50 protein-coding genes and 2 pseudogenes (1 of these 52 only partly in view) are annotated in these 56,805 nt (G+C 63.8%); 21 read left to right on the forward strand and 31 right to left on the reverse strand.

Annotation, left to right across the window (positions count from 1 at the left end):
- Nucleotides 1-124 (forward strand): annotated as a pseudogene (locus MOV74_RS00960) (ribokinase); the annotation flags it as partial.
- Here the strand turns inward: MOV74_RS00960 and MOV74_RS00965 are convergent.
- Nucleotides 125-1,345: an NAD(P)/FAD-dependent oxidoreductase gene (locus MOV74_RS00965; protein ID WP_246916674.1), complete on the reverse strand. Its 1,221-nt coding sequence runs from the start codon at nucleotides 1,343-1,345 to the stop codon at nucleotides 125-127. It abuts the pseudogene before it with no gap.
- Nucleotides 1,346-1,585: 240 nt separating this feature from the next.
- Here MOV74_RS00965 and MOV74_RS00970 point away from each other — a divergent pair, with 240 nt between their 5' ends.
- Entirely contained in the window at nucleotides 1,586-2,380 is a 795-nt protein-coding gene (locus tag MOV74_RS00970) for an enoyl-CoA hydratase/isomerase family protein (protein ID WP_246916676.1), read from the forward strand.
- Nucleotides 2,377-2,985 carry a histidine phosphatase family protein gene (locus MOV74_RS00975; protein WP_246916679.1) on the forward strand — a complete coding sequence of 203 codons (609 nt, stop codon included), beginning with the start codon at nucleotides 2,377-2,379 and terminating at the stop codon, nucleotides 2,983-2,985. The genes MOV74_RS00970 and MOV74_RS00975 overlap by 4 nt, the downstream gene beginning before the upstream one ends.
- On the opposite strand, the gene MOV74_RS00980 is transcribed toward MOV74_RS00975, so the two are convergent.
- From MOV74_RS00980 to MOV74_RS00995, 4 genes are all read right to left on the reverse strand, one after another.
- Nucleotides 2,945-4,285, reverse strand: coding sequence for a TRAP transporter large permease (locus MOV74_RS00980; protein WP_246916682.1), 1,341 nt, complete (start codon nucleotides 4,283-4,285; stop codon nucleotides 2,945-2,947). The genes MOV74_RS00975 and MOV74_RS00980 overlap by 41 nt on opposite strands.
- Nucleotides 4,282-4,860, reverse strand: coding sequence for a TRAP transporter small permease (locus MOV74_RS00985; RefSeq protein WP_246916685.1), 579 nt, complete (start codon nucleotides 4,858-4,860; stop codon nucleotides 4,282-4,284). The genes MOV74_RS00980 and MOV74_RS00985 overlap by 4 nt, the downstream gene beginning before the upstream one ends.
- A 223-nt stretch (nucleotides 4,861-5,083) precedes the next feature.
- On the reverse strand, nucleotides 5,084-6,079 hold the full coding sequence (locus MOV74_RS00990) for a TRAP transporter substrate-binding protein (RefSeq protein ID WP_246916687.1): 996 nt from the start codon (nucleotides 6,077-6,079) through the stop codon (nucleotides 5,084-5,086).
- A 60-nt stretch (nucleotides 6,080-6,139) separates the two neighbouring features.
- Entirely contained in the window at nucleotides 6,140-7,858 is a 1,719-nt protein-coding gene (locus MOV74_RS00995) for an IlvD/Edd family dehydratase (protein WP_246916691.1), read from the reverse strand.
- 172 nt (nucleotides 7,859-8,030) lie between these two features.
- Here MOV74_RS00995 and MOV74_RS01000 point away from each other — a divergent pair, with 172 nt between their 5' ends.
- From MOV74_RS01000 to MOV74_RS01010, 3 genes are all read left to right on the forward strand, one after another.
- Nucleotides 8,031-8,714, forward strand: a complete 684-nt coding sequence (locus MOV74_RS01000; RefSeq protein WP_246916694.1) for a GntR family transcriptional regulator — start codon at nucleotides 8,031-8,033, stop codon at nucleotides 8,712-8,714.
- 143 nt (nucleotides 8,715-8,857) lie between these two features.
- Nucleotides 8,858-10,057 carry a TAXI family TRAP transporter solute-binding subunit gene (locus tag MOV74_RS01005; protein ID WP_246916697.1) on the forward strand — a complete coding sequence of 400 codons (1,200 nt, stop codon included), beginning with the start codon at nucleotides 8,858-8,860 and terminating at the stop codon, nucleotides 10,055-10,057.
- Nucleotides 10,058-10,114: 57 nt separating this feature from the next.
- Nucleotides 10,115-10,678 (forward strand): hypothetical protein, encoded by a 564-nt coding sequence (locus MOV74_RS01010; protein WP_246916700.1) that lies wholly within the window; start codon nucleotides 10,115-10,117, stop codon nucleotides 10,676-10,678.
- Nucleotides 10,679-10,764: 86 nt separating this feature from the next.
- On the opposite strand, the gene MOV74_RS01015 is transcribed toward MOV74_RS01010, so the two are convergent.
- Both MOV74_RS01015 and MOV74_RS01020 read right to left on the reverse strand, forming a co-directional pair.
- Nucleotides 10,765-11,154 (reverse strand): hypothetical protein, encoded by a 390-nt coding sequence (locus MOV74_RS01015; protein WP_246916703.1) that lies wholly within the window; start codon nucleotides 11,152-11,154, stop codon nucleotides 10,765-10,767.
- A 74-nt stretch (nucleotides 11,155-11,228) separates the two neighbouring features.
- Complete coding sequence (locus tag MOV74_RS01020) at nucleotides 11,229-11,492, reverse strand: GlsB/YeaQ/YmgE family stress response membrane protein (protein WP_246916705.1); 264 nt, start codon at nucleotides 11,490-11,492, stop codon at nucleotides 11,229-11,231.
- Nucleotides 11,493-11,684: 192 nt separating this feature from the next.
- Between MOV74_RS01020 and MOV74_RS01025 the strand changes: the two genes are divergently transcribed.
- On the forward strand, nucleotides 11,685-12,590 hold the full coding sequence (locus MOV74_RS01025) for a transglutaminase family protein (RefSeq protein ID WP_246916708.1): 906 nt from the start codon (nucleotides 11,685-11,687) through the stop codon (nucleotides 12,588-12,590).
- A 106-nt stretch (nucleotides 12,591-12,696) separates the two neighbouring features.
- A pseudogene (locus MOV74_RS01030) lies at nucleotides 12,697-13,099 on the forward strand (potassium channel family protein); the annotation flags it as partial.
- 66 nt (nucleotides 13,100-13,165) lie between these two features.
- Here MOV74_RS01030 and MOV74_RS01035 read toward each other — a convergent pair.
- On the reverse strand, nucleotides 13,166-13,990 hold the full coding sequence (locus tag MOV74_RS01035) for an NAD(P)-dependent oxidoreductase (RefSeq protein WP_246916710.1): 825 nt from the start codon (nucleotides 13,988-13,990) through the stop codon (nucleotides 13,166-13,168).
- 91 nt (nucleotides 13,991-14,081) lie between these two features.
- On the opposite strand from MOV74_RS01035, the gene MOV74_RS01040 reads away from it, so the two are divergent.
- Nucleotides 14,082-15,050 carry an SMP-30/gluconolactonase/LRE family protein gene (locus tag MOV74_RS01040; protein WP_246916713.1) on the forward strand — a complete coding sequence of 323 codons (969 nt, stop codon included), beginning with the start codon at nucleotides 14,082-14,084 and terminating at the stop codon, nucleotides 15,048-15,050.
- Between the two features lie 257 nt (nucleotides 15,051-15,307).
- Here the strand turns inward: MOV74_RS01040 and MOV74_RS01045 are convergent, their stop codons facing one another.
- The gene (locus MOV74_RS01045) at nucleotides 15,308-16,738 is read right to left on the reverse strand and encodes an aldehyde dehydrogenase family protein (RefSeq protein ID WP_246916716.1); all 1,431 of its coding nucleotides are present in this window, start codon (nucleotides 16,736-16,738) and stop codon (nucleotides 15,308-15,310) included.
- Between the two features lie 189 nt (nucleotides 16,739-16,927).
- A complete protein-coding gene (locus MOV74_RS01050; RefSeq protein WP_246916719.1) occupies nucleotides 16,928-19,291 on the reverse strand; it encodes a transketolase in 2,364 nt (787 codons plus the stop codon).
- 134 nt (nucleotides 19,292-19,425) lie between these two features.
- Between MOV74_RS01050 and MOV74_RS01055 the strand changes: the two genes are divergently transcribed.
- Together MOV74_RS01055 and ppk2 are read left to right on the forward strand one after the other, a co-directional pair.
- Entirely contained in the window at nucleotides 19,426-19,887 is a 462-nt protein-coding gene (locus MOV74_RS01055) for an Lrp/AsnC family transcriptional regulator (protein WP_246916722.1), read from the forward strand.
- Between the two features lie 96 nt (nucleotides 19,888-19,983).
- Nucleotides 19,984-20,904: a polyphosphate kinase 2 gene (gene ppk2 / locus MOV74_RS01060; protein ID WP_246916725.1), complete on the forward strand. Its 921-nt coding sequence runs from the start codon at nucleotides 19,984-19,986 to the stop codon at nucleotides 20,902-20,904.
- A 108-nt stretch (nucleotides 20,905-21,012) separates the two neighbouring features.
- Here ppk2 and MOV74_RS01065 read toward each other — a convergent pair whose 3' ends face one another.
- The 11 genes from MOV74_RS01065 to MOV74_RS01115 form a co-directional block, all read right to left on the reverse strand.
- Nucleotides 21,013-22,092, reverse strand: coding sequence for a zinc-binding dehydrogenase (locus MOV74_RS01065; protein ID WP_246916727.1), 1,080 nt, complete (start codon nucleotides 22,090-22,092; stop codon nucleotides 21,013-21,015).
- Nucleotides 22,093-22,152: 60 nt separating this feature from the next.
- Entirely contained in the window at nucleotides 22,153-23,094 is a 942-nt protein-coding gene (locus tag MOV74_RS01070; RefSeq protein WP_246916854.1) for a DMT family transporter, read from the reverse strand.
- 187 nt (nucleotides 23,095-23,281) lie between these two features.
- Complete coding sequence (locus MOV74_RS01075) at nucleotides 23,282-24,121, reverse strand: aldo/keto reductase (protein ID WP_246916730.1); 840 nt, start codon at nucleotides 24,119-24,121, stop codon at nucleotides 23,282-23,284.
- Between the two features lie 8 nt (nucleotides 24,122-24,129).
- Nucleotides 24,130-25,026: an SMP-30/gluconolactonase/LRE family protein gene (locus MOV74_RS01080; RefSeq protein WP_246916857.1), complete on the reverse strand. Its 897-nt coding sequence runs from the start codon at nucleotides 25,024-25,026 to the stop codon at nucleotides 24,130-24,132.
- A gap of 378 nt (nucleotides 25,027-25,404) precedes the next feature.
- The gene (locus MOV74_RS01085) at nucleotides 25,405-28,107 is read right to left on the reverse strand and encodes a nitrate reductase (RefSeq protein WP_246916733.1); all 2,703 of its coding nucleotides are present in this window, start codon (nucleotides 28,105-28,107) and stop codon (nucleotides 25,405-25,407) included.
- A gap of 1 nt (nucleotide 28,108) precedes the next feature.
- Nucleotides 28,109-29,326, reverse strand: a complete 1,218-nt coding sequence (locus MOV74_RS01090) for an FAD-dependent oxidoreductase (protein ID WP_246916738.1) — start codon at nucleotides 29,324-29,326, stop codon at nucleotides 28,109-28,111.
- A gap of 10 nt (nucleotides 29,327-29,336) precedes the next feature.
- Nucleotides 29,337-29,765 carry a globin family protein gene (locus tag MOV74_RS01095; RefSeq protein WP_246916743.1) on the reverse strand — a complete coding sequence of 143 codons (429 nt, stop codon included), beginning with the start codon at nucleotides 29,763-29,765 and terminating at the stop codon, nucleotides 29,337-29,339.
- 122 nt (nucleotides 29,766-29,887) lie between these two features.
- Nucleotides 29,888-31,267, reverse strand: coding sequence for an MFS transporter (locus MOV74_RS01100; protein WP_246916746.1), 1,380 nt, complete (start codon nucleotides 31,265-31,267; stop codon nucleotides 29,888-29,890).
- Between the two features lie 336 nt (nucleotides 31,268-31,603).
- Nucleotides 31,604-32,398: an ABC transporter ATP-binding protein gene (locus MOV74_RS01105; RefSeq protein WP_246916750.1), complete on the reverse strand. Its 795-nt coding sequence runs from the start codon at nucleotides 32,396-32,398 to the stop codon at nucleotides 31,604-31,606.
- Nucleotides 32,399-32,411: 13 nt separating this feature from the next.
- Nucleotides 32,412-33,308, reverse strand: a complete 897-nt coding sequence (gene ntrB / locus MOV74_RS01110) for a nitrate ABC transporter permease (RefSeq protein WP_246916752.1) — start codon at nucleotides 33,306-33,308, stop codon at nucleotides 32,412-32,414.
- 60 nt (nucleotides 33,309-33,368) lie between these two features.
- Nucleotides 33,369-34,688, reverse strand: a complete 1,320-nt coding sequence (locus tag MOV74_RS01115; RefSeq protein WP_246916755.1) for a CmpA/NrtA family ABC transporter substrate-binding protein — start codon at nucleotides 34,686-34,688, stop codon at nucleotides 33,369-33,371.
- Nucleotides 34,689-34,853: 165 nt separating this feature from the next.
- Here MOV74_RS01115 and MOV74_RS01120 point away from each other — a divergent pair, with 165 nt between their 5' ends.
- From MOV74_RS01120 to MOV74_RS01130, 3 genes are all read left to right on the forward strand, one after another.
- Complete coding sequence (locus tag MOV74_RS01120) at nucleotides 34,854-35,066, forward strand: hypothetical protein (RefSeq protein ID WP_246916759.1); 213 nt, start codon at nucleotides 34,854-34,856, stop codon at nucleotides 35,064-35,066.
- Nucleotides 35,067-35,366: 300 nt separating this feature from the next.
- Nucleotides 35,367-36,206: a formate/nitrite transporter family protein gene (locus MOV74_RS01125; protein ID WP_246916762.1), complete on the forward strand. Its 840-nt coding sequence runs from the start codon at nucleotides 35,367-35,369 to the stop codon at nucleotides 36,204-36,206.
- Between the two features lie 60 nt (nucleotides 36,207-36,266).
- Complete coding sequence (locus MOV74_RS01130; RefSeq protein WP_246916767.1) at nucleotides 36,267-38,003, forward strand: bifunctional protein-serine/threonine kinase/phosphatase; 1,737 nt, start codon at nucleotides 36,267-36,269, stop codon at nucleotides 38,001-38,003.
- Between the two features lie 1,008 nt (nucleotides 38,004-39,011).
- Here the strand turns inward: MOV74_RS01130 and MOV74_RS01135 are convergent.
- A complete protein-coding gene (locus MOV74_RS01135) occupies nucleotides 39,012-39,929 on the reverse strand; it encodes an intradiol ring-cleavage dioxygenase (protein ID WP_246916770.1) in 918 nt (305 codons plus the stop codon).
- A gap of 161 nt (nucleotides 39,930-40,090) precedes the next feature.
- Between MOV74_RS01135 and MOV74_RS01140 the strand changes: the two genes are divergently transcribed.
- Nucleotides 40,091-41,365, forward strand: a complete 1,275-nt coding sequence (locus MOV74_RS01140; protein ID WP_246916773.1) for a serine hydrolase — start codon at nucleotides 40,091-40,093, stop codon at nucleotides 41,363-41,365.
- A 52-nt stretch (nucleotides 41,366-41,417) separates the two neighbouring features.
- Here MOV74_RS01140 and MOV74_RS01145 read toward each other — a convergent pair whose 3' ends face one another.
- From MOV74_RS01145 to MOV74_RS01160, 4 genes are all read right to left on the reverse strand, one after another.
- Entirely contained in the window at nucleotides 41,418-42,737 is a 1,320-nt protein-coding gene (locus MOV74_RS01145; RefSeq protein ID WP_246916776.1) for a TRAP transporter large permease, read from the reverse strand.
- Nucleotides 42,734-43,249: a TRAP transporter small permease gene (locus MOV74_RS01150; protein WP_246916779.1), complete on the reverse strand. Its 516-nt coding sequence runs from the start codon at nucleotides 43,247-43,249 to the stop codon at nucleotides 42,734-42,736. The genes MOV74_RS01145 and MOV74_RS01150 overlap by 4 nt, the downstream gene beginning before the upstream one ends.
- A gap of 83 nt (nucleotides 43,250-43,332) precedes the next feature.
- The gene (locus tag MOV74_RS01155) at nucleotides 43,333-44,331 is read right to left on the reverse strand and encodes a TRAP transporter substrate-binding protein (protein ID WP_246916782.1); all 999 of its coding nucleotides are present in this window, start codon (nucleotides 44,329-44,331) and stop codon (nucleotides 43,333-43,335) included.
- A gap of 382 nt (nucleotides 44,332-44,713) precedes the next feature.
- Complete coding sequence (locus tag MOV74_RS01160; RefSeq protein ID WP_246916784.1) at nucleotides 44,714-44,947, reverse strand: hypothetical protein; 234 nt, start codon at nucleotides 44,945-44,947, stop codon at nucleotides 44,714-44,716.
- Between the two features lie 455 nt (nucleotides 44,948-45,402).
- On the opposite strand from MOV74_RS01160, the gene MOV74_RS01165 reads away from it, so the two are divergent.
- Nucleotides 45,403-46,860, forward strand: a complete 1,458-nt coding sequence (locus tag MOV74_RS01165; protein ID WP_246916859.1) for a sensor histidine kinase — start codon at nucleotides 45,403-45,405, stop codon at nucleotides 46,858-46,860.
- A 438-nt stretch (nucleotides 46,861-47,298) separates the two neighbouring features.
- Here MOV74_RS01165 and MOV74_RS01170 read toward each other — a convergent pair whose 3' ends face one another.
- Nucleotides 47,299-48,030, reverse strand: a complete 732-nt coding sequence (locus MOV74_RS01170; RefSeq protein ID WP_246916787.1) for a cytochrome c biogenesis CcdA family protein — start codon at nucleotides 48,028-48,030, stop codon at nucleotides 47,299-47,301.
- Nucleotides 48,031-48,237: 207 nt separating this feature from the next.
- Entirely contained in the window at nucleotides 48,238-48,504 is a 267-nt protein-coding gene (locus MOV74_RS01175; RefSeq protein WP_246916790.1) for a hypothetical protein, read from the reverse strand.
- 484 nt (nucleotides 48,505-48,988) lie between these two features.
- On the opposite strand from MOV74_RS01175, the gene MOV74_RS01180 reads away from it, so the two are divergent.
- From MOV74_RS01180 to MOV74_RS01195, 4 genes are all read left to right on the forward strand, one after another.
- Nucleotides 48,989-50,038 carry a LysR family transcriptional regulator gene (locus MOV74_RS01180; RefSeq protein WP_246916793.1) on the forward strand — a complete coding sequence of 350 codons (1,050 nt, stop codon included), beginning with the start codon at nucleotides 48,989-48,991 and terminating at the stop codon, nucleotides 50,036-50,038.
- Nucleotides 50,039-50,067: 29 nt separating this feature from the next.
- Nucleotides 50,068-50,439 (forward strand): helix-turn-helix domain-containing protein, encoded by a 372-nt coding sequence (locus MOV74_RS01185; protein WP_020608151.1) that lies wholly within the window; start codon nucleotides 50,068-50,070, stop codon nucleotides 50,437-50,439.
- 281 nt (nucleotides 50,440-50,720) lie between these two features.
- Nucleotides 50,721-51,542 (forward strand): enoyl-CoA hydratase, encoded by an 822-nt coding sequence (locus MOV74_RS01190; protein ID WP_246916796.1) that lies wholly within the window; start codon nucleotides 50,721-50,723, stop codon nucleotides 51,540-51,542.
- A gap of 103 nt (nucleotides 51,543-51,645) precedes the next feature.
- Nucleotides 51,646-51,933, forward strand: coding sequence for a hypothetical protein (locus tag MOV74_RS01195; protein ID WP_246916798.1), 288 nt, complete (start codon nucleotides 51,646-51,648; stop codon nucleotides 51,931-51,933).
- Nucleotides 51,934-51,966: 33 nt separating this feature from the next.
- Here MOV74_RS01195 and MOV74_RS01200 read toward each other — a convergent pair whose 3' ends face one another.
- The 3 genes from MOV74_RS01200 to MOV74_RS01210 form a co-directional block, all read right to left on the reverse strand.
- Nucleotides 51,967-53,046, reverse strand: coding sequence for an isocitrate/isopropylmalate dehydrogenase family protein (locus tag MOV74_RS01200; RefSeq protein ID WP_246916801.1), 1,080 nt, complete (start codon nucleotides 53,044-53,046; stop codon nucleotides 51,967-51,969).
- A 133-nt stretch (nucleotides 53,047-53,179) separates the two neighbouring features.
- On the reverse strand, nucleotides 53,180-54,247 hold the full coding sequence (locus tag MOV74_RS01205; RefSeq protein ID WP_246916804.1) for an alcohol dehydrogenase: 1,068 nt from the start codon (nucleotides 54,245-54,247) through the stop codon (nucleotides 53,180-53,182).
- Between the two features lie 148 nt (nucleotides 54,248-54,395).
- Nucleotides 54,396-55,592, reverse strand: a complete 1,197-nt coding sequence (locus tag MOV74_RS01210; RefSeq protein ID WP_246916807.1) for a CaiB/BaiF CoA-transferase family protein — start codon at nucleotides 55,590-55,592, stop codon at nucleotides 54,396-54,398.
- Nucleotides 55,593-55,786: 194 nt separating this feature from the next.
- Between MOV74_RS01210 and glgA the strand changes: the two genes are divergently transcribed.
- Nucleotides 55,787-56,805 carry the 5' portion of a glycogen synthase GlgA gene (gene glgA, locus MOV74_RS01215; protein WP_246916810.1) on the forward strand. The gene runs 397 nt beyond the window's last position, so only the first 1,019 of its 1,416 coding nucleotides appear in the window; it begins with the start codon at nucleotides 55,787-55,789; the stop codon falls past the right edge of the window.

A 56,805-nucleotide genomic window follows, 5' to 3' on the forward strand; every position in this document is an offset into this window, starting at 1 on the left:
CGTGCCCTTGCGCGCCGCCCTCACCTTCGCCAACGCCGCCGCCTCGATCAGCGTGCAGCGGATGGGCGCGGGACCGTCGATGCCTACGGCCACAGAGGTCGCCGCAGCGATCACCGCAAGCTGATCACGCCAACGCGCTCTTCAGATCGAAACTCTCGTCGGCAGCCTGCTCCGGTGTGATCGAGCGGTCCATGCCCTGCAGCCTGCGGCCGAACATGTGGTCGCCGGCGCGGTTGATGGACTCGATGCCGAGCAGCTTGTCGCCCTTGTAGCAGAACGCGGAAAACGCCTTCTTGGCGGGATCGCCGCGCAGCACGACGCGGTCGTAGCCCGTGGTCAGCCCAGCGATCTGCAGCTTGTCATCGCCCTGGTCGCTCCAGAACCAGGGATGGCCGTCATAGGGCTTGCTGTCGCCGGTCAGCCGCGCCGCGAGGCAGCGGGCGTGGTCGGTGGCGTTCTGCACCGATTCCAGCCGCAGCGATCCGCCGAAGCGCGGGCTCGCGAACAGCGCGCAATCGCCGATCGCGGAGATGTTTGGATCGGCCGTCGAAAGATATTCGTCGACGACGATACCGGCAGCGACCGGCAATCCAGCCTCGGCCGCCAGCTCGATGTTCGGCAACACACCGACGCCGACCACGACGAGTTCAGCGGGCAGATGCCGTCCGTCGCTCAAGGAGACGCCGGTGACCTTGCCGTTCTCGGCTTCGATCGAGGTGGCCTGCACGCCGAGATGGATGCGGATGCCGGCCTCGCGATGGCGTTGTTGAAAATACTCCGAGACTTCCGCCGTCACGGCGCGCGCCATCACGCGCGGGGCAAGCTCGAGCACGTCGACCTCGAGGCCCTTGATCCGCGCGGTCGCGGCGAATTCCAGGCCGATGAAACCGGCGCCGATGACCACGACCCGTGTCTTCGAGGGCATGACCGCACGCAGCGCCTCGCTCTCGTCGAGAATGCGCAAATATTTCACGTCAGGCAGATTGGCATTCGGCAGATCAAGAAGCCGGTTGCGCGCGCCCGTCGCCAGCACGAGATGGCCGTAGGCAAGCGTCTCGCCCGAGGCGAGCAGGACCTTGCGGCCCGCACGGTCGATCGACACCGCGCGGCCCGCAATCAGCTCGATGTTCTGGTCGTGGTAGAACTTCTCCGGCCGGAACATTAGGCTCTCGGGCCCGGCGGAGCCCTTGATGTAGGCCTTGGACAGCGGCGGCCGCTGATAGGGCAGATGCGCCTCGTCATTGATGAGGCAGATGCGCTGCGAAAAGCCCGCCTGGCGCAAGGATGCCGCGGCCTGGTAGCCGCCATGGCCGGCACCGACGATGATCACCGAACCGTCGGTCATTGGAGCAGCCCACTTCTGGAGACACGAGCGTGACCCATGTCGTCTCCTCTTTTGCTGATTTTGATTTGCTGGCCTTACGAGGAGCCGGCGCTCGTGTCCGTTCCTTGGCAAAGGCAGGCCCATTTGAGCCTATCGGTCCGCCCAGCGCAAGAGCCGCCGGGGCACTGGCGGCCCGGGGATTGTCACCTCCCGCCTTCTGCGATTTAGTTGCAGCAATGACCTCCTGCCGGGGATTTTCAAATGACCGCGCCCGTCTCCCAACCCGATGATCCCGCCCTGCTCCGGATCGATGGTCCAATCGCGACCATCACGCTCAACCGTCCCGCCGCGTTCAACTCCGTCAACCTTGCGATCGCCCGGAAGCTCGAGCAGCTCGCGGCCTCCATCGAAGGCGACGACAATATCCGCGTCGTGGTGCTCGAAGGCGAAGGCCGCGCCTTCTCGGCCGGCGGCGATCTGCAAACGATCGGGGCGGCCGCCGAAGCGGGTACGGTGACGCCGGTCGTGGGCCAGCTCCTGAAGCACTATCACGCCTTCATCGAGATCGTCAGGCGCATGCCGAAGATCTCGCTGTCGAGCGTGCACGGCTCGGCCGCCGGCGCCGGCATGGGCCTCGCCTTCGTCACCGACCTCTGCATCGCCGCCGACGACGCCAAGTTCACGCCGGCCTATGCCAAAATCGGGGTATCACCCGACGGCGGCTCGACGGTCGGCATCGTCGGCACGGTCGGCCCCCGTCGCGCGCTGCAGATTTTTCTCGCCGAGGACACTTTCACAGCGCAGCAGGCCCATGAATGGGGTCTCGTTGCCAAGGTCGTTCCCGCCGCGGAATTGAAGGCGGCGACGCGAAAGCTCGCCGAGCGTCTCGCGCAGAACCCGTCGGCCGCAATCGCCGGCACAAAGCAGCTGGTCTACCAGGCCGCCACCACGCCGGTGAAACAGCAGTTAGATGCCGAAGAGCACAAGATCATCATGGCGATGAACACGGAGGAGTTTCGCACTGCCGTGAAGAAATTCACGAGCAAGTCAAAGTGACGACGCCCGCGCGCAGCTTCTACGGCCTTCGTCACGGCGCGACCGACTGGAATCGCGAGGGCCGATTCCAGGGCCGGACCGACAATCCGCTGAACGAGGACGGCCTGCGGCAGGCGCACGAAGCCGTGGACATGCTTGGCGGCGTCAGCATTAGCCGCATCGTCGCAAGCCCCCTGGTGCGCGCGGCGCGAACGGCAGAGATCATCGCGGACGCGATCTCGGTCCCGCTTGCGATCGACGAAGGCATCATCGAGTTCGATTTCGGCAGCTTTGAGGGCCTGCCCGTCCGCGACCTCATGATCAAGCACGGCGTCAAATCAGCGACCGGCCTCGTGTCGATCCTTCCGACCGACGGCGAGAACTGGGACGCCATGGCCAAACGCTCGCTGCTTTGCGTGTCGACCTGGCTCGAGCGTCATCCTGACGACAACCTGCTGTTCGTCTGCCACGACGCGGTGATGCAGGGCATGGCAAACGCGCTGTGCGGCAGCTACTTCAGGAATAGCCACGGCACGCCGTTCCGCTACGTGCGCGAAAACAAGCGATGGCGTATCGAGCAAGTCGCTACTGCGGACAGATATAGCCCGTCCCCGCCGGCGACTTGAAGCAGCCGACCGATTCCGGGAGCACGTGCCGCGGCAGCCACAGCACCACGCTCGGGAAATAGATCGCGAACGCGATCGTCGCCAGGAACACGAGGTAGATCGGCAATGCCGCACGTAGCGCCTTGGCAAAGCTGACGCCGACGAATTTCGAGGCCATCAGCAGCACAAGGCCATAGGGCGGCGTGATCAGGCCGAAGGCGAGCGTCGCGATCAGCACCACGCCCATGTGCACGGCATTGATGTCGCCGGCTTCCGTCAGCGCGTTAACCAGGGGCATGAAGATGATGATGGTCGGCACCGGCTCGATGAAATCGCCGACGATGGTGAAGAGCAGCACCATCAAGAGCATGATCAGGTGCGGATCGTTACCGGCGATCGAGGTGATCCACTCGGCGATGTAAGTCGCGCCGCGCAGGTAAGCGAGCATCCAGCCGAAGGCGTTGGCGGCGCCGATGGTGATCAGCGGCAGCGAGAAGATCAGGCCGGCGAGGCAGAAATCGTAAGGGATCTTCTTGATATGCCCGCGGTTGAGCGCGGGAATCACGACCAGAACGATCCAGGCCACCGCGACCACACCCGCCTCCGTCGGAGTGAACCAGCCGGTCAAGATTCCGCCAAGCAGGATCACCGGGATCATCAGCGGCAGAGCGGCATCGCCGGCCGCGAACGCCACCTGCTTGAGCGGCGCGCGCGGCTTGCGCAGTCCGGACGGGCCGAAGAAATAGCAATAGATCATCAACCCGAAACCGATCATCATGCCCGGCACGACGCCCGCCATGAACAGCCCGGCGATCGAGACGTTGCCGACCGCGCCATAGACCACGGCGGTGATGCTCGGCGGCACCAGCGCGGCGATGGTCGATGCGGACGCGATGATCGCCGCGATGAAGGCGGGCTCATAGCCCTCCCGCTTCATCGGGCCGCCGAGCGCGCGGCTCATCACGGCGACGTCGGCGGTGGTGGAGCCCGACATCTCCGAGAAGAACATGCTGAACACGACCACGACCTGCGACAGCCCGCCCCTGATATGGCCGACCAGGGACACCGAGAGATTGGCTATTCGCACCACGACGTTGGCCGAGCTCATGAGCTCGCCGACCAGCAGGAAGAACGGGATCGCCAGCAGCGCTTCGGAATCGACGCCATCAAAGATCTTCTGAATGATGGCGGCGAGCGAAACATCCGACAGCAGCGCACCGATGAAGACGCCGGCCATCAGTGAGAACGGCACGGGCACGCCGAGATAGCCGAACGACAGGAAGCAGACCGTCATCAACGCCAGGACAATGGGTGCGCTCATGGTTGCACCCCCATCTGCGCGGCAGCAACGACCGGCTCCGCATCCTCGTCCGGCGGTTCGGGATGGTCAAAACCATTGCGCAGGCCGTTGACGAGCTGCTCGATGGTGAACAGGCCGATCAGCACGCCCGACAGCGGGATGATCGCGTAAAGCGAGGCGATCGGGGTGCCCGACGGCAGACGAAAACTGCCGAAGCCGCGCAGATAATTCTGGTAGCCGTACCAGATCAGACAGAAGGCGACGCCGAGCACGACGAGACGGATGATCACCTCGACGATCAGCCGAGAGGCGCCGTGCATCGCCTCGGAGATGGCGGTGAGATAGAGGTGGTCGTTGCGGCGCGTCGCGGCCGCCGTGCCGATAAAAATCGCGTAGATGAACAGCGTCGACGTGACCTCCTGCAGCCACAGCCAGGGATGGCCGGTGGTCCGGGTCACGATGTCGGCGGTCACCGACAGCGAGAATCCGAAGCAGAGCACGCCGCAGAGGATCATCAGCGCGAGCTCGAGCCAGTCGAGCCAGCGCCATTTCAGGTGGCGTTGGCGTTGCACGAGCAGTTTGTCGGCGATGGGCATTGTTGTCCCCGGCTGCAGATTGGCTGCACCTCTCCCGCTTGCGGGAGAGGCATAGGCCGCCTTCGGCGGCCGTTCCTTAAAGACACGCCGAGGCGAAGCCTCGGCTATGGCGGAGCGCCGGGGTGAGGGTTCTCTCCTCATTGGGAATCTCTCCGCGGAGACACCCTCCCCCACCCCTTTCCCGCAAGCGGGAGAGGGAGCGCACCGTCTTCCAGCGCGCGCTCTAATTAATCGACCGGATCAAATCCTTGATCTTCTCGGCGTGCGGGCCGAGATCCTTGGCGAGCTTGTCGAGATAGGGATCGGCGACCGCCGCGAAGCTCTTCTTGTCGACGTCCTGCACGACCTTGACGCCCATCTTCTTCAGTTTCTCGGCGGCGGTGCGCTCCAGCTCGAACGCCTTCGCGGGCTCCTTGGTGCTGATCTCGTTGGCCGCAGTCTGCACCCATTGCTTCTGTTCGGCGGAGAGGCTCTGCCAGAGCTTGTCCGAGATGAACACCATCGCGTTGTTGGCCTCGTGCTCGGTGATGTTGAGGACCGGGGCGACCTCGTAATGCTTGTTGACGAGGTAGACGTTGATGCTGTTCTCGGCGACGTCGACGACACCGGTTTGCAAGCTCGTGTAGACGCTGCCGAAGGGCATATGCACGGTCTGGGCGCCATAGGCCGGGAACATGGTGTCCTCGGTCGCGGTCGCCTGCACGCGGATCTTGGCGCCCTTGATATCGCCGACGTTATGGATCTCCTTTCTGGAGTACATGTGGCGCACGCCCTGCGAGCCGGTCGCGATCACGTGCAGGCCCTGCGTGGTCTCGTCGATCATGGCCTTGAGCGCTTCGAACACGCGGGGATCCGCCAGACCCTTGACGACGTGGTTCTCGTCGCGGAACAGATAGTGCAGCGACATTACACCGGCCTGCGGCGAGATCGTCGCGGTGTTGGCGGAGGAGATGATCGAAAATTCGACGTCGCCGGCCTTCACGAGCTGGAGCACCTGCGGCTCCTGCCCGAGCTGCGCGCCCGGATACTGGTCGATGATCATGGTGCCCTTGCTCAATTCCTTGAGCTTGTCGGCAAAGAGGTCGCCCGCGATGGAATAGCCGGTGTTGCGCGGCTGGTCATAGGCGAAGCGATAATGCTTCACCTCCTGCGCCCCGGCCCCGGTGACGAAAAGCATAGCAGCCGCAGCCGCCAACCCACGCATGGATCGTGCAATCATCGTTTCCCCCTGTGTTATCGCCCGCCGCTTGTGCGGTCTGAGCGCTCGTTCGAGTGTCGATCAGCCCTTTTCGGTCTTCTTCCCAGTCCTCTGCATGAAATCGAAGTCGCAGCCCTCGTCGGCCTGCATGATGGTCTCGTTGAACAGCCAGGCGTAGCCGCGCCGGGCTTCCTCCGGCGCTGCGGCCGGCTTCAACGCAGCACGACGCCGCTCCAACTCGGCCGCATCGACCAGCAGCTCGATGCTGCGCTTGGCCACATCCAGGCTGATCAGGTCGCCGTTCTTCACCAGCGCCAGCGGCCCGCCGACCGCGGATTCCGGAGCGATGTGCAGCACGATGGTGCCGAACGCGGTACCGCTCATGCGCGCATCCGAAATGCGCACCATGTCCTTGGTGCCGCCGCGCGCCAGCTTCTTCGGGATCGGCAGATAGCCCGCCTCGGGCATGCCCGGCGCGCCCTTGGGGCCGGCATTGCGCAGCACCAGCACGTCGTCGGCGGTCACGTCGAGATCGGGATCGTCGACCCGCACGGTCATGTCCTCGACGGATTCGAACACCACGGCGCGCCCGGTGTGTTGCAACAGCTTCGGGCTCGCGGCCGATTGCTTGATGACCGCGCCGCGCGGCGCGAGATTGCCGTGCAGGACGGCAAGGCCGCCCTCCTTCTTGATCGGATTGTCGCGCGGACGGATGGCATCCTGGCCCGGCACATCCTCCGCATTGGCGACGACGTCGCGTAGCGTCTGGCCACTGATGGTCTTCGCTTCGAGATCAACGAGGTCACCGAGCTGCGCCAGCAGTTTCGGCACGCCGCCGGCGTGATGGAAATGCTCCATGTAATGTTCGCCGGACGGCTTGAGATCGACCAGCACCGGCACCTCGCGGCCAATCTGGTCGAATATCTCGAGATCGAGCCGGTGCGGCGATCGATGCGCCATCGCCGTCAGATGGATCAGGCCGTTGGTCGAGCCGCCGATCGCCTGAAGCACGACCTGCGCATTTTTGAAAGACGCCGGCGTCAGCAGCTCGCTCGGCTTCGGCCCCTTCGCCTTCGCCATCTCGGCCGCCACCTTGCCGCTCGCCTCCGCCAGACGGAAACGCTCGGCGTGCGGCGCGGGAATCGTCGCGCTCATCGGCAGCGACAGGCCCATGGCCTCGATCATGCAGGCCATGGTCGAGGCCGTGCCCATCACCATGCAGGTGCCGACCGACGGCGCCAGGCGCCCATTCACAGCCTCGATCTCGGCATCGTCCATCTCGCCGGCGCGGTATTTCGCCCAGAGCCGGCGGCAGTCGGTGCAGGCGCCCAGCACCTCGCCCTTGTGATGGCCGACAACCATGGGGCCGACCGGAATGACCACGGTCGGCAGGTCCGCGCTGATTGCCGCCATGACCTGCGCGGGCAACGTCTTGTCGCAGCCGCCGATCACGATCACCGAATCCATCGGCTGGGCCCGGATCATCTCCTCGGTATCCATCGCCATCAGGTTACGCAGATACATCGAGGTCGGATGCGCAAAGCTCTCGGCGATCGAGATGGTGGGGAACACGAACGGCATCGCGCCCGACAGCATCACGCCGCGCTTGGCGGCTTCGATGATTTGCGGGACGTTGCCGTGGCAGGGATTGTAGTCGCTATAGGTGTTGGTGATGCCGACGATCGGGCGCTCCAGCGCGTCGTCGGAATAACCCATGGCCTTGATGAACGCCTTGCGCAGGAACAACGAGAAGCCGGCGTCGCCATAGCTCGTCAGACCCTTGCGCAACCCACTCGTCATCATGCCGCTCCTTACCTTGCCATTGTGGTACAGCCTGCCTCTCGATTGTCAATAAGATTGGTCCATATTGTCCCATTTTATGGTTCCGGACGCCATTAGCGGCAGGAATTATTGACAATCCGCCCCTTCCCTGCTCCACAGGGCGGACCGGCTGAAGCCGGAGGCTGAGGGCATGTCCGAGATTCGCACCGCAGACGCCATGCCAGTCCGGCGCGACGACCCGGACGACGTCGTCGCGCGGCTGGAAGAGGACATCATCTTCGGCCGCCTGCCGCCGGGCGCGCGCCTCACCGAAGACGCACTGATGTCCCGCTACGGCACCTCCCGCCACTTCGTGCGCCAGGCCCTGGTGGATGCGGAGCGGCGCGGCATCGTCCGCCGCGAGAAGAATGTCGGCGCCACCGTGCGGTACTACTCGTCCGAGGAGGTCCGGCAGATCTACGAGGTCAGGGAGATGCTGACGCGGCAGGCCGCGCTGATGATCCCCCTGCCCGCACCGCAAGCCCTGATCGACGAGCTCTCCGCGCTGCAACGGCAATATTGCGCCAAGGCCGACGCGCAGGATCTGCGCGGCATCCACGAAGCCAACGACGCCTTCCACCTCGCGCTGTTCTCGGCCTGCGGCAATCCCTATCTGGTGCGCTCGCTCCAGGACTACATGAACCTGACGCTGCCGATGCGCGCGAAGAACCTCGCCGACCGCGAGGGGCTGGCCCAGTCGCGGCGCCAGCACGAACTGATGATCGAGTTGCTTAGGGGACGCGACAGCTGGGCGCTGGCGCAGCTTTGCGTCGACCACATGCAGTTCAGCAAGTCGGATTATCTGGTGCGGATTGCGGGCGAGGCCGGACGCTAGTCGGCAAACCGCTGCAGGCATCATCACGGAACGCCGCTGCCCCGGGCGCGTTGGAAGGCCAAGCATTAGCCTCGGTCTTGCTTCGGACGCGGCAGGTGGCAGTTTCTCGGAGCATGTCACGCCCAGGGGATTGACCGAACAGGTTGAACAATGAGGGTCTGCGAACGATGCGGGCCGGTTTGTTCATCGCATTGATTGCAGCGGCCTGGCTCGGCGGACAGGTCCAGGATTCCCTCGCGCAAAAGCGACCGCCCTCTTCTCCGAGCGAATCCACGAAAGTGTCTCCGAGAAAGGAAGTCACCCCCAAGAAGGAAACGGGACGATCTGCGGACCCATTTACGGTGGGATTCGTAACCGGTACGCCGCTATGCACCGAATTCGCGATCGCTCAGGACATTGCGACCACGCTCGCTGGCGGGCAAGAGACCGGCCCTCGTGGCCAGGTCGCATTGCGGGTCCTGCCCATCGTGGGAAACGGCGGTATCCGCAATGTCCTTGATGTGCTCACGCTCGCAGGTGCCGACGTGGCGATCGCGCCCGTCGTCCTGGTCGACCGGCTCCGGGAGACAAGGACCTTCGGAGATATCTCTGACAGGCTGACCTACATCGCCCCGCTCCATGTCGAAGAGTTCCATCTTCTCGCGCGGCCGGAGATCGGAAGCCTGACGGAGCTGGCGGGAAAACGGGTCAATCTTGGGGACGACGGCAGTGCCGGCGCCATCCTTGGCCGCGAAGTGTTGAACCATCTGGGCGTCAAGATCAGCGAGTCGAACCTGGGACCGGAGGCCGCGCTGGATGGTCTGAGGAAGGGAGATCTCTCCGCCGCTCTGTTGGTCTCAGGAAAGCCGGTCAGCTTCCTGACGCAGATCTCGCAACTCGATCGTATTCGCCTCCTGCCTATCCCCTACTCCAAAGAGCTGCTGCAAGAAGATTATCTGCCATCGACGCTTCGCCATCAGGACTACCCGAATATCATTGCGGCCGAAGCAAGCGTCGACACGATCGCGATCAAATCCGCTCTGTTCGCCTACAACTGGCCGAGCGGCAACGAGCGATATCGGTTGCTGGAATTCTTCGTCCAGAACTTGTTCACGCGCTTTCCTGAGTTTCTTGGCGACGCACATCACCCCAAATGGCGCGAGGTGAACCTGGCCGCGCTGCTCCCCGGATGGCGACGATTCCGACCGGCAGAGCGCTGGCTCCAGCAGCAATCCGGAGGCGAGGCCGCGCTTCGCAAGGCGTTCGGCCGGTTCATCGAGGGAAAGCCAACCGCGAAACCGCCAGACCGCGAAGAATTGTTCCAGGATTTCCTGCGCTGGCGAGAACGCAATCCAGGCAAGTGAGCAAGCCAAACAAACCTCGGCAAACAAACCTCGGCAAACAAACCTCGGGAGGTGTCGATGCGCAAAGCGCTTGTGAGCACAGCCTTGGTTGCGTTGCTCGCCCTGATCGCCGATGTGAGGCGCCCAGCCGCCCAATTTGCCCCCTTCTGGCCATCAGCGCCGCAGACCCTTGCACCGGCCACCGCGCCACCGTCTGACCAGGTCGAACAAGCCAGGACAGCCCCCCATCGAAGCAGCAAGCCGCGCAGGAAGCACGAAGTCGTTCGTCCGCCGCCAAATCAGCGGAAGGTCGCGGAAAGAAACGGATACAAGCGGGTCAGCGATCTCGTGAACTTCCCGAAGTTCTTTCCAGGCCTTGGCGTCATCTTCGTCAAGCCCGACACTTTGCCGCTGGGGCCATTCCTGTGTTTCGATCGCAGGGATCGCCTCGTGGCGACCGTGTACATGGTCCCGAACAAGGACATCGACGATCACAAGTCGTTGGAGGGGGCGGGGCCAGCGCGGTCAGTTGACCACGTCAGCATCTACTTCAACCCGGGTCACCCCGGCGTGGATGTGCCGCATTACCATGTGGTGCTGTGGCATGTGACCAAGAAACAGGAAGCGCGCGTTGAAAAATGACGTCGGGCCTTTCTTGCTAGGTCCGACTGCAGGGAAGAAGTGCTGCGATGGGGTTCGCTTCGCATTGCCCATCCTACGACGGGCGTTTAGTACCGCCTCAGCAGGCCGCGATCCACGCTGGCATCGCCATAGTCGGCGCAGCCCCCTTTCGGGTCCTTGATCAAGGCCGCCCGGACGCGCCTGAACGTCTTGCCGGCCGCGTCGGACACTTCGGGGCGGGATTTACCGGGATCGTAGCTCTCGCCATCGCGGGCCTTGATGGCCGCAGCATAGGCGTCGATGATGGCCATCGCCGCATCAGGGCTGCCAAGCAGCCGGGCGCCGAGCTGAACGCCGCCGCTACCGTCGACCTCGTAGCCGCCGCATCGCTGCTCCAGGACCACGGAGGCGGTGACGAGCTGATCGAGAAACGTCGCTTCGGCGTCGCTGAGCGCCGCGGCGCGCACAGGTCCTGACACGATTCCTGACACGAGCATCGCGACGGCCGACAGTTTGATTTTCCTTATCGTGGCTCTCTCTTTGCGAGCCGCCACGCAGCATCCTCGATCGGTCAAGCGCGCCCCTGACGACCGACAAAAAGCCCGTACAGGAAGAGAAGGATGATGGCTCCCACCACACTGCCTATGAATCCGGCGCCCTCCCCGAACCGATACCATCCGACGGCTTGACCTAGATAAGTCGCAACGAACGCCCCGACTATTCCCAGAACCGTCGTCAAAATGAACCCGCTGGGCTCGGATTTGTCGCCGGGCATGATGAACTTCGCGACCACTCCAACGATTAACCCGATGATGATCGTCCAAAGGATACCCATTTCCTTCGCTCCATTCGACCAATTCGCGCATCAGCGTCTGACGGAACGCGTGATCGTTTGAAGAGCCAGACCATCCCAAGGGCAACGTTGATCTAGATCAATGGGCAGAAGCGGCCAAACCGAAAGCTGGAGTCCGCTGTTGCTGCGCGGAAAGGTGCTCAACGACCGCCGCAACGCGAAGCGGGTCAATGCATGGCGATCATTGGCGAGATCACGCACACCACGACCTACCGCTATGCAAAGCCGGTGAGGTTCGGCACGCACCGGGCCATGTTCCTGCCGCGGCGCGGCGCCTCGACCCGGCTGCTTCGCTGGTCCGCTCGCACCAGCCTGCCATCAAAGGTGCATTGGGTCACCGACTCCCGCTCCAATGCCATCACGGTGATGGAGTTCAGCGAACCCGGCAGCGAGCTGACATTCACGTTCAAGGTTCGCGGCGTCTATTTCGGCGTCAAGGGCCTGGAGGCGTTCCCGCTGGAGCCCCGGGCCGAGGAAGTCCCCGTGCAGTATACCCCGGACGAATGGACCGACCTTGCCGGTTACCTTCGCCCGCATGCCGATGATGCGGACGGCAGCCATGCGGCGTGGACCAAGAGCTTTGTCGCCGGCGATCAGGACCGGACCGCGGATGTGCTGCGCCGAATGCTGGGCCTGTTTCGCAGCGAGTTCAGCTATCGCGGCAGAGATGCCGAAGGCACCCAGTCTCCAGGCGAAACGTTGCGCACGAAATCAGGTACCTGCCGGGACTTCGCCTGGCTCATGATCGAGACGTTGCGCCGGCTCGGCTTCGCGTCGCGCTTCGTCAGCGGGTATCTCTACGACGCGGCGCTCGATGGGGGCGCCGTGGGCATGACCGGTTCCGGCGCGACCCACGCATGGGTGCAGGTGTTCCTGCCCGGCGCCGGCTGGCTGGACTACGATCCGACCAACAGCCTGAGCGCTGGCTTCGATCTCATTCCGGTAGCCATCGCGCGGCATCCGGGCCAGGCCGTGCCACTGGCCGGCTCGTGGTTCGGCGATTCCGGCGACTATCTCGGCATGTCGATCAACGTGTCCGTCAACAAGATTGGCGAGATGCTCGATCCTTCGGAGGGCTAGGCTGCCGGGAGATGGTTTATCGCAACAACACAGAGGGACATGGGCTGGTCGCCACCATCTCCGTGCCATTCGAGGTCCTGAAGGGCAGGATCCGGCAACTTTATGGGCGCGGCTGCGGATCGACAGCCCCTTCTTCCGGCGCAACGAGGAAGTCGTCTTTGCCGTCGCGAATCTCGGCGTGTTCATTTTCGTGATGACGGGAATTGTCTACGAGACCCAGAGGTCACACAACCAGCAGATCGCCAACTATGCCGACGCGCTCTACTTCACGGTCACCGCGTTGACCACGACCGGCTTCGGCGACATCACCTTGCCAGGCACCGTCGGACGCCTGATCACCGTCGTGATCATGATCTTCGGCGTGACTCTTTTTCTGAATCTCGCCAAGACATTGCTCGCGCCCTCCAAGGTGCGCTTCCCCTGACCGGTCTGCGGCCTGCAGCGCCGACGCGGTGCATTGCAAGGCCTGCGGGACCGTATTGAACATTCCCGACGAAGGCCTCGACTAGGCTCCCGGCGCCAGTGCCGTCGAGCCCTCCTCACCCCGCACGCGGGGCGAGGAAGCGCATGGCGGCCTACCGCTTATTCCAATCAATGATCCGGCTCGCATCGCCGTCGAACTCGTTGCTGCAGAACGCGCCGCCCTGGAAATGATCCCCGATCGGATCCGGCTTGAGCTTGGCCTGCTCGGCCATCGCATGCGCGACGTGATCCTCGGAGCGGCCGGTGGGGCGATAGCCGAACTCGTAGGCGCGGCTGTTGTCCCACCAGGCGCGCTCGTTCAGCGAGACGCCGTAGAAGACCTCGAAATGAATGTCGGGATGCTCGAGCCCGATCTGACAGAGCTGCACCAGGTCTTCCGGCTTCAGCCAGATCGAGATGCGGCGATGGTCGAGCGGCATGTCGCCGAAATTTCCGATGCGCAGGCACGTCACCTTCAGCCCGTGCTTGTCGGCGTAGAGCGCGCCGACGGCCTCGCCGAACACCTTGCTGACGCCATAGCGGCCGTCGGGACGCGGGGTGACGTCGGTGCCTATCTTGTGGTGGCGCGGATAGAAGCCAACGGCGTGATTGGACGAGGCGAACACCACGCGCTTGACGCCCTTGCGGTAGGCGGCTTCGAACAGGTTATAGCAGCCGATGATGTTGGCCTGGAGAATGTCGTCCCAAGGGCCTTCGACCGAATAGCCGCCGAAATGGATGATGCCGTCGACGCCCTCGCAGACCGCCTCGCACTGAGCGAGGTCGGCGAGGTCCGCCGCCTTGAATTTTTCGCTCGCTCCGAGATCGGCCGGCGGCTTGATGTCGGAGAGCAGGAGATCCGGATAGATCGGCGGCAGCAGTTTTCGCAGGCTCGTGCCGATCCCGCCCGAAGCTCCCGTCATCAAGATGCGCGGCATGTCTTTCCTCGTATGTAGCAACCGATTTGCGGCCGTAGATATCTGATGCTAGCAGACTTGGACAGAGGGAACGCAACAACGAGAATTGCACATGAACGATGCATCGTCCCATACTCAAGGCTGGCAACCAGCGACCTATTACCCCGATCCCGCGATAAAAGCACTGGATCCCCGCTTCGAAAAATACTGGCTGAAATTGTCCGCGGTGGAGCGGCTGGCGACGGGCCTGCGCTGGGCCGAGGGGCCGGTGTGGTTCGGTGATGGGCGCTATCTGCTCTGCAGCGACATTCCGAACCAGCGCATCATCAAATGGGAGGAAGAGACGGGCGCCGTCTCGGTGTTCCGCAAGCCCTCGAATTTCGCCAACGGCAACACACGCGACCGGCAGGGCCGGCTCGTCACCTGCGAGCACGGCGGGCGGCGCGTGGTGCGCACCGAATATGACGGCAGCATCACCGTGCTGATGGATCAATTCAACGGCAAGCGGTTGAACTCTCCGAACGATGTCATTGTTAAATCGGACGGCTCGATTTGGTTCACCGACCCGACCTTCGGCCTGCTCGGCAATTACGAGGGCTACAAGGCCGAGCCCGAGATCGATCCGAATGTCTACCGGCTCGATCCCGCGACCGGCAAAGCGACCATCGTCGCCGAGGGCGTGCTCGGTCCGAACGGGCTGTGCTTCTCGCCGGACGAGAAGATCCTCTACGTCGTGGAATCCCGCGGCGTGCCGAACCGGAAAATCCTCGCCTATGACGTCGCGACGGACGGCACCTCGATTTCCAACAAGCGCGTCCACATCGATGCAGGTCCCGGCACGCCGGACGGCATGCGCTGCGACGTCGACGGCAATCTCTGGTGCGGCTGGGGCATGGGCGACCCCGAGCTCGACGGCGTCGTGGTGTTCGCGCCCGACGGCGTCATGATCGGCCGCATCGCGCTGCCCGAGCGCTGCGCGAACGTCTGCTTCGGCGGCGTCAAGCGCAACCGCCTGTTCATGGCGGCGAGCCAGTCGATCTACACGCTGTATGTGAACACGCAGGGCGCGATGGGGGGATAGGCGCTCCCGCAATGACGGTCTCGTAGGGTGGGCAAAGGAGCGCAAGCGACGTGCCCTCCATCCGTCGCGGACGCAAAGACGTGGGCACGCTTCGCCTTGCCCACCCTACGGCACCTCGCGTTGTCGCCCGTAGCCCGGATGGAGCGCAGCGCAATCCGGGGACCGGTCCCGCATTGCGCTTCGCTCCATGCGGGCTACAAAGAAAAACGCCGGAGCGGTTACCCGCTCCGGCGTCGTGTTTGTCCAACCGCTAAAGCTTACGCCGCGTTGAAGCCGGCGACGGCCTTCACTTCGAGGAAGTCCTCGAGGCCGTACTTGCCCCACTCGCGGCCGTTGCCGGACTGCTTGTAGCCGCCGAACGGCGCACTGCGGTCGTTGGGCACGCCCTGGAGGTTGACGTTGCCGGCACGGATCTGGCGACCGACGCGCTTGGCGTCCTCGACGGAAGCGCCCGAGACATAACCGGCGAGACCATACGGCGTGTCGTTGGCGATGTGCACAGCCTCGGCTTCGTCCTTGGCGCCGATGATGGTCAGCACCGGTCCGAAGATTTCCTCACGGGCGATCGTCATGTCGGGCGTGACGTCGGCGAAGATGGTCGGACGGACATAGAAGCCCTTGTTGACGCCTTCGGGCAGGCCCGGGCCACCGGCGACGAGGGTGGCGCCCTCGTCGATGCCCTTCTTGATCAGGCCCTGGATCTTGTCCCACTGACCGCGGTTGACGACCGGGCCGATGGTGGTGCCTTCCGCGCGCGGATCGCCGGCCTTGGTCTTGTCGGCGACGGCCTTCGCGATCGCAGCGACTTCCTTCATCTTGGACAGCGGCACGATCATGCGCGAGGGCGCGTTGCAGGATTGGCCGGAGTTGTTGAACATGTGCATCACGCCGCCGGTCACCGCCTTCGTGAGGTCGGCGCCTTCGAGGATGACGTTCGGCGACTTGCCGCCGAGCTCCTGGCTGACGCGCTTCACGGTCGGAGCCGCGCGCTTGGCCACGTCGATGCCGGCGCGGGTCGAGCCGGTGAAGGAGATCATGTCGATATCGGGGTGCTCGCTCATGGCGGCGCCGACCTCGGGGCCGAGGCCGTTGACGAGATTGAACACGCCCTTCGGCACGCCGGCTTCATGGAGGATTTCCGCGAAGATCAGCGCCGAGGTCGGGGTGAACTCGCTGGGCTTCAGGATCATGGTGCAGCCGGCAGCGAGCGCGGGCGCGACCTTGCAGGCGATCTGGTTGAGCGGCCAGTTCCAGGGCGTGATCATGCCGACCACGCCGACCGGCTCGCGCAGCACCATGGCGGTGCCGACCGGCTCCTCGAAATGGTAGTTCTTGAGCACGTCGAGCGTGGTCATGAGATGGCCGAGGCCGGCGCCGGCCTGGAGTTTTTCGGCCATCGGCAGCGGGGCACCCATCTCGTCGGAGACGGCGGCACCGATCTCCTTGAGACGGCCCTTGTAGACTTCGATGACCTTGGAGAGCAGTGCGACGCGCTCGTCGCGGCTGGTCTGGGAGAACGTTGCAAAGGCGCGCTTGGCGGCGGCGACGGCCTTGTCCACGTCGGCCTTGGAGCCCAGCGCAACCTCGTACATCGCCTCTTCCGTCGCCGGATTGACCACGGCGGTGGACTTCTTGACGGCGGGATCGACCCAGGCGCCGTCGATGTAGAATTGCATGCGATTGACCATCGTTAACCTCTTCTTGGGGGCATGGTGGGGGCGTTTCGGCAGGCATCCTTGCACGAAAGCGCCGGCAATTGAACCCGCCATATGCGGGGCCAGCGTTGCGGCGGACGGAGGTTATATGAGCCGATGGCGGGAACGTGGCAAGATGGCTCTCACCGTCGTCCCGGCGAAAGCCAGGACGACGACGGAGACTTAGACCGCCATCTTCCGATGCAGCACCGGCGCGCCGGTGGTGAGGCTTTCGGCCGCATCGATGATCGCATTCGCGTCGATGCCGTAGTGCCGATAGAGGTCGGCGATCGTGCCGGTCTGGCCGAACTGCTCGACGCCAAGCGCCTCAACGCGATGGCCGCGGACGCTCCCGAGCCAGCCGAGCGCGGAGGGATGCCCATCGATCACGGTCACGATGCCGCAGTCGCGCGACAACGGCGCCAGCAATTTCTCGATATGGCTGAGATGTTGCACGCCGCGTCGATCCCGCCGCAATTTCCGCGCCGCGGTCCAACCCGAATGGAGACGATCGGCCGAGGTGATCGCGAGCAGGCCGATGTCGCGGCGGCTCTCGCCGATGAAGCCGGTGGCCTCGATCGCCTCCGGCGCAACGGCGCCGGTATAGGCAATCACGACTTCGGCATTCGGGCCCGGCTTGCGCAGCCAATAGGCGCCGTCGGTGATGCCCTGCGCAAGCTCAGGTGTCATGATCCGCTGCGCCTGCTCGACGCTGCGCGTCGAAAGCCGCAAATAGACCGAGCCGCCCTCGCCCGGATCGCGCTGCATGTGGTCAAATCCCCAGCCCATGATCACGGCGAGTTCGTCGACGAAGGCCGGCTCGAACGAGGCGAGCCCGTCCTGCGCCATGCCGATCAGGGGCGTTGCGATCGACTGATGCGCGCCGCCCTCGGGCGCGAGCGTAATCCCCGACGGCGTCGCCGCCACCATGAAGCGCGCATCCTGGTAGCAGGCGTAGTTCAGGGCATCGAGACCGCGCTCGATGAAGGGATCATAGAGCGTGCCGACCGGCAGCAGCCGCTCGCCGTTGATCTGGTGCGACAGGCCGAGCGCCGAGAGCATGATGAACAGGTTCATCTCGGCGATACCAAGCTCAAGATGCTGGCCTTTTGGCGAGGCATCCCAGTTGTAGGTGGACGGAATTTTCTCGCTGCGGAATAAGTCGGCTTTCTCGGCGCTGGCGAACAGGCCGCGCCGGTTCACCCAGGGGCCGAGATTCGTCGAGACGGTGACGTCGGGCGACGTCGTGACGATGCGCTTGGCCAAGTCGCTGTCGCCGCGGGCAATCTCGTTCAGCACGAGACCAAAGCCTTGCTGGGTCGACATCTGCGGCGATGGCTTGAAGGCGAGCTGCGGGGGCACCTCGATAACAGGCGCGGTCAGGCGGCGGCCGTCCTGGTTGAACGGCACGCCCGCGAGGAACGCGTCGAGCTCGGCGGCGGATTGCGTGAGGCCTTCGTACTTGTCCCATTCATGCCCGGGACGAATGTTCTGGCTGTCGCGATACTTTTCCATCTGGGCGACCGTCATCAGACCGGCATGGTTGTCCTTGTGGCCCTGGAACGGCAGGCCGACGCCCTTGATGGTGTAGGCGATGAAGCAGACCGGGCGATCGTGATCGATGGACTCGAACGCCTCGAGCATGCTCGCCATGTCATGGCCGCCAAGGTTCGACATCAGCGCCAGCAGCTCCTCGTCGCTGCGCTTGTCGATCAGCTTCGTGATCGCGCCCTGATCGCCTATCTCGTCATGCAGATGCTTGCGGAACGCAGCGCCGCCCTGAAAACACAGCGCGGCGTAGAGTGCGTTCGGGCAATTGTCGATCCAGCGCTTCAGCGCCTCGCCACCGGGCTCGGCGAAGGCCTCGCGCATCAGGCGGCCGTATTTCACGATCACCACGTCCCAGCCGAAATTGCGGAACATGGTCTCGAACTTTTCCCAGAGCCCCTCGCGGACGACGGCGTCGAGCGACTGGCGGTTATAGTCGACCACCCACCAGGTGTTGCGCAGGCCGTGCTTCCAACCCTCCGCAAGCGCCTCGAAAATATTGCCCTCGTCCATCTCGGCGTCGCCGACGAGGGCAATCATCCGCCCCTCGCGGCGGTCCTTCATCCAGCCATGCGCCTTGACGTAGTCCTGCACCAGCGATGCGAACAGCGTCTGCGCGACGCCGAGGCCGACTGAGCCGGTCGAGAAATCGACGTCGTCGGCATCCTTGGTGCGCGAAGGATAGGATTGCGCGCCCTTGAAGCCACGAAAGTTCTCCAGCTTCTCGCGGCTCTGCCGGCCGAACAGATACTGAATGGCGTGGAACACCGGGCTCGCATGCGGCTTCACCGCGACGCGATCCTCCGGTCTCAGCACGTGGAAGTACAGCGCCGACATGATGGTCGCGAGCGAGGCGGAGGAAGCCTGGTGGCCGCCGACCTTGAGACCGTCCGCGCTGGGGCGGATGTGGTTGGCATGGTGGATGGTCCACGACGACAACCACAGCGCCTTGCGGGCCAGCGCGTTCAGGGTGTCGAGGCGAATGGTATCAACGGGCATGGCAATGCTCCCGGTAAACAGGTGCCCCGATGATACGCCCGCGGGCAGCGTCAAACTTCTCAATTTTTTGCGCCATACCCGGCGGTATTGGGATATTTTACCAACGGACCGCCCAAAGGACAGGTTTCATCCCAATGCCAGAGCTCGACGCCATCGACCGAAAAATCCTCGCTTTGCTCCAGAGCGACAGCCGGCTGACCATGCAGGAGCTCGCCGACAAGGTCGGGCTGTCGGTCTCGCCCTGCCATCGCCGGGTCAAGCTGCTTGAGGAGCGCGGCGTCATCTCGCGTTATGTCGCGACCGTGGACCAGAAGGCGCTCGGCCTGCATGTCAGCGTGTTCATCTCGATCAAGCTGGCGCGGCAGAAGGAGGAGGACCTCAACCGATTCGCACGCGCGATCTCAAAATGGGACGAGGTGCTCGAGTGCTATCTGATGACCGGCAATCGCGACTACCTGCTCCGCGTCGTCGCCGCCGACCTCGCCTCGTACGAGACGTTCCTGAAGACCAAGCTGACCCGGCTCGACGGCATCGCCTCGATCGAGTCGAGCTTTGCGCTGAGCCAAGTGAAGTACTCGATCGCGCTGCCGGTGTGACCTGCTTCAGCGGGATTGGAGGGCAGTCACATGGGCGCAACAAACCCCGCCGATGGTCGTTGGTAACACTGGCACCCTGGCCGAGAGAAAAAGCCCATGACCGCATCCGATCGCACCTCCCAAACCGCCAAGCGCGAGCGCATCATCCAGGAAATGGCCGACGACCTCGACGAAGAGCTGGAGATGGAGCTCGATGACACGCGGCTCGACGAGCTCCTGGACGAGACCGACCTGCTGAGCCCCACGGTCGACCGCAGGCTCTATTTCCGGGAGCTGCTCCGGCTCCAGGGCGAGTTGGTCAAGCTCCAGGACTGGGTCCAGAGCGAGCGCAAGAAGGTCGTGGTGCTGTTCGAGGGCCGCGACTCCGCCGGTAAGGGCGGCGTCATCAAGCGCATCACCCAGCGCCTCAATCCCCGTATCTGCCGCGTCGCGGCGCTTCCAGCCCCGAGCGAGCGCGAGCGCACGCAATGGTACTTCCAGCGCTACGTGTCGCACCTGCCGGCCGGTGGCGAGATCGTGCTGTTCGACCGCAGCTGGTACAACCGCGCCGGCGTCGAGCGCGTGATGGGCTTCTGCTCGGAGGACGAATATCAGGAGTTCTTCAAGTCGGTGCCGGAATTCGAGCGGATGCTGATCCGATCCGGCATCATCCTGGTCAAATACTGGTTCTCGATCACCGACGATGAGCAGCAGTTCCGCTTCACCATGCGCATCAAGGATCCCCTAAAGCAGTGGAAGCTGAGCCCGATGGACGTCGAGGCCCGCAGCCGCTGGGAGGCGTACACCAAGGCCAAGGAGACGATGCTGGAGTACACGCACCTGCCGGATTCGCCTTGGTGGATCGTCGATGCCGTCGACAAGAAGCGCGCCCGGCTCAATTGCATCGCGCATCTGCTCAGCCAGATCCCGTACCAGGAGGTGTCGCGCGCGCCCGTGGTGCTGCCGCCGCGCGTCCGCAACCCCGACTATCAGCGCGGTCCGGTTCCGCCGGAGATGTACGTGCCGGCGAAATATTGACGGAGGTTTCGTAGGGTGGGCAAAGCGTAGCGTGCCCACCATGCCGACCACGAACGCGGACGCATGGTGGGCACGGCGCTTTGCGCCTTTGCCCACCCTACGAGACCGTCACCGCCACGGCTGCACGATGATCTTGGTATGCGCCTCTGGGTTGGCAAGATCGGCGAAGGCTTTGGCGACGCCGTCGATACCGACCTCCGCGGTGACCATCGCAGCCGCATCCACCTGCCCTTCCGCGATCAGCCGTAGCGACGCCGCGAACTCCTCCGGCGTATAGCCGAGCACGTATTGAACGCTGAGCTCTTTCATGATGCCGAGCATGGGCTCGTTTCTGTCGCTCTCCATGCAGACGCCGACCACGACGATCTTGGCATCGCGCGGGGCGCCCTCGAACACCTGCTGCAGCAGGCCAGGCACGCCGACGCATTCGAAGATGACGGCGGGCTTGAGCGCCGGCAGCATGGCCTGGAACGGCGCCCTCGCCGCCTTCTCCGCGTCCGACATCTGTGCGTGCTCGGCCCAGGTCGTATAGGGCTGCGACTTCAGGGGATCGACGACGATATCGGCGCCGAGCTTGGCCGCGAGCGCGCGCCGCGCCGGCGAATAGTCGGCGGCGACGATCGGATGCAGTCCCCGCAGCTTCAGCGCCGCGATCACCGCAAGCCCGACCGGACCGCAGCCGATCACGAGCGGCACCTCGCCACCGCGAATGTTGGCCTTGGCTACAGCGTGAACACCGACCGCGAGCGGCTCGGTCAACGCGGCATGTTCGGGCGCGAGACCGTTAGGCACTTCGAGCAGCAGCGCTTCGCTGAGCAGCATCGCCTCCGCATAGCCGCCGATATTGTCGTTGGAATAGCCGATGCCTTCGATGCCCTGCGGCGTCACGAGGGCCGGCAGCGAGCACACGCGCGTGCCCGGCTTGAGCTTGCGGGTGGTACCGGGACCGTAGTCGACGATCTCGCAGCAGAACTCGTGGCCGAACACGACGTCGCGGCTGAGATCCATCGGCTTGCGCCCGGTCTTCCGCGCCATCTCCACCATGCGATGAGCGTGCTGGCGCGCGTGCAGGTCGGAGCCACAGATGCCGCAGGCGAGCGTCTTGACCAGCACCTGGCCGGGAACCGGCGTCGGCTCGGCCATCTGTCCCACGACAATCTCGCCGTTCCTGAAAATCGCAGCGCGCATCCGGCTCCTCCCCTATCGTTGGAACCGTTGATAGCACAAAGCGGAACGCGCGGACTTGCGTCAGGGGTTCGGGGAACGCTCCTCCAGCACCAGCAGCTGGGCGCGGCGCACTCGCTCGCGATGGGCGATGTAGAGTCCGCTGGCGACGATGAAGGCGGCGCCGACGATGGTCCAGAGATCAGGCACCTCACCGAAGATGAAGAAGCCCAAAATGCTGACCCAGAGCAGCTGCGTGTAGGAGAACGGCGCCAGCACCGAGGCATCGCCGTAGCGATAGGCCAGCACGATGATCCATTGGCCGACGGTGGAAGCGACGCCGATCACGATGCCGAGGCCGATCGCGGTCCAGCTCGGTGTGACCCAGACGAACGGCACCATCAGCGAGAGGATCGCAACGCCCGTCAGCGCGGAATAGGCCATGGTGGTGAGCACGGCCTCACGACCGCTCATCATGCGCGTCAGGATCAGCGCGGCAGCCCAGCAGAACGCCGAGATGATCGGGAAGAACGCGGCGGCATGAAACGCGCTCGTGCCTGGCCGCAGGATGATCAGCACGCCCGTAAGGCCGATCGCGGTCGCGATCCAGCGGCGCACGCCCACCTTCTCGCTCAGGAAGATGATCGACAGCGCGGTGACGAACAGCGGCGAGACGAAGCCGGTGGCCGAGGCTTCCGCAATGGGGAGGAAACGCAAGCCGGTGATGAAGAACAACGAGGAGCCGAGCAGCGCGGCGCCGCGCATCAATTGCAGGCCAAGACGCTCGGTGCGCATCGCATGCAGCGGCGAGCCCGGCAGCATCACCGGCGTGAACATCAGCGCGAAGGTGACGAAGCGAATCCACGTGATCTCGATCGACGGCAGGCTGGTCGAGAGGTATTTTGCGGTGACGTCCGAGGTTCCGAGAAACACCGTCGACAACAGCACCAGCGCGATGCCCTTGAAGGGATGATCGACGCGCGCAGGCGCACGGCGAACTTCCTGCTTCTTCTCCGGCACGGGCATGGGAATACTGTCGAGCCTTGCGGCTGCAGCGGGCGGCGGTGTCACGGCTGGAACCCGGGAAATTGCGAATCGAGAACACTCGTAAAAAACGACAAATGCGCCGCGTTCACAACTTCCGAAAACAGGATGCCGATATGCGCGAGCCGCCGCGCGCGTCAATGCTCCATTAATAATAGGCGCTTGTGCACTACAACATGGGCAGGCTGCGCGGCTTCGGCCCGCGCGGAAACGCCGCATCTAGCGCAGAAATGTCCTCTTTCGTCAGCACGAGATCGCCGGCCGCCGCGTTCTCGGCGGCATGGTCCGCCGACGACGCCTTCGGGATCGCGAACACCGTAGTCGCACGGGTGAGAAAGCTCAGCGCGACCTGACGCGGCGTCGCGCGACGCGCCTCCGCAATTTTCGCCAGCACGGCGCCGCCCTTGCTGCGCGCATCCGGGAAATCGTCATGACCAAACGGCGAATAGGCGACCACGGCGACGCCATGCTTCTCGCACCACGGGGTCACCGCGTGTTCGATCGCGCGCTCCTTCAGATGATAGAGCACCTGATTGCAGACGATGCGGCCCTCACCCGCGACCTCGAGAATCTCGTCGAGATCATCAGCGTCGAAATTGGAAACGCCCCAGGATTTGATCTTGCCTGATTTCACCAGGTCTTCGAACGCGGCGACCGTGTCTTCCAGCGGATAGGAACCGCGCCAGTGCAGGAGATAGCAATCGAGACGGTCGGTCTTCAGCCGCTTCAGCGAGCGCTCGCAGGCAGTGATGGTTCCGCGGCGCGAGGCATTGCTCGGCAACACCTTGGAGACGAGGAACACCTCATCGCGCCGGCCAGCGATGGCGTCTGCAATGACCAGCTCCGCATCGCCATACATCTCGGCGGTATCGATATGCGTCATGCCGAGATCGAGCCCCCGCTGAAGCGCGGCAATCGCGCGCTTGCGGTCGCCGTGGTCGAGATACCAGGTGCCCTGCCCGATGACGGAGACGTTGGCACCGGCATTGCCGAAGGGATTTGCGTTCATGTTGGAGCTCACAGTCCGCTGATATCCGCGACCAGCACGCTGCCGGTCGACGACTCCGTGATATAGAGGCGATCCTTGCTCGCGCCACCGATCGCGACATTGGTGCAGTTCGGCCCTGCGCATGACCTGATCCGCGCGATCAGTTCACCGTTTGGGGCGAACACGAAGACGTGGCCGAGCGAGGCGTGGCCGACGAACAGGCGGCCCTTGGCATCCATGGTCATTCCATCGGGGCCGCTGGTGCCGAACAGCGAGCAGAAGCGCCCGACCTTCGACACGCTGCCATCCTTCATGAACGGTAGCCGCCACACCGCATTGTCGCGCGTCATGGCGACGAACAGGACGGTCTCGGTCGGGTCGAGCACGAGGCCGTTCGGGCTGACGCCGGTGTCGATCAGGCAGTCGAGCCGGCCATTCGATGCCAGCCGATAGACCCGGCCACTCGGATCGTGCAACCCGGTCTGGCCCTGATCGGTGAAATAGATGTCGCCGTTGGAGGCGAGATGAAGGTCGTTGCAGCCGCGAAACGACTCCGAATTGCGCGCGGTCAGGACCGGCTTGACGCGGCCGGCCTTGGCATCGAGCTCCATGATGCCATGCATGTAGTCGGCAACCAGGATGCGGCCGTCGGCTGCGATCTTCAGCCCGTTGGGCCATCCCTCATATTCGGCGACCTGTGACCACTCGCCATCGGGCGCGATGCGGAAGATACGGCCGAAGGGAATGTCGACGATGTAGAGATAGCCGTCCTTGTCGAAGGACGGCCCCTCGATGAAGCTATCTGTTGCGATGCCCGGCCGGTTGGCCTCGGCCCAATCCGTCCGCACGCCCTTGCGGCGGAACTTGTCGGGCATCGCGGAGAAGAGCCTGGTCTCAATCAGGCGCGGCGGCGTTTCCAGGTACATCACGGCTTTTATGATTATTTGGGGAGGAGCGCGGCAACATAGGGCACAATCGCGGGCGCGTCGATTGGGGCGGGGGCATGGCTGCGTTGGGAGAGGAGCCCACCCACTCTCGCGCCCCGGACGCGCTGCAACGCGTCAGCGTCTGCTGCCCAGAGCCGGGACCCAGAAAGCCGAACACTCCGCTGTTGGATGGCCCCCGGCTCTGCAGCGCATCGTCGAAGGGACGCCGCGTTGCGTCCGGGGGCGCGAGATCGTCGTTTTGGCAGACAGCTGCATCAACCTCGTCATTGCGAGCGTAGCGAAGCAATCCAGACTGTCACCGCGGAGGGACGCTGGATTGCTTCGCTACGCTCGCAATGACGGTGGACGGAGTTGGGCCTACCCCACCGCACTCGCGACTTTCGCCTGCTTCGCCGGCACGTCCGTCGTCGCAATCAGCCGCTTCAGCTCGGGGATGCAGGAGCCGCAATTGGTCCCGGCCTTGAGCTTGGCGCCGATCTCGGCCGCCGTGCGCGCGCCAGCGGCGATGCTGTCGCAGATGGTGCCGCGGCCGACGCCGAAGCAAGCGCAGACGATCGGCCCGGTCGAGGCAGTCCCCTCCGTCGACTTGCCCGACAGCAGCAAGCGGCGTTGATCGTCGGTGACATGATCGGCCGCAAAGGCACTTCTGACCACCTCCCAATCGCCGGCGTCGTGCCCGGGGCCGACGAACAGGCAGGCCTCGATGCGATCGCCGGCAAACGAAGCCGCGCGATAGATGCCGCCGCCGAAATCGCGATATTCGGCGACGTCCTCGCCGGCAACGCCGTCGAGCCAGGCCGGCCAGCGCGACAGATCGGCGTTGTCGGCGAACAGATAACCGAAGCCCCCCGCAACCGTGACGCGAGCCCACAACAGGTTCGGCGGCAGATCGAGCTGCCTGCGCGACAGTGCGAAACCGCGGAAGACGTATTCGTAAGGTGCAATCGCAGCCGGCGTCGCCTTGGACTCGGGTTGGCCCGAGAACGGGTCAGTGAACGACTGCACCAGCGACCCGACGCGGCCATGCGAGCTATTCATCGCGCTCCAGTGGATCGGGACGAAAAGCGCGCCGCGCTGCTGGCGGTCGCTGACCACGGCCTTCAGGATGCACTGGCCGTAATCGGTGGTGATGCGGGCGTAGCCGTCGTGGACGATGCCATATTTGCTGGCGTCATCGGGGTGAAGCTCGACGAAGGGCTCGGGCAGGTGCGCGCCCAGCCGCTGGCTGAGGCCGGTGCGCGTCATGGTGTGCCACTGGTCGCGGATGCGTCCGGTGTTGAGTCTGAGTGGACGCGAGGCACCGGTCTCGCTGCGCAGCGACGGCACCTCCGGGGCGACGAAGCGGCCCTTGCCGTCATTGGTGAAGAAGCCGCCCTTCGCAAAGAAACGCTCGCCGGGCGCCTCGCCTTCGCGCACCGGCCACTGCACTGGCTTCAAGGCATCGAAGCCTTCGTCCGACAACTCGGTCAGCGCGCCGATGTCGAAATCGCGACTGCCCTCGTTCTCGAAGGCCGAGAGTGCGGCGTGCTCACGAAAGATATCGGCGGCGGATTTGTAATTGAAGCTGTCGCCGAAGCCGAGACGTTTGGCGGTCTCGCTCAAAATCCACCAATCGGGGCGGGCCTCGCCCGGCGCCGGCAGGAACGAACGCTGGCGCGAGATGCGGCGTTCGGAATTGGTCACCGTGCCCGACTTCTCGCCCCATGCGAGAGCCGGCAGCAGCACATGCGGTCCGGCCTCGACCGTGTCGTTGGAGAGCACGTTCTCGGAGACCACGAACAATTCGAGTTTCTTCAGCGCTTCGCGCACGAAATCGGCATCGGGCAGCGACACCGCCGGGTTGGTGCCCATCACCCAGAGCGCCTTGACCTCGCCGCGGTTGATGGCCTCGAACAGCTGCACCGCCTTCAACCCCTCGTGGGTGGCGATGTGCGGCGCCTTCCAGAACCGCCTGACGCGATCGATGTCGGGCGGCGTGAAGCCCATGTGGGCTGCCAGCATATTGGCGAGGCCGCCGACCTCGCGGCCGCCCATCGCGTTGGGCTGACCGGTGAGCGAGAACGGCGAGGCGCCCGGCTTGCCGATGCGCCCGGTGGCGAGATGGCAATTCAGGATCGCGTTGACCTTGTCAGTGCCCTGCGCCGACTGGTTGACGCCCTGCGAGTAGAGCGTGACGACGCGCTCGGTGTCGCGGAACATCTTGAAGAAGGTGGCGACGTCCTGCTCGGAGAGGCCCGTGGCGAGTGCGGTCGCGGTGACGCTGCCGGCGATGTTGCGCGCGCGCGCCAGCGCGTCATCAAAACCCGACGTGCTCTGCGCGATATACTCCCGGTCCAACGCACCATTGTCGGCGAGATGGACGAACAGGCCGGAAAACAGCGCGGTATCCGTGCCGGGCTTGAGCCCCAGGAACAGGTCGACGTCATCAGCCGTGTCGGTGCGGCGCGGATCGATCACGATCATGCGCGCGCCGCGCTCCCCTCGGTTCTTCAGCATGCGCTGGAACAGCACCGGATGGCACCAGGCCGCGTTCGAGCCGACGAAGACGAGCAAATCGGCCTGATCGAGGTCCTCGTAGCAGCCGGGCACCGTGTCGGCGCCGAAGGCGCGGCGATGGCCGGCGACCGATGACGACATGCAGAGCCGCGAATTGGTATCGACATTCGCCGTGCCGACAAAGCCCTTCATCAGCTTGTTGGCGATGTAATAGTCCTCGGTCAGCAGCTGGCCGGAGAGATAGAACGCGACCGCATCGGCGCCGTCGCGGGCCACGATGTGCTGCATGCGGTGGGCAACGTGGTCGAGCGCATCGCTCCAGGCCACGCGCTCCAGCACCCCCTTGCAGCGGATCATCGGGTAGAGCAGACGGCCTTCCAGCCCGACGGTCTCACCGAGCGCGGAGCCCTTGGAGCACAGCCGGCCGAAATTGGCGGGATGATCAGGGTCACCGGCGATCGCCGCGCCACCCTTGCCGTCGGGCGTCGCCAACACACCGCAGCCGACGCCGCAATAGGGACAGGTCGTCTTGGTGGCACGAAGCGTGGGGTCGATCGCCGTCATATCAGGCTGCTTTCGAAGGAAGCGCGAGCGCGCGGCCGAACATCATGTCGGTGCGGATGGCCGCCACCTTGTCGCGATTGCGGATCAGCTCGAGGTACCAGAGCGCATCGGCGGTATCGCCGATCAGCACGGCGCCGGTGAGCCGTCCGCCGGCGATCACGAGCTTCTTGTAGGTGCCGCGCCTGCGATCGGTCAGCACGAGGCTCTCGCTGCCCTCCCCGCCCATGAAGTCGCCCGCCGAGAACACGCTGACGCCGGAGACCTTCAGATTGGTCGAGACCACGCTGCCCTGATAGGAAGCAGGACGTCCGGCGAGATGCCGCGCCAGCACCCGCGCCTGCTCATAGGCGGGCTCGACCAGGCCATAGCAGGTGCCGCGATGCTCGGCGCATTCGCCAAGCGCGAAGATGTCGGGCGAGGACGTCTGCATGACGTCGTTGACGACGATGCCGCGGTTGACCGCGATCCCCGCCTCTTTCGCCAGCGCCGCGCTCGGCTTGATGCCCGCCGCGAAGATCACGGCGTCGGCCTCGATGCGGCTGCCGTCGGCAAGCTCGACGGCTTCGACATGACCATCGCCATGGATGCGTGCGGTCGAGGCGTTGAGCAGGATGCGGATGCCTTTGCGCTCGACCAGCGTCTTGAGCAGATCGGCGGCCGACCCATCGAGCTGACGCTCCATCAGCCGGTCCATGAGGTGCAGCAGCGTCACCGGCGCGCCGGCCTTGGCGAGGCCGTAGGCTGCTTCAAGTCCGAGCAGCCCGCCGCCGACGACGACGACGCGCTTCTTCGCTGCAGCCAACGTCAGCAACAGGTCGACATCGCGGGTGTCGCGAAAGGTGTGCACGCCGGCGAGATCGGCGCCGGGGACGTTCAGCCGCAGCGCCGTCGACCCCGTGGCGAGCACGAGCTTGGAATATTCCATGCTCTCTTCGCCTTCGATCTTCAGCTCGCGGCGGCCGACATCGATTTCGGTGACGCGATAGCCGTAGCGCACCGTAACGCCGCGATGGCGCCACCAATCAGCCGGCCGGAGCTCGATCTCGTGCGAGCCGGTCTCGCCGGCCAGCACGGATGAGAGCAGCACGCGGTTGTAAGCGAGCCGCGGTTCCTCACCGATCACGGCGACCGCGTAGCGGCCGAGCGCGGTCTTGGCGAGCTCGTCGACCAGACGTGCGGCCGCCATACCGTTACCGACGATGACCAGCGGTTCACTCACGAGACATCTCCTATTCAGCGGCCTGCGCTTGCGCGCCGTAGGCCTCGGACATCATGTAGCCAGACAGCACGCCATAGACATCTGTCCACGCTCTTGCGAGTTCAGGCGTCCAGTCCTCACCGAGCCCCTTCTCCAGCGTCCAAAGCAGGGCCGCACCGACCACGGGATAGTGCTCGGCCTTGGCGCCATAGGCGACGTGGCGCTTGGCGAGCTTGGAGGCCGCAGGAAGAATCGAGTCGAGGTTCGACAGGCCACCGACGACGGCGGCGAGCATGCCCATCAGCTTCTTCCGCTGCTCGGTCATGTCCTCGGGAAACATTGCGCGCACGGACGGCGCCACCTCGAACAGACGATTGTAGAACAGCACCGCGGCCTGCTCCGATATCGGTGCGACCTTGGCGAAGCTCTGCTGGACGAGGGTGATCTGTTCGGGCGTCATGATGTTATCCTGTCTGTTTCGGTTTGCCTTGGTGCGCGCCGTTGCGAACAAGGTTCATGGGTCAAACGTCATCAGAGAGTCTTCTCCCCGCGTACGGGGAGAAGCGAGATTCATACCAAGTATCAGACTCGCGCTTCGGCAAGGCTTGAGGCGCCTTCGCCCTGCGGGCTGCGACGCAGATAGAACCACCAGGTCAGTGCGAGGCAGGTGGCGTAGAAGGCGAGATAGATCACGAGCGCGAGCTGCGGCCCGCCGGTCAGGGCGATCGACTTGCCGAAACCGGTCGGGATCAGATAGCCACCGACGGCGCCGATAGCGCCGATGAAGCCGACCGCTGCACCGCTCTCGATGCTCGCCGTCTTGAGCGCCACCGCGCGCGCCGCATCGCCTTTGCCGCGCACCTTGAACAGGTTCTCCTCGCGGAAGATCGAGGGGATCATGCGATAGGTCGAGCCGTTGCCGATACCCGTCGTCACGAACAAGATCAGGAACATCGACAGGAAGCCGATGAAATCCTTCTGCCCGACGAAGTAGAGCACGCCGACCGTCGCGCCCGCCATCACGATGAAATTCCAGAACGTGATGATCGAGCCGCCGATCCTGTCGGCAAGCCAGCCGCCGAGCGGACGCGACAGCGAGCCGACCAGCGGCCCGAGGAACGCGATCGCGATCGTGACTTGCGGGAACTGCGTCTTGATCAGCAGCGGGAACGCGGCGGAGTAGCCGATGAAGGATCCGAACGTGCCGATATAGAGATACGCCATGATCCAGGTGTGCTTGCGCTTGACGATCGCGAGCTGGTTCTTCACCGACGATTTCGCCGTGGTGAGATTGTTCATGAAGAACACCGCACCGAACACCGCGATCGCGATCGGCAGCACCCACATCAGGCCGGCATTCTGCAGGAAGATGCCGTCGACGGGCGTTGCCTGGAACAGGTTGAACACGGCGAGCGTCATCAGGATCGGGGTCAGCAGCTGCACGCTGGAGACACCGATATTGCCACCGGCCGCGTTCAGGCCGAGCGCCCATCCCTTCATCCGGTCGGGGAAGAAGAAGGAGATGTTGGTCATGCTGGAGGCGAAGTTGCCGCCACCGAGACCCGCGGTCGAGGCGATCAACAGCATCAGCCAGAACGGCGTGTCGGGCTGGCTCACGAAATAGGCAAGCGACAACGTCGGAATGAACAGGATCGCCGCACTGAAGATGGTCCAGTTGCGGCCGCCGAACGTCGTCACGGCGAATGTATAGGGAAAGCGCATCAATGCGCCGATCAGGCCCGGCACCGCAACGAGCTGGAACAGCTGGTCGGTGGTGTAGTGGAAGCCCGCCTGCGGCAGCTTGGTGGTGACGATGCTCCAGATCAGCCAGACCGAGAAGCCGATATGCTCGGCCACGATCGACCAGATTAGATTGCGTCGCGCGATAGTCTTGCCAGTCGCATTCCAGAACGCCTCATCTTCGGGGCGCCAGTCTGAAATCCACGTAGGATTCTTCGTCATTGAGTATCCCTTCTAGGCTCACCGCTGCGTCGTTGCAGGCTCTGCCTCACATGGAGGCGCGCTCCGAGGCTTCACCCCGGTGGCGAGTTCACGATGCTGATTGATGGTGTTGAGGGACGTCGTCGTTGGCGTCGCGCAAAGGCATTTCAATTTCCGTGCCAATTGCGCGCACGCTGGAAATACAGGGATTTCAGGACGTTATTCGTATTGCCAGAATTTATTGCAGGGCTTTTCCGCTCGCAAAATTTGCGATTCGCTCAATCCTTGTGCGACGCACAAGGATTGAGCGGGATGTCGATTAATTAGGCGCGCGCATGTCTCGCGTTAACATTTGATTTACGCGGCCTCGACGAAGCGATGACGCTCGTAAAGGAATTCGAGCACGCGCTGCCGGCACTTCAAATAGGTGGCGTTGGTCGCGAGCTCGAGCCGCTTGCGCGGACGCGCCAGCGGTACCTCCAGCACCTCGCCGATGCGCGCGCTCGGCCCATTGGTCATCATCACGATGCGGTCGGACAACAGCACGGCCTCGTCGACGTCGTGGGTGATCATCAAAATGGTGTTGCCGAGCTTCTGATGCAGCGCCATTACGGAGTCCTGCAGATGTGCGCGGGTCAGCGCGTCGAGCGCGCCGAACGGCTCGTCGAGCAGCAGCACCTTCGGCTCCATCGCCAGCGCCCGCGCAATGCCGACGCGCTGCTTCATGCCGCCGGAGATTTCGGATGGGCGCTTGTCCCTGGCATGGGCCATCTGCACGAGGTTGAGATTGTGCATCACCCAGGCGTCGCGCTCGGCGCGGGACTTGGTCTTGGCGAAGACCTTGTCGACGCCGAGCCTGACGTTCTCGTAGACGGTGAGCCAGGGCAGCAGGCTATGGCTCTGGAACACCACGGCGCGGTCGGGCCCCGGCGAGTTGACCTCGCGGTTTTCGAGTAGCACGCCGCCGGTGGTGGCGCCTGTCAGTCCTGCAATGATGTTGAGCAGGGTCGACTTGCCGCAGCCGGAATGGCCGATGATCGAGACGTATTCGCCCTTCTCGATCGTCAGGTTGATCTCCTTGAGCACCTCGGTGGTCGCGGCGCCGCGGGTAAAGACCTTGTCGATATGGTCGAGCTTCAGATAAGCGGTCATGTGCCCCTCTCCTTCAATTCTGCGCGGTGCCGCGGGTGACGACCTTGCCAAGACCCGCGATCAGGCGGTCCAGCACGAAGCCGACGATGCCGACATAGAACAGCGCCAGGATGATCTCGCTGATATGAGAGGAGTTCCAGGCGTCCCAGATGAAGAAGCCGATGCCGACGCCGCCGATCAGCATTTCCGCCGCGATGATAGCGAGCCATGACAGCCCGATGCCGATGCGCAGGCCCGTGAAGATGTAAGGCGCGGCCGCCGGGATCATGATCTTGGCGAAGAACTCGAGCGGGTTGAGCTGCACCACCGCGGCGACGTTGCGATAGTCCTGCGGGATGTTGCGGATGCCGACCGCGGTATTGATGATGATCGGCCAGATCGAGGTGATGAAGATGACGAAGATCGCCGAGGGCTGGCCGTCACGGAACGCCGCGAGCGACAGCGGCAACCAGGCCAGCGGCGGGATGGTGCGCAGCACCTGGAACAGCGGATCGAGCCCGCGCATCGCCCAGACCGACTGTCCGACCAGCACGCCGAGCGCGATGCCGGCGATCGCGGAGAGCGAATAGCCGAAGGCGACGCGCTGCAGGCTGGCAGAGAGATGCCAGAACAGGCCCTTGTCGATGCCGCCATGGTCGAAGAACGGATCGAGGATCAGCTCCTTGGTGTCCTTGAACACCTTCGATGGCGGCGGCAGTGCCGAGCCGGCACGGCGGCAGATCAGCTCCCAGACCAGCGTCAGCAGCGCGATCACGACCAGGGGCGGGATCACGCGCACGGCGGTCTCCCTTGCCATGCGTGCGTAGGCTTCCGTGCGCGGGGGACGCTTTGGCGTCATCGCAACGACCGGCGCGGCACTGGCCGCAGGCGTCGCGGTCTCGATCTCAATTTTGGCGGCAGGCATATTCATCGCAATATCTCTCCGGCTGCAAAAGGCGATGCGGCCGCCCAAGGGCGGCCGCTGGGTCCATCAGACTTCGACGCGCTTGATCGCGAGCGATTTCAGATAGGCAGCCGGATTTTCCGGATCGAACACCTTGCCGTCGAAGAAGGTCTCCTTGCCGCGCGAGGTGGAGGTTGGAATGTCGGAGGCCGCGACACCGAGCGTCTTGGCCGCATCGCGCCACATGTCCTCGCGGTTGACCTTGGCGATCAGCGCCTTGCTGTCGAAGCCGGCTTCGTATTTGCCCCAGCGGATGTCCTCGGTCATGAACCAGAGATCGTGGCTCTGGAACGGATAGGAGGCATGGTCGCGCCAGTACTTCATGATGTGCGGCGAGTTCTCGACCACCTTGCCGGGGATGCCGTAGTCGAACTTGCCCTTGGCGCGATCGGCAATGTCCTCGACCGGGCAGTTGATCCACTGGCGCTTGGCCATGATGGTGGCGAGCTCTTCCTTGTTCTCCATCTTGTCGGCCCATTGCTGCGCCTCCATCACCGCCATCAGGATCGCCTTCGCAGCCTTCGGGTTCTTGTCGACCCAGGCCGCGCGCATGCCGAGCGACTTTTCGGGATGCTTGCTCCAGATCTCGCCGGTGTTGACGGCGGTATAGCCGATGCCCTGATGGACGAGCTGGCCTGGCCATGGTTCGCCGACGCAGAAGGCGTCCATGGTGCCGACCTTCATGTTGGCCACCATCTGCGGCGGCGGCACGGTGATGGTCTCGACGTCCTTGTCGGGATCGATCCCGCCGGCCGCGAGCCAATAGCGGACCCAGAGATCGTGCGTGCCGCCCGGGAAGGTCATCGCGACCTTGACCGACTTGCCCTCGGCCTTCTTCTTCTCGAACGCCGTCTTGAGCGGCGCCGCGTCGGTACCGATCTTGAGATCGGCGTATTCCTTGGCGACCGAGATGCACTGCGCATCGAGATTGAGCCGCGCCAGGATGTACATCGGCGTCGGCTGGCTGTTCTGCGTCACCTTGCCGGCCGAGATCAGGTACGGCATGGGGGTGAGGATGTGCGCGCCGTCGATCCCGTTGCCTTCGGAGCCGAGCACGAGATTGTCGCGCGTGGTGCCCCAGGAAGCCTGCTTCTGCACGTCGGTGTCGGGCACGCCATATTTGGCGAATAGGCCCTTGTCCTTGGCGACGAAGAGCGGGCCGGCATCGGAGAGCGCGATGAAGCCGAGCTTGGCGCCCTTGACTTCGGGGCCTGCGTCCTGCGCGAACGCGCCGGCGGGGAAATTCAGTTTTGCTGCGGCGAGAAGTGCGGCGGTCGAGCCGGTGGCTTTCAACAATTGACGGCGGCTGAGGCCCGTCTCCGAGGGCCGGCGGGTGCGCTTGGTCATAGGCAGTGTCGTCCTTTGCATCGTTGCAGAATTGATGGCGTCAGTGCACGCGAGCAGCCCGTCCGTCCGGCGGCGCCGTCTTTGGCGCATGCCAACGCACGACGGGGGAGACCCCCGCCTGGTGGCGTCGGCAAGTCGGATGAGAAGTCTCGCGGGACGGCTTCAATGGCGTCGGCATGGAACTATTCAAGCTTCGTGCCAAGCCCGACGGATAAAAAAACAAATGACAATCAACGTGTTATCGAAATTGCGGCAGGCCGTCGCGTATCCGTCGCGCATGTGAAACTTGCGGCCTGCTCAATCCTTGTGCGACGCACAAATCTTGTGCATGCGATCAAGCAGGAAGCCGACAAGCGCTGCATCGGCGGATCGACCTGAGAAGCATCCAGTTGATATCCTTAGATTTTCCCTATTTTGACGACGCGGCACGCAACTTGCTTCTCCTTGGACGTCAACGAAGACTGCGGCTTGCCGCATTGTTGCAGCCTCTGGCGGCTGCATTCGGAAGCTCAACTGCTTCGCGGCCCTCTCCGGCTCAGTCCTCGTGACGCGATTCCCAAGGCTTCCAAACTTTCAATAGCCCTCGTGCGCGGCAGGCCGGCCCGCACGGCCAAAGATGTTCAGTCGCGCTCTCGCCAGGGCGTGTCGATCTCACTTACGAAGCAAAAGGAACCATTGATGTCGTATCTCGCGCCTTCGGAATTCGTCACCAAGATGGTGGATGCGGGCGAGTCCAAGATCTTCATGTCCACCCGGGATACCATCATCCGCGCCTACATGGCCGGCGCCATCCTCACGCTCGCGGCATGGTTCGCCGTCACGATCAACGTGAATACCGGCCAGCCGCTGATCGGCGCACTCCTGTTTCCGGTCGGCTTCGTCATGCTGTACCTCCTGGGCTTCGATCTCCTGACCGGCGTGTTCGTGCTCTCGCCGCTCGCCCTGATCGACAAGCGTCCTGGCGTCACGATCGGTGGCGTGCTGCGCAACTGGGGCCTCGTCTTCGTCGGCAATTTCGCCGGCGCCTTCACCGTCGCCTTCATGATGGCCTTCGTCACCACCTTCGGCTTCTCGCAGCCGCCGGACAAGGTCGGCACCGCGATCGGAATCATCGGCGAAAGCCGGACGCTCGGCTACGCCGCCCATGGTGCGGCCGGCATGGCGACGCTGTTCCTGCGCGGCATGCTCTGCAACTGGATGGTCTCGACGGGAGTCGTCGGCGCCATGATCTCGACCTCGGTCTCCGGCAAAGTCATCGCCATGTGGATGCCGATCCTGGTGTTCTTCTACATGGTGTTCGAGCATTCCGTCGTGAACATGTTCTTGTTCCCGTCCGGCCTGCTGCTCGGCGCAAAGTTCTCCATCTTGGATTACCTGATCTGGAACGAGATCCCGACCGTGCTCGGCAACCTCGTCGGTGGCCTCGCCTTCACCGGCATGACGCTCTACACCACGCATGTCATGACCTTGCCGAAGCGCCAGGCCGACAAGGCTGCGAAGCCCCGCGTCGCGGCCTGATCGAATACGTCTCGACAAGGGAGCCTTGCCCAAGCAGGGTGAGGCTCCCTTCTCCTGGTGATGACGATGTCCCGCGGACTCCTGATCTCGGTTGGCCAGCATTCCGACAAGGGTCGCAAGCCCGTCAACCAGGACTTTCACGGCGTCCTCATTCCGGAGGAGCCGCTGCTCAGCCTGAAGGGCATCTCGGCCGTCCTCGCCGACGGCATCTCCTCTAGCACGGTGAGCCAGATCGCCAGCGAGTCGGCGGTCAAGAGCTTCCTGATGGACTATTATTGCACGTCGGAATCCTGGACGGTGAAGACGTCCGCCCGCCGTGTGCTGGATGCCACCAATTCCTGGCTGCACGCGCAGACGCGCAAGAGCCAATACGCCTATGACCGCGACAAGGGCTATGTCTGCACCCTCAGCGCCATGGTCATCAAGGCGACCACCGCGTACATCTTCCATGTCGGCGATTGCCGCATCTACCGCGTCGCCGGCAAGGCGCTCGAGCAGCTGACCGACGATCACCGCATCATCGTGTCCTCGGAGCAGACCTATCTCGGCCGCGCGCTCGGCATCAATCCGCAGCTCGAGATCGACTATCAGGCGTTCGAGGTCGAGGCCGGCGACATTTTCCTGCTGGCGACTGACGGTGCCTACGAATTCGTCGACGCGCGCTTTGTCACCAGCGCGCTGAACGAGCATGCAGCCGATCTCGACGGGGCGGCCAAGGCCATCGTCGAGGAAGCCTACCGGCGAGGCAGCGACGACAACATCACCGTCCAGATCCTGCGGATCGACGCGGTGCCCCAACGCGAGCCGGCCGGCATCTTCAGTCAGACCTCACAATTGCCGCTGCCGCCGCTGCCGGAGCCGCGCGCGATCTTCGATGGCTACCGGATCGTCAGGGAAATCCACGGCAGCAGCCGCAGCCACATCTATCTCGCCGTCGATGTCGAAACCGAGGAACCGGTCGCGCTCAAGCTGCCGTCGATCGACCTGCGCGACAATGCCGCCTATCTCAAGCGCTTCCTCATGGAGGAGTGGATCGCGCGCCGGATCGACAGCCCGCATGTGCTCAAGCCGCTGTCCCAGTCGCGGCAGCGCAGCTATCTCTACGTCGCGACCGAGTTCGTCGAAGGCCAGACCTTGAAGCAGTGGATGACCGACAATCCGCGCCCCGATCTCGAAACCGTCCGTGGCCTCATCGAGCAGATCGCCGCCGGCCTGCGCGCCTTCCACCGCATGGAGATGCTGCATCAGGACCTCAGGCCCGACAACATCCTGATCGACAAGACCGGCACCGCGAAGATCATCGACTTCGGATCGGTCAGGGTGGCCGGCGTCGCGGAAGCGGCACCGCCGGACGAGGCCGACGAAATCCTGGGCACCGTCCAGTATACGGCGCCGGAGTATTTTCTTGGGCAGGGCGGCACGCCGCGCTCCGACATGTTTTCGCTGGCGGTGATCTGCTACCAGATGCTGACCGGAAAGCTTCCCTACGGCACCCAGGTTGCCAGGATCCGGCGCAAGGCGGACGTGCGCAAGCTCCGGTATCGCCCGGCCGACGACGATCGCAACGTGCCGGCCTGGGTCGACGGCGCGCTCAGGCGCGCGCTGCATCCCGATCCCTACAAGCGGCACGAGGATCTGTCCGAATTTGTCTTCGAGCTTCGCACACCGAATCCGGCGTATCTCGACACGCGGATCACGCCGCTCCTTGAGCGCAGTCCGCTGATGTTCTGGAAGCTGACCTCGGCGGCGCTCGCCTGCGCCGTCGTCGTGCTGCTGGCGCTGCTGCACGCGCGGTAGGGCCTGAGGGCGGAAGCGTCAGCTTCCGGCGCCAAGCGCGGCGAGTGATCGCCCAGAGCGATGTCGAAGATGTTGACTGACTGTGAAGTAGTTTACATCCCGGTGCCCCTGGCCTAGGCTAATGTCGCGGAGGCTTCTTGCTTTGAAGGAGGCATCCAATGCTCGCGGCAATCAAATGGCACTCCCGATATGGCGCTCGTGAATGGGTGATGATGGCTGGGGCGCTTGTCGGTCAACTCCGCGCACCGAATGCAAACCGACAGAACGGTGAGAGCAAGCTACGGCGACCGCTCTGGAAACACTTCGACGACACCCATCATTGGGACTCAACCGCGGAGGAATGGGTCCCCAACCATGATCGGTGATCGTGCAACGCTTCGTACGTCGCACAGGCCGAACTCCGACACTTCAAGATCCTCTCGCTGAGGGGCCTGTCGAGCGGTGCGATCTCGGTTCTTGGCTTTCGGTTGCTCGGACGTCTGTATCACTGACTGGCGCGATCGTCCCTAACTCGTGCCCTACTGGGCTTGATCGTAGGCCTGCAGTATCCGGACAAAATCAGCCATGCTGGATCGATCTCGGTTTTCAGTCATGACCTCAACCTGAGCATCGGACACGGGTTGGCGTCCCTGCCAGAACCGAGTCAGGAGATCGGCGATGTTTCTCATGGCGTACTCTCTGCACCAACCATGGCAATAAGCATCAGTTGAGCGGCGAAGCGCCGCTAGATCGGGAGAAGCGCCGGCGGGCGCTACGCCGCCGGCCTTGTCCCGCAACTGCCGGCTCGCAGGGCCGGTTCCGCTGCTTTCACTCTGGATGTATCGGTAGCACCAAGCACCGGGTCGACGCCACCGCGCGCAGGTATCAAGCGACCATACTTAGGTAGGCTTTTGGGCTAGAGCATGATCCGGAAAAGTGCGTAGCGATTTTCCGGAAAGATCATGCTTCAACAACAACCTAAAGCGCGATGACGATTCTCCTCATTTCATCGCGCTTTAGTGAAGGCCGTCACGCCGGCTCCTCGGCCTTCACCCCCAGCGGTTTCGGCGCCATGCCGCCGCCGGGCTTGAGGTGGAATTCGTAGGTCATCAGGTGCCACTGCCCGTTCGCCTTGGTGCCGTCGGGCATCGTAGCATCGTTGCGCGGCTCGACCTTGGCGACGAGGTCGTCCTTGACCCCGAACACCACGTCGGAATCCAGGTATTTGTCGCCGTCCATGAAGACGTGGGTGATCAGCGGCTCATAGCCCTTCGCATTGACCAGGAAGTGCACATGCGCGGGGCGCATCGGATGGCGCATGGTCTGCACGATCATCTCGCCGACGGGCCCGTCGGTCGGGATCGGATAGCTGCACGGCAAAATGGTGCGGAAGAAGAAGCGGCCGTCATCGTCGGTGATGAAGCGCGCCCGGGCGGAGGCGCCGACCTCGTCATAATTGGCCTTCTGGGAATCGTAGAAGCCGTCGTCATCGGCATGCCAGACGTCGACGGGGACGTTCGCGAGCGGCTTGCCCTTCAAATCCGTGACGCGGCTCTGCACGAACATCCGCTCGCCGGTCTGGTTGTTCGGCGAGATGTCGGTGCCATGCGCCGTCACCTTGTGCTCGCCAACATAGAATGGGCCGAGCACGGTGGTCTGGGTCGCGCCGTCGCGGTCGCGATGGTTGACCGCGTCGACCAGCATGGAGACACCGAGCACGTCGGACAAGAGGATGAACTCCTGGCGGGTGTCGGTGCATTTCTGCCCGGTGCGGGTCAGGAAATCGATGGCGTAGTCCCACTCCTCGAAAGTGAGGCCGGTCTTGCTCACGTAATCGTGCAGCGACTTCACCAATTCCTGGAGCAGGAATTTCGCGCGCGGATTGGGCGTGCTGTCGAAGCTCCTAACGACGGCTTCGGTGAGATCAGTCTCGTTGAACTGCGTCATGATGGCTTGCCCTGTGTTTTTCTCGTTGGCCCCGGGGGCTCCTTGGCGGCGTTCCAGGGGGCAGCCTACACCAGCCGGCCCCCCTGCGTTAAGCGCGAGCGGCTTGGAATGAGGCCGTCATTTGGCTATCAACGGACCGACAAAACTGCCCGGAGGAACTGATGCTTGCCCCTACCCCCGCCTCGCCCGAATCCGTCGGCATGTCCAAGGCCGCACTCGACCGCATCGATGCGCATCTGAAGAGCCGCTACATCGATGCCGGCCGCTTCCCGGGCACGCATCTTCTGGTCTACCGGCGCGGCAAGGTCGCGCACAGCTCGGTTCAGGGCCTTGCCGATGTCGAGCGCAAGCTGCCGGTCAAGGACGACACGATTTACCGCATCTATTCCATGACCAAGCCGCTCACCAGCGTCGCCTTCATGATGCTGGTCGAGCAGGGCCTCGTCGCCATCGACGAGCCCGTCGCAAAATACATTCCGGAATGGAAGGATCTCGGCGTATTCGTCGCCGGCACCTACCCCGCCTTCCTGACCCGGCCGCCCTCGCGGCCGATGCTGATCGTCGATCTCCTGCGCCATACTTCAGGTCTCACCTACGGCTTCCAGCAGCGCTCCAATGTCGACGCCGCCTATCGGGCCGAGAAGATCGGCGAGGTCGAGAAATCAGGTACGCTTCAAACCATGATCGAAGCGCTTGCCAAGATCCCGCTGGAATTCTCGCCGGGCGAGGCCTGGAATTACTCAGTCGCAACCGACGTGCTCGGCTATCTCGTCGGCAAGATCTCCGGCATGCCCTTCGAGCAGTTCCTTAAGTCACGCATTCTCGATCCGCTCGGGATGACCGACACCGACTTCCATGTGCCGGCCTCGAAAGCGCATCGGTTCGCGGCCTGCTATTCCGCCGATCCCGGTGGCGGCATGACCTTCCATGCCGGCCAGCGTCGCGAGGGCCTGACGCTCCAGGACGATCCGACAACGAGCTCCTTCCTGGCGCCTCCCTCCTTCATCTCCGGCGGCGGCGGCCTCTGCTCGACGGTCGCGGATTATCTCACTTTCTGCCGCGCCCTGCTCAACGGCGGCGAACTTGGCGGCGTCAGGCTGATCGGGCCGAAGACGTTGGCGCTGATGACGACCAACCACATTCCGGGCGGCCATGCACTGCCGGAAGTCTCGCGTTCGCTGTTCTCGGAAGCCACCTATAACGGCATCGGCTTCGGCCTCGGCTTTGCCGTGACGATGCGTCCGGCCGAGACGCTGATTGCGGGCAGCCCCGGCGAATACAATTGGGGCGGCGCGGCCACCACCTCGTTCTGGATTGATCCGGCCGAAGAGCTGATCGCGATCTTCATGACGCAGGTGCTGCCGTCGAGCGCCTATCCGCTCCGCCGCGAACTCCGCAGCATGGTCTACGCCGCGATTACCGAGAGCAACCTGTAACCAATCGAACCGATCCCGCGGCCCACGGCCGCGGGATCGCGCCATCAGACGCTCATTTGAGCATTTCCGGCACGATCAGGCGTGGCAGGAACAGCGACACGCTGGGCCAGACGATGACGGCCGCCAGCACGAGCAGCATCGGGATCAGCATGATCACCGTGTCCTTCAGCGCATAGCGCAGCCTCACGCCCGCGATCGAACAGGCGATCATCAGACAGAGGCCATAGGGTGGCGTCACCAGTCCGAAGGCCAGCGATACGATGGAAATGATCGCAAACTGGACCGGATGGAGATCGACCGACTTGGCGAGCGGCTCCAGCACGGTGCCGACGATAATGATGGCGGGGATGGCGTCGAGGAAGCAGCCCACCACCAGGAAGCAGAAGGCGATGAAGAAGCCGGCCGCAACGCTGCCCATGCCCCAGGTCGAGACATTGGCCAGCAGCTCCTGCGGGATCTTGTAATAGGCGAGCAGCCAGCCGAACGCGCTTGCCGTGCCGACGCAGAACAGCGCCACGCCGGCAAGGCGCCCGGTGTCCAGCAGCGCCTTGTACAATTCGCGGATACCCGTCTCGCGGTAGAAGAAAGCCGAGAGCGCTACGGAATAGAGCACGGCGACACAAGCCGACTCTGTCGCGGTGAACCAGCCGAGCAGAATGCCGCCCACGATGATAAACGGCGTCATCAGCGCAGGTATCGACTTCCAGATGGCGCAGCGCATCTCCACCCAGGTCGACTTTGGATAAGTCGGGTAGCCGCGTCGGACGGCGTAGACGTGCACCGTCGCCATCTGCGCGCCCGCGATCAGCAGACCCGGCACGATGCCGGCCAGATACATCGCCGCAATCGAGGTCGAGATCAGCCCGCCCCAGACGATCATGAGGATCGACGGTGGGATGATGACTGCCAGCACCGCGGAAACCGCGGTGATCGCGATCGAGAACGAAAGGTCGTAGCCTTCCTTGGTCTGGGCATCGATGAAGATTTTTGATTGGCTCGCCGCGTCTGCGGTCGACGAGCCCGAGATGCCAGCAAAGAACACCGACAGCACGACGTTGATCTGCGCCAGCGATCCCGGCCAGTGCCCGACCATCGAGCGCGACAGCGTCACCAGACGGTCGGTGATGCCGCCGATGCTCATCAGGTTCGCGGTCAGCAGGAAGAAGGGGACCGCGAGCAGGATGAAGGAGTTGTAGGCGTTGAACGTTTCCTGCGCGAGCATCATCAGCGACAGGTGCGGCTCGATCAGCAAGATCGGGACGCAGGCGAGACCGAGCGCGAAAGCGACTGGCACGCGCACGATGAGCAGGCCGATGAAGACCCCGAACAGCACCATCGCGGCCTGTCCGGCAGAAAGTACATTGCCGCTCATCGCTCTGCCCCAACCAGAATGCGCATCTCATCGATGATCTGTTCACCCGCGAAGATGATCCACGTGACGCCGGCAACGGGCCAGGCGACGTGAATCAGCCAAAGCGGCAGATCGGCCAGTTCAGAGGTCCTGTTCCAGGCGAAGCGGGTGAACTCCAGGCCGGCCACCACGAACACCAGCGCCAGTGCCAGCACGCCAAGGCGCGCCAGGATCCGCACGGCAGCCTCCGACCGCCGCGTCAGGTCCGGCCACACGTCGACCTCGAAATGCTGCGCCTCGCGCACGCCGACCATGGCGCCGATCATGATCGTCCAGACGAACAGGAATCGCGCCATTTCCTCCGTCCAGATGTAGGACGGAATGAGGGGCGTGTAGCGTGAAATGATCTGCAGCGTGACGGGAATGACGAGAATGCCGACGCATATGGCCAGCAGGAATTCCAGGAATTTCGCATAGGCCGCCGTGATGCGACGCCACAGCGACGGTGTGGACGGGACGGGCATTTCAGACATTGGGACTCCGTGCGGCAGTCGTCCGCCATGTCCGGGCAGGAAGCGGGGCCTGCCCGGAAATGCTGTCGGCGGACAGAGCGATCTCAGACGACGTTGATCTTCTCGAAAATGCCTTCCGCACCGATTTCCTTGGCGTAGGTGGCCATCACGGGATCGGCGAGCTTCTTCATGGCGTCCCGCTCCTCGAAGGGGACGCGCTTGAGCTTGCCGGCCTTCTCGAGCGTGTCGAGCTTGACGACCTCTTCGCTCGACTCGAGCTGACGACCATAGTCGCCGGCTTCCTTGCCGGCCTTCATGATCGCGTCCTGCAAATCCTTCGGCAAGGTCTTCAGCGTCTTCACCGAGAAGCAGATCGGCCGGATCGACACGGCGTGCTGGGTCAGGTTGAGATGCGGCGCCACTTCGTAGAACTTCATCGCTTCGACGCCCGCCGCCTCGTTTTCGCCGGCCGATATCACGCCGTTCTGGATCGCGTTGTAGATTTCGTTATAGGCGATCACGGTCGGGCTCATGCCGACGGCCGCAAAGGTCTTCGACCAGATCGGCGCGCCCTGCACGCGAACCTTGAGCCCCTTGAGATCGGCAAGATTCTTGAGCGGCTTGTTGGCGAAGATGTTGCGGATGCCGCCGCCGGAATAACCGATCAGAACCACCTCGGCCTTCGCCGCGACTTCGTCGGCGATCGGCGCCAGGATATTGGCTTCGACGACCTTGTTCATGTGGTCGATGCCCTTGAACACGAAGGGCGCATCGATGAACGGGGCCGCCTTGGCGAAGGTCGACATGTGGGCCGGCGAGACGATGCCGTAATCCACGGCCTTGCCCTGTGACATGTACTCAAAGTATTGCTTCTCGAGACCGAGCGAGGAGTTCCTGTGCAGGGTGAAGTTGACGGGCTTGCCGTAGTACTTCTTCACCAGCTCCTCGAACCGGAGCAGCGCCCGGTTGAAGGCGTGGTCGTCGTTGAACTGCACTGCGCCGTTCAGGGTGATCGGTGCTTGCGCCCTGAGGATCGACGGCATGCCGATCGTAGCCGCCGCGGTGGTCGCACCGATACCAGCGAGAAATGACCTTCGCTTCATCGTCTCCCCTCCCTTTGATGCTCCGCCCCTGTCGCCGGGGCGTGAGCGCAGCCGGTATGCGGCTTGCGAGAGGGAGCGTATGAAAAACCTCGGCGGGACGGAAGTCATTTCGACTGCGCTGGGGGGACTCCTTCGTCGCAGGGCTCCCCCTGCACGACCTGTTGCACTGCAACTCGTGCTCGGGCTGGCGCGGGGCCCACGCTTTCCATTATCCGAAGACTTGCGAGGTCCGAAGACTTACCGGACCTGTGCGCTGCGCGCACAGGCCCGTTCGCCTGCTGATGCAGGCCTAGTGCATATGGCCAATCAGATAAATGCCGCCGCCGATCACCAGAACGGCCGGCACGGCCCACAAAATAAGGACTGGCATTTGTCATCCTCCTCAATTTGACGTGCAGACCTTGACGGTCTTCATGCCGCTTTCGGCTTCGGTCCGCGACTTGTAGATCGTGCCCGACGGGCTGACCACGGTCATGGAGGTCTCTGTCGGCTTCTTGTCGACGACGGTGCACTTCTTGGTCTTGACGTCCTGGACGACATAGAACTCGTCGGCCGCGAACGCCGGTAGGGACAATGCAGCAAGCATCAGCGCTGCGGTCGCTATTTTCACCTTCATTTTCTCCTCCTCCAATGGCCGGGCTTCCGGCCCGGTCCGATCTACAAACGGGAAAAAATGGCAATTTGTTCCTATGCCAGGGAACGCTGTGCACGTACGGCGGTTGAGGAAATCGATTGATCGAGGCGTGGGTGGCGAGTTCAAAGCTGGTGGCCCTCGCCGGCCGCATGACATCGCATCGAGAGGCCCGGGTTTGCAGCTCAGCCTGGCGGCTATCTACATCATGTGTCTACTTCTGACCGCAATGAGCCTGAGCTGATGCGCGGGCATCCCGAACTGCGCTGCAAAATCGCAGCTCTCGGCGGCTTGCAGATGCGAAAACCGTGGCGCCGCGCAAGCCCCGCCCGTATGGTCTTCCCAAAATCATAATCCGGCCCGCTGCGCCGGAACCGGGACGCCTGCGTTTGTCAAAGCTCACCCTGCCGGTCCGGCTCGCTCTTCTCGTCACGGGAACGATGTTGCCGCTGATCGTCTTTGCGGTTGGCATTGTCTTCTACAATTACAAGCAGGACCGAAGCGACGCGACCCGCCGCGTCCTGGAGAACGTGCGCAGCATGCGCCTCGTGCTCGATTCCGAGGTGCAGCGGATGACCGGCGGCCTGCAGGTCCTGGCGTTGACGAATTCACTGCGCAACGACGACTTCCAAAACTTTCGCCGCATCGCCCTCGGCTTCGTCGACCAGTATGGCAAGGGCGGCCTGGTGCTGATCTCCGACCGGAAAGGCCGGCTGTTGTTCTCCTCCGCAACGGAAGACACCGCAAGCCTGCCGCCGCGCGGCCATCTGGAGATCATCGAAAAGGTGTTCGCGACCAGGTCGCCGCAATATTCCGACCTGTTCACAGGCGCGATCAATGGGCGGCAGGTCCTCACCGTCGAGGTTCCGGTGTTCCGCAACGGCGAGGTGATCTACGACCTCTGCTTCAGCCCGCCGATCAGCATCTTTCAGGAACTGGTGGAGAAGCAGCGGCCCGACCAGCTCTGGACCGTCTCTCTGCTCGACACCAAGGGCATCGTATTTGCACGCGCGCCGAACCCCAATGAATCGTTCGGAAAGCGTGCTTCGCCCTCGCTCTATGCCGAGATGTTCGGCCGTAGCGAGGCAGCGCTCCCAACGGTGTCGCTCGACGGCGTCGCCCTTGCCGCTGCCTACACACGATCGCAGCTGACGGGCTGGACTATCGCCGCCGGCGTCGACGAAGGCTCGCTGATCGCACCGCTCTGGCGCAACATCGCGATCACCAGCCTGATCGGCGGCATCCTGCTGCTGACCGGCCTGACCTTCGCGGTCAGGATGGCCACCACGATCGCGCGCGGCGAAATGCTGCACAATCTCCTGATCGAGGAGCTCAACCATCGCGTCAAGAACACGCTGGCTTTGATGCAGGCGATCGCGGTGCAGACCTTCCGCAGCGCCAGCCGGGACGAGCGGACCAAGTTCGAGGGCCGGCTCGGTGCACTGGCCGAAGCGCATAACCTTCTGAGCCAGGAGAAATGGGCGGGCTCCGAACTCCGGGACGTGATCGCCCGCGCCCTTCAGCCTTTCCTTCTCAATGGTCCCGACCGCATCCGCATGGCCGGTCCCGCGGTGCCGCTGTCGCCGCGGCTCGCCGTGGTGCTGTCGATGATCGTGCACGAGATCGCCACCAACGCCGCGAAATACGGCGCGCTATCCAACGAGACCGGCCGGGTGACACTGGACTGGGAGGTCATCACGGAAGCGCCGAAGCCACGGCTGCGGCTGATCTGGACCGAGATCGGTGGACCGCCGGTGACGGCGCCGGTGCAGCGCGGCTTCGGCTCGCGCCTGATCGAGCGCAGCGCGCGCGACCAGCTCGGCGGCGAGGCAACCGTCGACTTCCTGCCGCGCGGCGTCGTCTGCACGGTGATCTGCACGCTTGACGAGGCGCGGTGACCTTGGGATTGGAACGGCACGAGCGTGGCGAGCGCCACATCGCATGGATGATACGGCCGTGAAGCATCCCAATCCAAGGAAGCATCAATGCGGCAGCTCCGCTGGAATCCGGATCGCGCGGGCATTCTATGGATGCTGGCGTCCGCAATTATCGCTGTCGGCATCTTTGCGCTGGTTGCGATATATTTCCCTTTCCTGCCACAGCGAAACGCCGGTGCGGGCTTCGGACCTGATTGGGATTGCACCCCTCACCCCAGCGGCGAACCAACTTGCATTAAGAAAATCGGCCGATAAGTCCGCCTATACGTGCCGTCCCCGGCAATTGAACAATCCAACACTTCCCGGGGTGGGTCCGACCGCAGACGTCTGTCGAGCATCAGGCAATGACGATTGGCCGAAGCAATCATCTTCATTCCCGAACGCCGCCACGGGCGCGCCCTACCCGATCGTCTGCAGCGCCGGAAACGTCTCGAGCAGCCAGATGCTCACATTCGAGACTGCACCGGTGAGGAAGCCGATGCCGGTGATCACCATCAGCACGCCCATGGCGCGCTCGACCGTGACGAGATGGCCCTTCATGCGCGCGAACAGCGCGGAGAACTGTTCGATCATCAGCGCGGCAATCAAGAAGGGAATGCCGAGGCCGGCCGAATAGACCGCGAGCAGGCCGGCGCCCTTCGTCACCGTGGCTTCAGCCGCGGCGATCGAGAGGATCGCGGCGAGGATCGGGCCGATGCAGGGCGTCCAGCCGAAGGCGAAGGCGAGGCCCATGATATAGGCCCCCCAGAGGCCAACAGGCTTGGGGATCGGCAGTCGGCCCTCGCGCATCAACAGGCCGATGCGCGTCAAGCCCAGGAAGTGCAGGCCCATGACGATGATGACGAGGCCGGCGAGGATCGACAGTTCGGCCGACCAGGCGCGGATCAGCCCGCCGATCAGCGAGGCGCTGGCGCCGAGCGCGACGAACACCGTGGAGAAGCCAAGCACGAACAGGAGCGCCGACATCATGATCGCGCGCTTGGAGGTCGAGGCCGGCTCGTCGCTCTCGACATGCTCGATCGTGGCGCCCGTGAGATAGATCAGATACGGCGGAACCAGCGGCAGGACGCAAGGCGAGAGGAAGCTGACGAGGCCGGCAATCAGCGCCGCCGGGATCGAAACATTTTGCATGATGCCGTCTGAGCCATCTCAGGTGCCGGTAGGGCGCGCGGGGGAATGCGTCCGGCCCGGAGCCGAACCGGCTCTGGTGTAGCCGATGCCGGGGAATGCGCAACAGAGGCGCACGAAACCAGGGCTCCTCCCGATGCCGTCTGCGATCACAGGTGCGGCATCGGGACGCGCACAAATCTCGCCAAAAAGCGAAACTCGGCGGCGCGGCTACTTCACCACGCGGAGCAGCGGACGCCGGGGCTGGTCCTGCGTCTGCTTGGAAGGGGACGGCGGTTCGCTCGCGGCGCTCCGCAGCATTTCGTCGCACAGCGCCTTGAGATCGGCGCTGTCAATTCCTTTGAGTTTCATCCTGACGTCGAGGATGGCGATGGACAGCAGCTCGGCCGACTCACGGCTGTCGCACGCGTTGAGAACCCTGCGGCACTCCTCGAGCGTTTCCAGCACCGACTGCAACTGTTCGTCTGAATGCGACACCGGCGTTCTTTCCGTTAATTCGGCCTGCGAGACGTGGTTGTGACGACCCCTTCGGCCCCCATGGAATACCGAGGATAGCATGAGGCCGCTGCGCCTCCGAACCTGATTTCAATCGGTTTCAGCCTTGGAACCGCGATTCCGGCCGATATCGCTGCGCTGCGCAGTTGGTCATTGCCGAAGCAGTTCGGGAGAAAACGCCTGGCGCGCTGTGATTGATCCGTCGAGGGAGACGGCGCCCGCTCTCGCGCAAAGTCATTCAATGCGAACAGGGCCTGCAATCCCGCAGCCATTTGACGGCTCGCAACGGAACTCACGCTACACCCCTCATCCAGGCAAATAGTCCGCCCGATTCCCCAGCCATTGGCAGCACTCCGATACCACCCACGAGGTAGTAAGGATGACGTTCAAAACTTTACGTCCCCCAACCCGCAGTGGTTGTGGTTTGCGCCAGATTCTGCCAGTTTAGCCTCCCGAAGGAAATTGTATGCACTCCTTAGCGGAAAGGGGCGTTCATCTGGCGGAACGCCCAAAGACAAATCTCAGCGGCCTCTCTGATTGGGATACGGCCCGCATATTTCTCGAAGTCGTCCGATGCGGGAGTTTCCGCTCGGCGGCCGAGCGCTTGTCGTTGTCGATCAACGCCGTGCGCCGGCGGATCGACGATTTCGAACGCCAGACCGGCACGACGCTGTTCACCCGCGACGTCCACGGCACCCATCTGACCGATGAAGGCGCGCTGGTGGTCTCCGCCGTCGAGCGCATGGAGGCCGCCACCTTCGACGTGCTGCGCGCCAGCGACTCGATGGCCAATGCCCTGTCCGGCGAGGTTCGGGTCGCCGTTACCGAGGGGCTCGGCACGTTCTGGCTCGCTCCGCGCCTGGTTGAATTCCAGCACGCCTATCCGAAGATTCTGGTCGACCTGCATTGCGCGATGCGTTCGGCCGACGTCTCGCGTCACGAGGCCGACGTCGCCATCCATCTGTCGCGTCCCTCGGCGCTCGACATCAAGCTGGTACGGCTCGGCCGCATGCACCTGATGTTCTGGGCCTCCGAAAAATACATTGAAAAGCACGGCGCGCCGCGTTCGGCGGCGGAATTGATCAAGCATCGCCTGGTGCTGCAATTCGCCGATCAGCTCGCCGCCAAGGAATCCTTCGAGAGCTTCTTCCCGGGCGTTTCGGAACGTGACCTCCTGGTCATGAAGACCAACGTCTCGAGCGCCAACTATTGGGCCGTCGCGAATGGCGCCGGCATCGGCGTCTTTCCCAGCTATGCCATTGCGCTTGGCGGGAAGTTGATTCCACTGGAGGTCGAGCTGAACCGACCGCTGGATATCTGGTTGTCCTACCATCCCGGTAGCGGCCGTATTCCGCGCGTGCGGCACATGATCGACTGGCTGATCGAAGCTTTCAGTCCCGCTCGCTTCCCGTGGTTTAAGGAAGAGTTCGTGCACCCGCATGAATTCAAGGACTCGTATATGGGCGAACCCCTGACCCAGCTCTTCGGGGGATTTTCAACCGAAGAACAAAGGTGAGAACAAAGATGAAAGCAGCGGCAAAAAGAATGAAGCAGCGCAGTGCCGGCAAGCCCGACATTGAGCTTGGCAAGCGGATCCGTCTGCGGCGCGTCGAGATGAAGATCTCGCAGGCGGAGCTCGGTGAGAAGCTTGGCGTCAGCTTCCAGCAGGTCCAGAAATACGAGAAGGGCGTCAATCGCGTCGGCGCGGCTCGACTTCAGCAGATCGCCTCCGCCCTCGATGTGCCCGTGACCTTCTTCTACGACGGCGACAACAAGGCCCGCGAAGTCGAGAGCCTGCTGTTCCTCGACAGCGCATTCAGCCTCCGCCTGTTGCGCGCCTACAGCAAGATCAAGGACCAGACGGTGCAACGTCAGCTCGTCTCGTTGATGGAATCTATCGCAGCGAACGAAAGCTGAGGTCGATCGACGGTCTGCCTTTTAGGGCCGATCTTCAATCCGCCGCGTCACGGGGCGCGGCCGGATTGAACGAGACCGGACGAGCATATTCCGGCTCGCGCGCTTACGCGCGGCCTTTCCGGGGCGGTTCGACCGCCCCTTTTTCTTTGCGGCACGATGCTTAGGACGAAGCGCCATGCAATCGCGGAACAGGCGGATGCAGACTCGCGCGCCCTGCCCCGGTTGACCCCGCAAGCGTCCGCGCAGCACATTGCCTCCCGCACATGACAAGCGAGCGCGCGATGCCCGGCATTTCCAGCACGACCGAAACACCTTACGCCGACGGCAAGATCCTCAAGCACGCAGCCAGTGGCGTCGGCGTGATCACCTTCAACAATCCCGACAAGCGCAACGCGATGTCGCTGGAGATGTGGGAGGGATTTGGCGCGGCGCTGACGGCCTTGCGCGACGACGAGACGGTGCGCGTCGTGATCCTGCGCGGAGCCGGCGGCAAGGCGTTCGTCTCCGGCGCCGACATCAGCCAGTTCGAGAAGACGCGCCATAACGCGGCCGCGTCCGAGGAATACGCTAGGCGCAGCGCCGCCCAGCGCGCGCTGCTGGCCGACTATCCCAAACCGACGATCGCCTGCATCGAGGGCTTCTGTCTCGGCGCCGGCATGCAGGTCGCGATGCTCGCCGACATTCGTATCGCCGCACACGGCAGTCAGTTCGGCATTCCCGCGGCCAGGCTCGGCATCGCCTATGGTTATGACGGGTTGAAGCATCTGGTGTCGCTGGTCGGCCCGTCCTGGGCGCGCCTCTTGATGTACACGGGCATGCGGATCGATTCCGCCGAGGCGCTGCGCATCGGTCTCGTCGAGCGCGTGTTCCCGGAGGGCGAGCTCTGGGGCGAGACCATGTCGATCGCGCAGACCATCTCCGAGAACGCCCCGCTCGCAATCAAGGCCGCCAAGATCACCATCGCGCAGGTGCTGAAGGACGAAAGCCAGCGCGACATGGAGGCAATCCAGGCGGTCGGCCATGCCTGCATGGACAGCGCGGATTTCCGCGAGGGCCGGCAAGCCTTCATGGAGAAACGCCGGCCCAAATTCCAGGGGCGCTGAATCTGAACCTTCATTCAGGAAGATTAAATCCGCGCACGACCGCACCCCGATAGCAACCAGTTTATCTGTCGCAGGTTCTCTCGCCACCAACGAGGAGATTGCGATGAAATTCAAATTTGCTGTTCTTGGTCTCGCAGCTCTGGGCGGTGCGGCGCTCGCCTCGGGCTCGGCGTTCGCGGCAATGCCGAACGGCATTCCCCAGGCGGATCGAATCGCGAGCGGCCCGGCCGCTGACATCGATCAGGTGCGCTGGGTCTGCAACCCCTGGGGCCGTTGCTTCTGGCGTCCGAACTATTACGGCGCCTACGGCTATTACGGCGGCCCGCGACGCTTCTACGGCCCCCGTCCGTGGGGCTGGGGTCACCGCCATCACCACTGGCGCCGCTGGTGAACACGAAGGGGCCTGCGGGCCCCTTTTCTTTGACTACAGCGCCGCCAGCACCGCCTTGGTAATATCCGCCGTGCCGTTGCTGCCGCCGAATTCCATCGGCTTGATGCCGCCGGCATAGACCTGATCCACCGCACGCTCGATGGTCTCGCCGGCTTCCGCCGCACTCTCGATGCCGTGCTTGTCGGCGAGCCAGTCCAGCATCATCGCCGCCGACAGGATCATGCCGGTGGGATTGGCCTTGCCCTGCCCCATGATATCGGGCGCGGTGCCGTGGCAGGGCTGGAACACGGCGTATTTGTCGCCGATGTCGGCCGACGGCGCCATGCCGAGGCCGCCGATCAGGCTCGCGGTGATGTCGGAGACGATGTCGCCGAACATGTTCTCCATCACCATCACGTCGAAATCCCAGGGCCGCTTGACCAGCATCGCCGAGCAGGCATCGACATAGAGCCGGTCGGTCTTCACATCAGGATGCTTCTTCTCGATCTCGTCGAAGATGCCGCGGAAGAACGCAAACGCCTTGAACACATTCGCCTTGTCGACGCAGGTGAGCGCACCGGGCTTGCCGCGCGCCTTGCGCCGCTCCGCCAGGCGAAACGAGAACTCGAACAGGCGCTCTGATGTCCGGCGCGTGATCACCATGGTCTCGCGCGCGTCCTCATGGGTGACGACGCCCTTGCCCATCGAGGCGAACAGGCCCTCGGTGGATTCGCGGATGACGACGAGATCGATGCCGCGCTGGTCAGCACCGACGATCGGGCTCGGCACGCCGGGAATGAGGCGCGCGGGCCGCACGCCGGCATAGAGATCGAAGATGAAACGCAGCTCGATCTGCGGCGCGATCTCGGTGTTGTCGGGGTAGCGCACCGACGGCAGGCCGCAGGCGCCGAGCAGGATCGCGTCCGCCTCCTCGCACAGCTTGATCGTGCTATCCGGCATCGACTTGCCGGTGGCGAGATAATTGTTGGCGCCGGCCGGCGCCTCGGTGAAGCGGAAGCGCAGATCCGATTTTTGCTCGATCTTGCGCAGCACCTCGAGGGCCGGCGCCATGACTTCGGGACCGATGCCGTCACCGGCGAGCACGGCAATGTGGAAGGCGTTGTTTGCGGACATGGAGGGCCTCGAGAAAGAAGTTAGCCAAGTCGTCATTGCGAGCGAAGCGAAGCAATCCAGAATCTTTCCGCGGGGGGCAGTCTGGATTGCTTCGTAGCTTCGCTCCTCGTAATGACGGAGGAGAGAGCGTTCGTTACGGCGTCAGCACCGTGCGCCCGACCACCGCGCCCTGCTGCAATTGCAGCAGCGCGTCATTGGCCTTGGCGAGCGGGGCTGTCGTCACGGGGATCGGCGGCACCCTTTTTGTTCGCACGAGCTCGAGCAGCTCCTGCGTCTCGCGCAGATTGCCGACGTAGCTGCCCTGGATCGTCACCGCCTTGATCGGAATCAGCGGCAGCGCCCAGGTCGCGCCGCCGCCGAACAGGCCGACGATGACGAGCTTGCCGCCCTTGGTCAGGCAGTCGAATCCGAGCTGCGTCGTCGCGGCGTTGCCGACGAGGTCAATCACGGCGCGGATCGGGCCGCCCGCCTTCTTCGCAAGCTGCTCCAGCGCATCCGGCGCCTTGGGATCGACGGTGGCGAGCGCGCCGGCCTTCTCAGCCGCCTCGCGCTTTCTGGCGTCGATATCGACCATGATCGCGCCCTTGCCGCCCATCGCCTTCAAGAGCGACAGGGCCATCAGGCCGAGGCCGCCGGCACCGAACATCACGATCGGCGTGTCGAAATGCTGCTCGACTTTCTTCAGCGCGCTGTAGGTGGTGACGCCCGAGCACGCATAGGGCGCGGTCGTCGATGGGTCGAGGCCCTTCAGATTGAGCAGATAGCGCGGATGCGGCACCAGCATGTGATCGGAATAGCCGCCGTCGCAATAGACGCCGAGCGAGCGCGGCGTCAGGCACATGTTCTCGTCGCCCGCCAGACACGTGGCGCATTTACCACAGCCGATCCAGGGATAGACGAGACCGACGTCGCCGAGCTTGAGGTCGCCCTGGTCGGTCGGCTTCACGTCGGGGCCGAAGGCGAGGACTTCGCCGACCGTCTCGTGCCCCATGGTCAGCGGCAGATTGATGCCGCGGTCCTTCAGCGACAGCGGCTTGCGGCCATGGCCGAGATCGTAGCCGCCTTCCCAGATGTGGAGATCGCTGTGGCAGACGCCGGCCGCCTTCACCTTGATCAGCACCTGCGTGCCCGAGGGTTGCGGCGTCGCCTCGTCGAACTCCTGCAGCGGCGCCTTGAAATCGGCAACCTTGAAACTCTTCATTGGCGTCCTCCCGGCATGCTTGTCGTTATCGCCCACCATGCCATGGGCGGCGTGGCGAGACAAACCTGGGCCTGTCTAGTCGACGCTAGCCGATGATGACAAGCCGACGGAACGCAAGGCCGCATTGCTTGTTGCACGACACCCAGTTTCAGCGTGTCGCGGCCGTTTTGCCCGTCGGAATTGGCGCATCATCGGCGAGGCCGACTTCGTCGCGCAGCGCATCCGTATGCTCGCCGAGCACGGCCATCGTCTTGGCGGGCTTGGTGTCGGCGCCCGACATCCGGAACGGCACGTTGAGCACCTGAAAGGAGCCTCCCTCGTCGCGCACCTCGGAGAGCGCCTGCCGGTGCGCGAGTTGCGGATCGGTCAGTGCCTCGGACACGGTGCGATAGGCCGAAGCCGGCACGCCGGCCGAGCCCAGCGTGGCGAGACACGCATCGGTCGTGAGCTGCCGTGACCAGGCTTCGACGCCGTCCATCATCTCGACCCAGTTCTCGCGGCGCGCGGCGTAGGTCGAGAAGCGCGGATCGGAGATCCAGGCGGGGCGGCCGATCACTCCCATCAAGCCCTGAAACGTCTTTTCGCTGGCGACAGTGATCATGACATAGCCGTTTGCCGTCTCGGTTGGCCCGAACATCGGGCGCGCGGTCGGCTTCACCGTGAATTGCGAGGTCTGCAATTCGGTCAGCGTCAGTGACAGCATGGTTTCCATCATGGAGACGTCGATGTGCTGGCCAACCCCTGTCACAGTGCGCTGATAGAGCGCGGACGCGATTGCGCCGAAGCCGTAGGTGCCGGTGACGACGTCGGCATGATAGATGCCGCAGGAATCGGGGCGGCTGCGGCCGGGCTGGTAGGAGAGATGCGCCATGTCGTAGCCGGAGGCCGCATGGATCACCGGCGCATAGGCCGGCAGCTCGGCCGAGGGGCCGGTCTGGCCGTAGCCCGAGATCGAGCAGTAGATCAGCTTGGGGTTGAGCGGACGCAGACTGTCGTAGTCGAGCCGCAGCCGGTGCATCACGCCGGGGCGAAAGTTCTCGACCAGGATGTCCGCGCTCGCGGCCAGCCGGCGCACCGCCTCCTTGCCGTCTTCGGACTTGAGGTCGAGCACCAGGCTCTTCTTGCCGACATTGAGCTGGCCGAAGGCGGTGCTGCACCCCTGGCGCAGCGGCGGTCGGGTCCGCATCGTCTCACCGCCGTCGGTCTCGATCTTGATGACCTCGGCGCCCATGTCGGCGAGCATCCGCGTGCAATGGGGACCGGCGATCGTGGTCGAAAAATCCAGGACGCGCAGCCCCGCGAACGCCTTTGTCGTCGTCCCCTCATGCTTATCTGCTAGCTGCATGCCTGCTTACGTCCTTGGGTCTCTTAGGAACTATCGAAGTTCTCTGTTGTTGATGCGGCGACCCTAGAGGGCGGCGGCTGAGTAGGAAAGTGTTTACCGAACGGGCGCGCCGCGTGGGCGGGCTTTAAGAATTCCGGGACAACTGGACCCGTTCTTGCATAGTAGCGAACGGGATCGGAAGAGGGCAGCTGTTCTTGAGGGTCTTGTTCGTCACCACAGAGATGGACGACTTCGTCCGCGTTGGCGGACTTGGAGCCGTTTCGGCCGCCCTCCCCCGCGCCCTTCGCTCCTTTGCCGATATCCGGATCATGCTGCCCGGCTATCGCGACATCATCGAGCAACTCACGCATATTCAGATCGTTGGCCGCAGCCCCGCGTTCGCGGAAATGCCGGCCTGCTCGCTCGGCCGCGCCGCGACCAAGGACGGACTGCCGGTCTACGTGCTGTTGTGCTCACAACTTTACGACCGCCCCGGCAACCCCTATGGCGACGAGTCCGGGCACGACTGGCCGGACAACGACATCCGCTTCGCGCGCCTTGCCTCGGCAGCGGCTGAGCTCGCCATGGGCAAGCTGGACAAGAATTGGGCAGCAGACCTTATCCATGCCAATGACTGGCAGGCCTCGCTCGTGCCGGCTTATCTTGCCTGGCGCGGCGCCAAGCTGCCGTCGATCCTGACCATTCACAACCTCGCCTATCAGGGCCTCTTCCCGAAGGACTCGCTGCGGCGGATCGGCGCACCGGAGAGCTCCTTCCACATCGACGGCGTCGAATTCTATGATCAGGTCTCCTTCCTCAAGGCCGGCCTCGTCTACGCCTCGCACCTCACCACCGTCAGCGGCACTTATGCGCGCGAGATCACGACGGAGGAATTCGGCTGTGGCCTCGAGGGACTGCTTCGCGTCCGCTCCGACGCCGCCGAGCTCACCGGCATCCTCAACGGCATCGACGAGAGCTGGGACCCGCGCTCCTGCGCCCAACTCGCCCAGCAATTCGGCGCCGGCGACTGGGTCGGCAAGAAGGCCAACGCGGATTACGTCCGCAAGCAGTTCGGCTTGGCGGTCTCGCGCGGCCCGATGTTCGGCATCGTCGCCCGGCTCGTGCATCAAAAGGGCATCGACCTCGTGCTGTCGGCCGCCGATGAAATCGTCGATGCCGGCGGGCAGATCGTGGTCACCGGCTCCGGTGAGCCGGCGCTCGAGCAGGCCTTGAT

This window comes from Bradyrhizobium sp. SHOUNA76 (genome assembly GCF_023006445.1).
Lineage (GTDB): Bacteria > Pseudomonadota > Alphaproteobacteria > Rhizobiales > Xanthobacteraceae > Bradyrhizobium.

Coding starts and splice junctions, on each gene's coding strand:
- MOV74_RS00965 (WP_246916674.1), bottom strand. CDS start 1,345: ATGACCGACGGTTCGGTGATCATCGTCGGTGCCGGCCATGGCGGCTAC.
- MOV74_RS00970 (WP_246916676.1), top strand. CDS start 1,586: ATGACCGCGCCCGTCTCCCAACCCGATGATCCCGCCCTGCTCCGGATC.
- MOV74_RS00980 (WP_246916682.1), bottom strand. CDS start 4,285: ATGAGCGCACCCATTGTCCTGGCGTTGATGACGGTCTGCTTCCTGTCG.
- MOV74_RS00985 (WP_246916685.1), bottom strand. CDS start 4,860: ATGCCCATCGCCGACAAACTGCTCGTGCAACGCCAACGCCACCTGAAA.
- MOV74_RS00990 (WP_246916687.1), bottom strand. CDS start 6,079: ATGATTGCACGATCCATGCGTGGGTTGGCGGCTGCGGCTGCTATGCTT.
- MOV74_RS00995 (WP_246916691.1), bottom strand. CDS start 7,858: ATGACGAGTGGGTTGCGCAAGGGTCTGACGAGCTATGGCGACGCCGGC.
- MOV74_RS01000 (WP_246916694.1), top strand. CDS start 8,031: ATGTCCGAGATTCGCACCGCAGACGCCATGCCAGTCCGGCGCGACGAC.
- MOV74_RS01010 (WP_246916700.1), top strand. CDS start 10,115: ATGCGCAAAGCGCTTGTGAGCACAGCCTTGGTTGCGTTGCTCGCCCTG.
- MOV74_RS01015 (WP_246916703.1), bottom strand. CDS start 11,154: ATGCTCGTGTCAGGAATCGTGTCAGGACCTGTGCGCGCCGCGGCGCTC.
- MOV74_RS01020 (WP_246916705.1), bottom strand. CDS start 11,492: ATGGGTATCCTTTGGACGATCATCATCGGGTTAATCGTTGGAGTGGTC.
- MOV74_RS01025 (WP_246916708.1), top strand. CDS start 11,685: ATGGCGATCATTGGCGAGATCACGCACACCACGACCTACCGCTATGCA.
- MOV74_RS01035 (WP_246916710.1), bottom strand. CDS start 13,990: ATGCCGCGCATCTTGATGACGGGAGCTTCGGGCGGGATCGGCACGAGC.
- MOV74_RS01040 (WP_246916713.1), top strand. CDS start 14,082: ATGAACGATGCATCGTCCCATACTCAAGGCTGGCAACCAGCGACCTAT.
- MOV74_RS01045 (WP_246916716.1), bottom strand. CDS start 16,738: ATGGTCAATCGCATGCAATTCTACATCGACGGCGCCTGGGTCGATCCC.
- MOV74_RS01050 (WP_246916719.1), bottom strand. CDS start 19,291: ATGCCCGTTGATACCATTCGCCTCGACACCCTGAACGCGCTGGCCCGC.
- MOV74_RS01055 (WP_246916722.1), top strand. CDS start 19,426: ATGCCAGAGCTCGACGCCATCGACCGAAAAATCCTCGCTTTGCTCCAG.
- ppk2 (WP_246916725.1), top strand. CDS start 19,984: ATGACCGCATCCGATCGCACCTCCCAAACCGCCAAGCGCGAGCGCATC.
- MOV74_RS01065 (WP_246916727.1), bottom strand. CDS start 22,092: ATGCGCGCTGCGATTTTCAGGAACGGCGAGATTGTCGTGGGACAGATG.
- MOV74_RS01070 (WP_246916854.1), bottom strand. CDS start 23,094: ATGCCCGTGCCGGAGAAGAAGCAGGAAGTTCGCCGTGCGCCTGCGCGC.
- MOV74_RS01075 (WP_246916730.1), bottom strand. CDS start 24,121: ATGAACGCAAATCCCTTCGGCAATGCCGGTGCCAACGTCTCCGTCATC.
- MOV74_RS01080 (WP_246916857.1), bottom strand. CDS start 25,026: ATGTACCTGGAAACGCCGCCGCGCCTGATTGAGACCAGGCTCTTCTCC.
- MOV74_RS01085 (WP_246916733.1), bottom strand. CDS start 28,107: ATGACGGCGATCGACCCCACGCTTCGTGCCACCAAGACGACCTGTCCC.
- MOV74_RS01095 (WP_246916743.1), bottom strand. CDS start 29,765: ATGACGCCCGAACAGATCACCCTCGTCCAGCAGAGCTTCGCCAAGGTC.
- MOV74_RS01100 (WP_246916746.1), bottom strand. CDS start 31,267: ATGACGAAGAATCCTACGTGGATTTCAGACTGGCGCCCCGAAGATGAG.
- MOV74_RS01105 (WP_246916750.1), bottom strand. CDS start 32,398: ATGACCGCTTATCTGAAGCTCGACCATATCGACAAGGTCTTTACCCGC.
- ntrB (WP_246916752.1), bottom strand. CDS start 33,308: ATGAATATGCCTGCCGCCAAAATTGAGATCGAGACCGCGACGCCTGCG.
- MOV74_RS01115 (WP_246916755.1), bottom strand. CDS start 34,688: ATGACCAAGCGCACCCGCCGGCCCTCGGAGACGGGCCTCAGCCGCCGT.
- MOV74_RS01120 (WP_246916759.1), top strand. CDS start 34,854: ATGGCGTCGGCATGGAACTATTCAAGCTTCGTGCCAAGCCCGACGGAT.
- MOV74_RS01125 (WP_246916762.1), top strand. CDS start 35,367: ATGTCGTATCTCGCGCCTTCGGAATTCGTCACCAAGATGGTGGATGCG.
- MOV74_RS01130 (WP_246916767.1), top strand. CDS start 36,267: ATGACGATGTCCCGCGGACTCCTGATCTCGGTTGGCCAGCATTCCGAC.
- MOV74_RS01135 (WP_246916770.1), bottom strand. CDS start 39,929: ATGACGCAGTTCAACGAGACTGATCTCACCGAAGCCGTCGTTAGGAGC.
- MOV74_RS01140 (WP_246916773.1), top strand. CDS start 40,091: ATGCTTGCCCCTACCCCCGCCTCGCCCGAATCCGTCGGCATGTCCAAG.
- MOV74_RS01145 (WP_246916776.1), bottom strand. CDS start 42,737: ATGAGCGGCAATGTACTTTCTGCCGGACAGGCCGCGATGGTGCTGTTC.
- MOV74_RS01150 (WP_246916779.1), bottom strand. CDS start 43,249: ATGTCTGAAATGCCCGTCCCGTCCACACCGTCGCTGTGGCGTCGCATC.
- MOV74_RS01155 (WP_246916782.1), bottom strand. CDS start 44,331: ATGAAGCGAAGGTCATTTCTCGCTGGTATCGGTGCGACCACCGCGGCG.
- MOV74_RS01160 (WP_246916784.1), bottom strand. CDS start 44,947: ATGAAGGTGAAAATAGCGACCGCAGCGCTGATGCTTGCTGCATTGTCC.
- MOV74_RS01165 (WP_246916859.1), top strand. CDS start 45,403: ATGTTGCCGCTGATCGTCTTTGCGGTTGGCATTGTCTTCTACAATTAC.
- MOV74_RS01170 (WP_246916787.1), bottom strand. CDS start 48,030: ATGCAAAATGTTTCGATCCCGGCGGCGCTGATTGCCGGCCTCGTCAGC.
- MOV74_RS01180 (WP_246916793.1), top strand. CDS start 48,989: ATGCACTCCTTAGCGGAAAGGGGCGTTCATCTGGCGGAACGCCCAAAG.
- MOV74_RS01185 (WP_020608151.1), top strand. CDS start 50,068: ATGAAGCAGCGCAGTGCCGGCAAGCCCGACATTGAGCTTGGCAAGCGG.
- MOV74_RS01190 (WP_246916796.1), top strand. CDS start 50,721: ATGCCCGGCATTTCCAGCACGACCGAAACACCTTACGCCGACGGCAAG.
- MOV74_RS01195 (WP_246916798.1), top strand. CDS start 51,646: ATGAAATTCAAATTTGCTGTTCTTGGTCTCGCAGCTCTGGGCGGTGCG.
- MOV74_RS01200 (WP_246916801.1), bottom strand. CDS start 53,046: ATGTCCGCAAACAACGCCTTCCACATTGCCGTGCTCGCCGGTGACGGC.
- MOV74_RS01205 (WP_246916804.1), bottom strand. CDS start 54,247: ATGAAGAGTTTCAAGGTTGCCGATTTCAAGGCGCCGCTGCAGGAGTTC.
- MOV74_RS01210 (WP_246916807.1), bottom strand. CDS start 55,592: ATGCAGCTAGCAGATAAGCATGAGGGGACGACGACAAAGGCGTTCGCG.